The 57,671-nt window shown below is 75.1% G+C and carries 54 protein-coding genes (1 of these 54 running past the window's edge); 3 read left to right on the forward strand and 51 right to left on the reverse strand.

All coding sequences use genetic code 11. The features are described 5' to 3' along the window. Positions 1–70: 70 nt before the first annotated feature. The 13 genes from metK to pyrR form a co-directional block, all read right to left on the reverse strand. Positions 71–1,264: a methionine adenosyltransferase gene (gene metK, locus WAA21_RS14430; protein WP_336923526.1), complete on the reverse strand. Its 1,194-nt coding sequence runs from the start codon at positions 1,262–1,264 to the stop codon at positions 71–73. Between the two features lie 54 nt (positions 1,265–1,318). Beyond that, positions 1,319–2,623, reverse strand: a complete 1,305-nt coding sequence (gene coaBC / locus WAA21_RS14435) for a bifunctional phosphopantothenoylcysteine decarboxylase/phosphopantothenate--cysteine ligase CoaBC (protein WP_336923578.1) — start codon at positions 2,621–2,623, stop codon at positions 1,319–1,321. 5 nt (positions 2,624–2,628) lie between these two features. After that, positions 2,629–2,901, reverse strand: coding sequence for a DNA-directed RNA polymerase subunit omega (gene rpoZ / locus WAA21_RS14440; RefSeq protein ID WP_336923527.1), 273 nt, complete (start codon positions 2,899–2,901; stop codon positions 2,629–2,631). Continuing rightward, on the reverse strand, positions 2,901–3,455 hold the full coding sequence (gene gmk / locus WAA21_RS14445) for a guanylate kinase (protein ID WP_336923528.1): 555 nt from the start codon (positions 3,453–3,455) through the stop codon (positions 2,901–2,903). Before gmk ends, rpoZ begins: the two co-directional genes overlap by 1 nt. 62 nt (positions 3,456–3,517) lie before the next feature. Next, on the reverse strand, positions 3,518–3,835 hold the full coding sequence (mihF, locus tag WAA21_RS14450) for an integration host factor, actinobacterial type (protein ID WP_336923529.1): 318 nt from the start codon (positions 3,833–3,835) through the stop codon (positions 3,518–3,520). Positions 3,836–4,029: 194 nt separating this feature from the next. Beyond that, a complete protein-coding gene (gene pyrF, locus WAA21_RS14455; protein ID WP_336923530.1) occupies positions 4,030–4,932 on the reverse strand; it encodes an orotidine-5'-phosphate decarboxylase in 903 nt (300 codons plus the stop codon). Beyond that, positions 4,929–5,996 carry a quinone-dependent dihydroorotate dehydrogenase gene (locus WAA21_RS14460; RefSeq protein ID WP_336923579.1) on the reverse strand — a complete coding sequence of 356 codons (1,068 nt, stop codon included), beginning with the start codon at positions 5,994–5,996 and terminating at the stop codon, positions 4,929–4,931. Before WAA21_RS14460 ends, pyrF begins: the two co-directional genes overlap by 4 nt. Positions 5,997–6,003: 7 nt before the next feature. Then, complete coding sequence (carB, locus tag WAA21_RS14465; RefSeq protein ID WP_336923531.1) at positions 6,004–9,351, reverse strand: carbamoyl-phosphate synthase large subunit; 3,348 nt, start codon at positions 9,349–9,351, stop codon at positions 6,004–6,006. After that, entirely contained in the window at positions 9,351–10,517 is a 1,167-nt protein-coding gene (gene carA, locus WAA21_RS14470; RefSeq protein ID WP_336923532.1) for a glutamine-hydrolyzing carbamoyl-phosphate synthase small subunit, read from the reverse strand. The genes carB and carA overlap by 1 nt, the downstream gene beginning before the upstream one ends. Next, positions 10,514–11,080 (reverse strand): PH-like domain-containing protein, encoded by a 567-nt coding sequence (locus WAA21_RS14475; protein ID WP_336923533.1) that lies wholly within the window; start codon positions 11,078–11,080, stop codon positions 10,514–10,516. The genes carA and WAA21_RS14475 overlap by 4 nt, the downstream gene beginning before the upstream one ends. Further along, positions 11,077–12,414 (reverse strand): dihydroorotase, encoded by a 1,338-nt coding sequence (locus WAA21_RS14480; RefSeq protein ID WP_336923534.1) that lies wholly within the window; start codon positions 12,412–12,414, stop codon positions 11,077–11,079. The genes WAA21_RS14475 and WAA21_RS14480 overlap by 4 nt, the downstream gene beginning before the upstream one ends. Continuing rightward, entirely contained in the window at positions 12,411–13,379 is a 969-nt protein-coding gene (locus WAA21_RS14485; RefSeq protein WP_336923535.1) for an aspartate carbamoyltransferase catalytic subunit, read from the reverse strand. Before WAA21_RS14485 ends, WAA21_RS14480 begins: the two co-directional genes overlap by 4 nt. Continuing rightward, positions 13,376–14,014 carry a bifunctional pyr operon transcriptional regulator/uracil phosphoribosyltransferase PyrR gene (gene pyrR / locus WAA21_RS14490; protein WP_336923580.1) on the reverse strand — a complete coding sequence of 213 codons (639 nt, stop codon included), beginning with the start codon at positions 14,012–14,014 and terminating at the stop codon, positions 13,376–13,378. The genes WAA21_RS14485 and pyrR overlap by 4 nt, the downstream gene beginning before the upstream one ends. A gap of 261 nt (positions 14,015–14,275) precedes the next feature. On the opposite strand from pyrR, the gene bldD reads away from it, so the two are divergent. Next, a complete protein-coding gene (gene bldD, locus WAA21_RS14495; protein WP_336923536.1) occupies positions 14,276–14,767 on the forward strand; it encodes a transcriptional regulator BldD in 492 nt (163 codons plus the stop codon). Positions 14,768–14,848: 81 nt separating this feature from the next. Here bldD and nusB read toward each other — a convergent pair whose 3' ends face one another. The 27 genes from nusB to WAA21_RS14630 form a co-directional block, all read right to left on the reverse strand. Then, the gene (gene nusB, locus WAA21_RS14500; RefSeq protein WP_336923581.1) at positions 14,849–15,259 is read right to left on the reverse strand and encodes a transcription antitermination factor NusB; all 411 of its coding nucleotides are present in this window, start codon (positions 15,257–15,259) and stop codon (positions 14,849–14,851) included. Next, positions 15,256–15,816, reverse strand: a complete 561-nt coding sequence (efp, locus tag WAA21_RS14505; RefSeq protein ID WP_336923537.1) for an elongation factor P — start codon at positions 15,814–15,816, stop codon at positions 15,256–15,258. Before efp ends, nusB begins: the two co-directional genes overlap by 4 nt. Positions 15,817–15,827: 11 nt before the next feature. After that, a complete protein-coding gene (locus WAA21_RS14510; RefSeq protein WP_336923538.1) occupies positions 15,828–16,712 on the reverse strand; it encodes an EAL domain-containing protein in 885 nt (294 codons plus the stop codon). A gap of 112 nt (positions 16,713–16,824) precedes the next feature. Further along, a complete protein-coding gene (locus tag WAA21_RS14515; RefSeq protein WP_336923539.1) occupies positions 16,825–17,280 on the reverse strand; it encodes a type II 3-dehydroquinate dehydratase in 456 nt (151 codons plus the stop codon). Next, the gene (aroB, locus tag WAA21_RS14520) at positions 17,277–18,368 is read right to left on the reverse strand and encodes a 3-dehydroquinate synthase (protein WP_336923540.1); all 1,092 of its coding nucleotides are present in this window, start codon (positions 18,366–18,368) and stop codon (positions 17,277–17,279) included. Before aroB ends, WAA21_RS14515 begins: the two co-directional genes overlap by 4 nt. Continuing rightward, on the reverse strand, positions 18,365–18,952 hold the full coding sequence (locus WAA21_RS14525; RefSeq protein WP_336923541.1) for a shikimate kinase: 588 nt from the start codon (positions 18,950–18,952) through the stop codon (positions 18,365–18,367). Before WAA21_RS14525 ends, aroB begins: the two co-directional genes overlap by 4 nt. Further along, positions 18,949–20,139 carry a chorismate synthase gene (gene aroC, locus WAA21_RS14530; RefSeq protein ID WP_336923542.1) on the reverse strand — a complete coding sequence of 397 codons (1,191 nt, stop codon included), beginning with the start codon at positions 20,137–20,139 and terminating at the stop codon, positions 18,949–18,951. Before aroC ends, WAA21_RS14525 begins: the two co-directional genes overlap by 4 nt. A 115-nt stretch (positions 20,140–20,254) precedes the next feature. Next, positions 20,255–21,139, reverse strand: a complete 885-nt coding sequence (locus tag WAA21_RS14535; RefSeq protein ID WP_336923543.1) for a hypothetical protein — start codon at positions 21,137–21,139, stop codon at positions 20,255–20,257. A gap of 25 nt (positions 21,140–21,164) precedes the next feature. Continuing rightward, positions 21,165–21,974, reverse strand: coding sequence for a hypothetical protein (locus WAA21_RS14540; RefSeq protein ID WP_336923544.1), 810 nt, complete (start codon positions 21,972–21,974; stop codon positions 21,165–21,167). Position 21,975: 1 nt separating this feature from the next. Then, on the reverse strand, positions 21,976–22,680 hold the full coding sequence (locus WAA21_RS14545; RefSeq protein WP_336923545.1) for a PilN domain-containing protein: 705 nt from the start codon (positions 22,678–22,680) through the stop codon (positions 21,976–21,978). Then, entirely contained in the window at positions 22,677–23,729 is a 1,053-nt protein-coding gene (pilM, locus tag WAA21_RS14550) for a type IV pilus assembly protein PilM (RefSeq protein ID WP_336923546.1), read from the reverse strand. Before pilM ends, WAA21_RS14545 begins: the two co-directional genes overlap by 4 nt. Positions 23,730–23,901: 172 nt before the next feature. After that, the gene (locus WAA21_RS14555) at positions 23,902–24,705 is read right to left on the reverse strand and encodes a prepilin peptidase (RefSeq protein WP_336923547.1); all 804 of its coding nucleotides are present in this window, start codon (positions 24,703–24,705) and stop codon (positions 23,902–23,904) included. Between the two features lie 49 nt (positions 24,706–24,754). Then, positions 24,755–26,194, reverse strand: coding sequence for a hypothetical protein (locus WAA21_RS14560; RefSeq protein ID WP_336923548.1), 1,440 nt, complete (start codon positions 26,192–26,194; stop codon positions 24,755–24,757). Between the two features lie 5 nt (positions 26,195–26,199). Beyond that, a complete protein-coding gene (locus tag WAA21_RS14565; protein WP_336923549.1) occupies positions 26,200–26,814 on the reverse strand; it encodes a PulJ/GspJ family protein in 615 nt (204 codons plus the stop codon). Next, on the reverse strand, positions 26,814–28,361 hold the full coding sequence (locus WAA21_RS14570) for a type IV pilus modification PilV family protein (RefSeq protein ID WP_336923550.1): 1,548 nt from the start codon (positions 28,359–28,361) through the stop codon (positions 26,814–26,816). Before WAA21_RS14570 ends, WAA21_RS14565 begins: the two co-directional genes overlap by 1 nt. Before the next feature lie 114 nt (positions 28,362–28,475). Further along, entirely contained in the window at positions 28,476–28,889 is a 414-nt protein-coding gene (locus WAA21_RS14575) for a type IV pilin protein (protein WP_336923551.1), read from the reverse strand. A gap of 257 nt (positions 28,890–29,146) precedes the next feature. Then, on the reverse strand, positions 29,147–29,542 hold the full coding sequence (locus WAA21_RS14580; protein ID WP_336923552.1) for a type IV pilin protein: 396 nt from the start codon (positions 29,540–29,542) through the stop codon (positions 29,147–29,149). 70 nt (positions 29,543–29,612) lie between these two features. Then, a complete protein-coding gene (locus tag WAA21_RS14585) occupies positions 29,613–30,842 on the reverse strand; it encodes a type II secretion system F family protein (RefSeq protein WP_336923553.1) in 1,230 nt (409 codons plus the stop codon). Between the two features lie 29 nt (positions 30,843–30,871). Beyond that, entirely contained in the window at positions 30,872–32,290 is a 1,419-nt protein-coding gene (locus WAA21_RS14590; RefSeq protein WP_336923554.1) for a type IV pilus twitching motility protein PilT, read from the reverse strand. Between the two features lie 97 nt (positions 32,291–32,387). Further along, entirely contained in the window at positions 32,388–34,055 is a 1,668-nt protein-coding gene (locus WAA21_RS14595; RefSeq protein ID WP_336923555.1) for a GspE/PulE family protein, read from the reverse strand. A 76-nt stretch (positions 34,056–34,131) separates the two neighbouring features. Beyond that, complete coding sequence (locus WAA21_RS14600) at positions 34,132–35,025, reverse strand: shikimate dehydrogenase (RefSeq protein ID WP_336923556.1); 894 nt, start codon at positions 35,023–35,025, stop codon at positions 34,132–34,134. Further along, positions 35,018–36,595: an endolytic transglycosylase MltG gene (gene mltG / locus WAA21_RS14605; protein ID WP_336923557.1), complete on the reverse strand. Its 1,578-nt coding sequence runs from the start codon at positions 36,593–36,595 to the stop codon at positions 35,018–35,020. Before mltG ends, WAA21_RS14600 begins: the two co-directional genes overlap by 8 nt. After that, on the reverse strand, positions 36,592–37,089 hold the full coding sequence (gene ruvX, locus WAA21_RS14610; protein ID WP_336923558.1) for a Holliday junction resolvase RuvX: 498 nt from the start codon (positions 37,087–37,089) through the stop codon (positions 36,592–36,594). The genes mltG and ruvX overlap by 4 nt, the downstream gene beginning before the upstream one ends. 2 nt (positions 37,090–37,091) lie before the next feature. Beyond that, complete coding sequence (alaS, locus tag WAA21_RS14615; protein ID WP_336923559.1) at positions 37,092–39,767, reverse strand: alanine--tRNA ligase; 2,676 nt, start codon at positions 39,765–39,767, stop codon at positions 37,092–37,094. A 96-nt stretch (positions 39,768–39,863) separates the two neighbouring features. Next, positions 39,864–40,214: a hypothetical protein gene (locus tag WAA21_RS14620; protein WP_336923560.1), complete on the reverse strand. Its 351-nt coding sequence runs from the start codon at positions 40,212–40,214 to the stop codon at positions 39,864–39,866. After that, positions 40,211–40,603: a DUF948 domain-containing protein gene (locus tag WAA21_RS14625; protein ID WP_336923562.1), complete on the reverse strand. Its 393-nt coding sequence runs from the start codon at positions 40,601–40,603 to the stop codon at positions 40,211–40,213. The genes WAA21_RS14620 and WAA21_RS14625 overlap by 4 nt, the downstream gene beginning before the upstream one ends. Positions 40,604–40,613: 10 nt before the next feature. After that, on the reverse strand, positions 40,614–41,936 hold the full coding sequence (locus WAA21_RS14630) for a replication-associated recombination protein A (RefSeq protein WP_336923582.1): 1,323 nt from the start codon (positions 41,934–41,936) through the stop codon (positions 40,614–40,616). A 72-nt stretch (positions 41,937–42,008) separates the two neighbouring features. Here WAA21_RS14630 and WAA21_RS14635 point away from each other — a divergent pair, with 72 nt between their 5' ends. Continuing rightward, entirely contained in the window at positions 42,009–44,258 is a 2,250-nt protein-coding gene (locus tag WAA21_RS14635) for an MMPL family transporter (protein ID WP_336923563.1), read from the forward strand. 11 nt (positions 44,259–44,269) lie between these two features. Continuing rightward, positions 44,270–45,034, forward strand: a complete 765-nt coding sequence (locus WAA21_RS14640) for a GNAT family N-acetyltransferase (RefSeq protein ID WP_336923564.1) — start codon at positions 44,270–44,272, stop codon at positions 45,032–45,034. 62 nt (positions 45,035–45,096) lie between these two features. Here the strand turns inward: WAA21_RS14640 and aspS are convergent, their stop codons facing one another. The 11 genes from aspS to WAA21_RS14695 form a co-directional block, all read right to left on the reverse strand. After that, positions 45,097–46,917, reverse strand: a complete 1,821-nt coding sequence (aspS, locus tag WAA21_RS14645) for an aspartate--tRNA ligase (RefSeq protein ID WP_336923565.1) — start codon at positions 46,915–46,917, stop codon at positions 45,097–45,099. A 44-nt stretch (positions 46,918–46,961) separates the two neighbouring features. Next, a complete protein-coding gene (locus WAA21_RS14650; protein ID WP_336923566.1) occupies positions 46,962–47,666 on the reverse strand; it encodes an NUDIX hydrolase in 705 nt (234 codons plus the stop codon). Between the two features lies 1 nt (position 47,667). Beyond that, positions 47,668–49,374 (reverse strand): CTP synthase, encoded by a 1,707-nt coding sequence (locus WAA21_RS14655; protein WP_336923567.1) that lies wholly within the window; start codon positions 49,372–49,374, stop codon positions 47,668–47,670. A gap of 43 nt (positions 49,375–49,417) precedes the next feature. Further along, the gene (locus WAA21_RS14660) at positions 49,418–50,644 is read right to left on the reverse strand and encodes a glycosyltransferase family 4 protein (protein ID WP_336923568.1); all 1,227 of its coding nucleotides are present in this window, start codon (positions 50,642–50,644) and stop codon (positions 49,418–49,420) included. 27 nt (positions 50,645–50,671) lie between these two features. Then, a complete protein-coding gene (locus WAA21_RS14665; RefSeq protein WP_336923569.1) occupies positions 50,672–51,637 on the reverse strand; it encodes a copper transporter in 966 nt (321 codons plus the stop codon). Further along, on the reverse strand, positions 51,634–52,884 hold the full coding sequence (gene steA / locus WAA21_RS14670) for a putative cytokinetic ring protein SteA (protein ID WP_336923584.1): 1,251 nt from the start codon (positions 52,882–52,884) through the stop codon (positions 51,634–51,636). The genes WAA21_RS14665 and steA overlap by 4 nt, the downstream gene beginning before the upstream one ends. Positions 52,885–53,085: 201 nt before the next feature. Beyond that, positions 53,086–54,810: a DNA repair protein RecN gene (gene recN, locus WAA21_RS14675; RefSeq protein WP_336923570.1), complete on the reverse strand. Its 1,725-nt coding sequence runs from the start codon at positions 54,808–54,810 to the stop codon at positions 53,086–53,088. Next, on the reverse strand, positions 54,807–55,787 hold the full coding sequence (locus tag WAA21_RS14680; RefSeq protein ID WP_336923571.1) for an NAD kinase: 981 nt from the start codon (positions 55,785–55,787) through the stop codon (positions 54,807–54,809). Before WAA21_RS14680 ends, recN begins: the two co-directional genes overlap by 4 nt. Next, positions 55,784–56,707, reverse strand: coding sequence for a TlyA family RNA methyltransferase (locus WAA21_RS14685; protein ID WP_336923572.1), 924 nt, complete (start codon positions 56,705–56,707; stop codon positions 55,784–55,786). Before WAA21_RS14685 ends, WAA21_RS14680 begins: the two co-directional genes overlap by 4 nt. Continuing rightward, on the reverse strand, positions 56,704–56,880 hold the full coding sequence (locus WAA21_RS14690) for a hypothetical protein (protein WP_336923573.1): 177 nt from the start codon (positions 56,878–56,880) through the stop codon (positions 56,704–56,706). The genes WAA21_RS14685 and WAA21_RS14690 overlap by 4 nt, the downstream gene beginning before the upstream one ends. Before the next feature lie 62 nt (positions 56,881–56,942). Continuing rightward, positions 56,943–57,671: the 3' portion of an HAD-IIA family hydrolase gene (locus WAA21_RS14695; protein WP_336923574.1), read on the reverse strand. 234 nt of this gene lie beyond the right edge of the window; 729 of the gene's 963 nt are visible here — the last part of the coding sequence; its start codon lies beyond the right edge, outside the window; it ends in the stop codon at positions 56,943–56,945.

Here is a 57,671-nt window from a genome sequence, read left to right on the forward strand (position 1 = left end):
GCCGGGCCGCTCGCGCCGGCCGGGCCGCTCGCGCCGGCGCGGGCCGCGGGCACCGTGCCTCCGCCGCGGCTCAGGCGCCCGCGGCCTCGCGCAGGGCGTCGACGCGGTCGGTCCGCTCCCACGTGACACCGGGCAGCTCGCGGCCGAAGTGCCCGTACGCCGCCACCTGCTGGTACACGGGCCGCAGCAGGTCGAGGTCGCGGATGATCGCCGCCGGCCGCAGGTCGAACACCTCGCGCACGGCGGCGGTCAGCCGGTCCAGCGGGACCGTCTCGGTCCCGAAGCACTCGACGTACAGCCCGACAGGGGCGGCCTTGCCGATGGCGTACGCCACCTGCACCTCGCAGCGGCGGGCGAGGCCGGCCGCGACGACGTTCTTGGCCACCCAGCGCGTCGCGTACGCCGCGGAGCGGTCCACCTTCGAGGGGTCCTTGCCGCTGAAGGCGCCGCCGCCGTGGCGGGCCATGCCGCCGTACGTGTCGACGATGATCTTGCGTCCGGTGAGTCCCGCGTCGCCCATCGGCCCGCCGACCTCGAAGCGCCCGGTCGGGTTGACGAGCAGCCGCATGCCCGACAGCTCCAGGCCCGCCTCGGCAAGCACCGGCTGCACGACGTGCGTGTCGATGTCGGGGGTGAGCATGTTGTCCAGCGAGATGTCCGCCGCGTGCTGGCTCGACACGACGACCGTGTCGACGGCGACCGGCGTCACGCCGTCGTAGGCCACCGTCACCTGCGTCTTGCCGTCGGGTCGCAGGTACGGCAGCTCGTTGGTCCTGCGGGCATCGCTGAGCCGCTGCGAGAGCCGGTGCGCGAGCGCGATGGGCAGCGGCATGAGCTCCGGCGTGTCGTCGCACGCGTAGCCGAACATGAGCCCCTGGTCGCCGGCGCCCTGTGCGTCCAGCGGGTCGCCGCCGGCGCCCGTGCGCGTCTCGAAGGCGGTGTCGACGCCCTGCGCGATGTCCGGGGACTGCGCGCCGATCGACACCGACACCCCGCACGAGGACCCGTCGAAGCCCTTGACCGAGGAGTCGTAGCCGATGCGCAGGATCGTGTCGCGCACGATGCGCGGGATCTCGACGTACGCCGTGGTCGTCACCTCGCCCGCCACGTGCACGAGGCCGGTCGTCACCAGCGTCTCGACCGCGACCCGCGCCGCGGGGTCCTGCTCGAGCATGGCGTCGAGGATGCCGTCGGAGATCTGGTCGCAGATCTTGTCGGGGTGCCCCTCGGTGACGGACTCGCTGGTGAACAGGCGCAGGCTCATGGTCTCCCCGGCTGAGGCTCGTCGGCGCCCGAGGTCCGGGCGCCGGGGCACACCCTAGACGCCGGGGTCGGACACATCCCCGGCGTGCCCGGCCGCCCCCCCACCGCGGCGGTGGCGGGCGACGACGTCCCACACGCCGTGGGCGACGACGGGCTTGCTGCCGCGCAGCCCGTCCCCGGCGTGCACCTGCACGGTGCCGTCCGGGGCCCGCTCGAGCACGAGCACGTCGTTGTCGGGCCGCCCGAAGACGCCGCCCCCGGACACGTCGTTCACCACGAGCAGGTCGCAGCCCTTGCTGCGCAGCTTGCGCTCCGCGTGCTCGCGGACGGTGCCGGTCGCGTCGCCGGTCTCGGCGGCGAAGCCGACGACGAGCAGCCCGGGGTGGGGCCGGTGCGCGCTGACGTCGGCGAGCACGTCGACGGTCCGCACCAGCTCGACGACGGGCACCGCGCCGTCGTCCGCCTTCTTGATCTTGTCGGTCGCGGTCCGGGCGGGCCGGAAGTCCGCGACGGCGGCCGCCATGACGAGGACGTCGGCGTCACGGACGGCGTCGCGGACGACCGCGTGCAGCTCCGCGGCCGTGCCGACGCGGGTCACGCGGAGCCCGCCGGGCTCCGCCTCGGGCAGCGCGACCTCGACGTGGGCGGCGACGAGGTGGACGCTCGCGCCGCGCTCCCTCGCCGCCTCCGCCAGCGCGACGCCCTGCCGTCCGGAGGAGGCGTTGCCGAGGAAGCGGACCGGGTCCAGCGGCTCGCGCGTGCCGCCCGCGGTGACGACGACGTGCCGGCCGAGCAGGTCGCGCTCCCGCGGACCGCTCCCGGCGGCCGCGGCCGCGCCCGAGAGCGCGCCGCGGGCGTGGTCGAGCAGCTCCTCGGGCTCGGGCAGCCGGCCCGCACCGGAGTCCGCGCCCGTGAGGCGGCCCACCGCAGGGTCGACGACCGTCACCCCGCGCTCGCGCAGCAGGGCGACGTTCGCCCGGGTGGCGGCGTTCTCCCACATCTCGGTGTGCATCGCGGGCGCGAGCACGACCGGGCACGTCGCGGTCAGGAGGACGTTGGTGAGCAGGTCGTCGGCGAGGCCGTGGGCGGCCCGCGCGAGCAGGTCGGCGGTGGCGGGGGCGACGACCACGAGGTCCGCGGCCCGACCGAGGGAGACGTGCGGGACCTCGTGGGCGTCGGACCACACGTCGGTGGCCACCGGGTGCCCCGACAGCGCCGACCAGGTCGGCTCGCCGACGAAGCGCAGCGCCGACGCCGTGGGCACGACCGTGACGTCGTGCCCGTCGGCGCGCAGCAGCCGCAGGAGGTGCGCCGCCTTGTACGCCGCGATGCCGCCGGCGACGCCCAGGACGACGCGCAGGGGGATCAGTCCTCGGCGGGGGTGGTGGACTCGATCTGCAGCAGGCCGGCGTCGATCTCGCGCAGCGCGACCGACAGGGGCTTCTCCTGCACGTGGGTCTCCACGAGCGGGCCGACGTACTCCAGGAGGCCCTCACCGAGCTGGGAGTAGTACGCGTTGATCTGGCGCGCACGCTTGGCCGCGTAGATGACGAGGGAATACTTGGAGTCGACGGCCCCGAGGAGGTCGTCGATCGGGGGGTTGGTGATGCCCTCGGGGGCAGCGGGCGTGGACGGCACTAGGGCTCCAGACGTCTGGTGGGCAGTCCCATCAATGATACGAGGTCGTCGGCGGCCCGCCCGACGTCCCGGTTGACGATGGTGACGTCGAACTCGGGCTCGGCCGCGAGCTCCACGCGCGCGGTCTCCAGGCGACGGGTGCGCTCGGCCGCGTCCTCGGTGCCGCGGCCCTCGAGCCGGCGGACCAGCTCGTCCCAGCTGGGCGGGGCGAGGAAGACGAACTGCGCCTGCGGGTACGTGCGCCTGACCTGCCGCGCCCCCTGGATGTCGATCTCCAGCAGGACCGGGCGGCCGGTGGCCAGCGCGGCCTCGACCGCGCTGCGCGGCGTGCCGTAGCGGCGCCGGCCGTGCACGAGCGCCCACTCCAGCAGCTCGCCGTGCGCGACCATCTCGTCGAAGCGCTCGTCGGCGACGAAGTGGTAGTGGACGCCGTCGACCTCGCCGGGTCGCGGCGCCCGGGTCGTCGCCGACACCGAGATGGCGACCTCGGGGTAGCGCCGCCGCACGTCGGCGGACACGGTGCCCTTGCCGACGGCGGTCGGGCCCGCGAGCACGGTGACCCGCGGGCCGGACCCCTCGGGCGGCGCCGGGACCGACGCCGCTGGCGGCTCAGCCGTCACCTGCCGCCGAAGCGGTCGATGAGGGCGGCGGTCTGGTTGGCGCCGAGCCCGCGCACGCGGCGGGTCTCGCTGATGCCGATCTCCTCCATGATCGCCTTGGCCCGCACCTTGCCGGTGCCGGGCAGCGCCTCGAGGAGGGCGGCGACCTTCATCTTGCCGATGACGTCGTTCGTCTCGCCCTCCTTGATGACCTCGGCGAGCGAGGCGGAGGAGTTCTTGAGGCGGTTCTTCACCTCGGCCCGCTCCCGGCGGGCGGCAGCGGCCTTCTCGAGCGCCGCGGCGCGCTGCTCCGGGGTGAGAGTGGGAAGGGGCACGTGACACCTCTGTGCGTGTAGTCGGCGGATGCGGGGGGCGCCGTCACCCGGGATCGGGCGACGACCGGTGTTCGGGGACGGACTCCGGCGGGAGCGCCGACCGGTGGGACCCGGACCCGGCGGCTGCCGCACCGGGAAACGTACCCATGGCGGTGCTGCTGGTCCAACGCCGCCCCCGGCCCCGGTGTGCCCGCTCAGCCGGTGCCGCTGCGTGACAGCGCGTGCGCGCACTGCTCCGCAAGGCGTCCGGCCTGCTCGCGCAACGCGGCGACGTCGGGACCGGCGTGCAGCACCTCGCGGCTCGCGCTCGGCACGAGCCGGTGCGGCGGCACGCCGGCCGCCGCGGCGGTCGCCGCGACGTCCGAGGGCGTCGCGCCCTGGGCGCCGAGACCGGGCAGCAGCAGGTGGCCGCGGACCGCGTCGAGCCGGACGCCCGAGCGGGCCAGCAGCGGCGCGACGGTCGCCCCCACGACCAGCCCGACGGGGCCGACGTCGTGCTCCGGTGCGAGGCCGGCGTCGTCGGCGGCGGCCGCCGCGGCGACGCCCGCGGCCACCGACGGCGAGCCGTCCGGCGTCGGGCCCGCGAGCTGGACGCCGGCCCCCTCGGGGTTGCTGGTGAGGCACAGCACGAACACCCCGCGCCCGCTCGCGACGGCGGCGTCGACCACGGGCGCGAGGCTGCCGTAGCCGAGGTACGGCGACAGGGTGACGGCGTCCGCGGCCAGCGGGGAGGCGTCGTCGCACCACGCGGCGGCGTACCCGGCGGCGGTCGAGCCGATGTCGCCGCGCTTGGCGTCGGCGAGCACGAGCTGGCCCTCGGCCCGGCAGCGGGCGAGCACGTCCTCGAGGACGGCGAGGCCGCGCGAGCCGAAGCGCTCGTAGAACGCGACCTGCGGCTTGAGCAGGGCCGTGCGGCCGGCGAGCGCGTCGAGCACGGTGTCGGAGAAGCGCCGGAGCCCGTCGACGTCGTCGTCGAGCCCCCACCGGGCGAGCGTGGCCGGCGCGGGGTCGAGGCCCACGCACAGCGGGCCGTGCGCACGCAGCGCGGCCTGCAGACGCACCGCGAACGGCACGGGCGGCCCGGCGGGGCTGCTCACGCGCGTCCCCACCGGGCACGCCCGAGCGCCCGGTGCACGCGGGCGGGCCAGCCGGGACCGGCGTACACGAACGCGGTGTACACCTGCACGAAGGCGGCCCCCGCGGCGAGCCGCTCGGCGACGTCGGCGGCGTCCGACACCCCGCCGGCCGACACGAGCGCGAGCCGGTCGCCGCAGCGCGCCCGCAGCAGCCGTAGGACCTCCAGGGACCGCGCGGCGACCGGCGGGCCGGAGACGCCGCCCGTACCCAGCCGCTCGACCTCGGCCGCGGGCGTGCGCAGGCCGGTGCGCGACGTCGTCGTGTTCGTCGCGATGATGCCGTCGAGGCCCGTGTCGAGCGCGAGGTCGGCGACCGCGCGGACGTCGTCGTCGGCGAGGTCCGGTGCGATCTTGACGAGGAGCGGCACGTGCCGGCCGGCGGCGGTGTCGGCGGCCTCGCGGACGGCGAGCAGGAGCGGGCGCAGCGTCTCGACGGCCTGCAGGTCGCGCAGCCCGGGGGTGTTGGGGCTCGACACGTTGACGACGAGGTAGTCCGCGTGCGGGGCGAGCAGCCGCGCGCTCGTCTCGTAGTCGGCGACGGCGTCCTCGGCCGCGACGACCTTCGACTTCCCGATGTTGACGCCGAGCACCGGCAGCCGGGCCCCGCCCGCGCGCAGCCGCCGCAGGCGCTCGGCGACCACCTCCGCCCCGTCGTTGTTGAACCCCATGCGGTTGAGCACCGCGCGGTCGCGGGGCAGCCGGAACAGCCGCGGGCGCGCGTTGCCCGGCTGGGGCAGCGCGGTGACGGTGCCGACCTCGACGACGTCGAAGCCGACAGCGGCGAGACCGACGACGGCCCGCGCGTCCTTGTCGAGCCCGGCCGCCACCCCGAGCGGGCCCGGCAGGTCGAGCCCGAGGACCCGCACCGGTGCCCGTCCGGCGCCCGTGAGGCGCCGGGCGAGGGCCGCCGCCCCGGGCGCGGCCTGCACGAGCCGGCCGAGCAGCGCGAGGAGCCGCACGCCGAGGACGTGCGCCCGCTCGGCGTCCAGCCGTACGAGCACGACCCGGAAGAGCAGCCGGTACAGCACCGGCTCAGGCCCCGGCCGGCGGGGCGGGCGCGGCCGGGGAGCGGTCGCGCCGCTCGGCGGACAGGACGGCCGCGTGCTCCTGCAGGCTCGCGACGTCGAACCCGCCGTCGGTGAGCGCCTCGATGCCCTGCACGGCCGCCGAGAGCTGCTGGACGGTCGTGATGATCGGCGCGTCGACCGTCACCGCCGCCGCGCGGATGTCGTAGCCGTCGGCCCGGGCCGCGCGCCCGGACGGCGTGTTGACGACCATCGCGACGCCGCCGTCGAGGATCAGCTGCGTGATCGTCGGCTCGCCGTCCGGTCCGGGGCCCTGGCTGTGCTTGCGCACGACGGTGGAGGCGATGCCGTTGCGCCGCAGCGTCTCCGCGGTCCCGGCGGTCGCGAGCAGCTCGAAGCCGAGCGCGGCGAGCCGGCTGAGCGGGAACAGCATCGCGCGCTTGTCCCGGTCGGCGACGGACACGAACACCCGCCCGCGCGCGGGCAGGCCGCCGTAGGCGGCGGCCTGGGACTTGGCGAACGCGCGCGGGAAGTCGACGTCGATGCCCATGACCTCCCCCGTCGAGCGCATCTCCGGGCCGAGGACGCTGTCGACGACGGCCCCGGTCGTGGTGCGGAAGCGCTTGAAGGGCAGGACGGCCTCCTTCACCGACACCGAGGTCGGCGGGTGGCTCGCACCGTCCCCGACGGCGGGCAGCAGGCCCTCGGCCCGCAGCTGCGCGATGGTCGAGCCGGTCATGATGCGCGCGGCGGCCTTGGCCAGCGGCACGTCGGTGGCCTTCGACACGAACGGGACGGTCCGGCTCGCGCGGGGGTTGGCCTCGAGCACGAGGACCGTCTCGCCGACGAGGGCGTACTGCACGTTGAGCAGCCCGCGCACGCCGACGCCGCGCGCGATCGCCTCGGTGGCGCGCCGGACCTGGTCGACGACGGCCGTGCCGAGGGTCACGGGCGGCAGCACGCACGCGGAGTCGCCGGAGTGCACGCCGGCCTCCTCGATGTGCTCCATGACGCCGCCGACGTAGACCTCCTCGCCGTCGCACAGCGCGTCGACGTCGATCTCGACGGCGGTCTCGAGGAACCGGTCGACGAGCAGCGGGTGCTGCGGGCCGACCCGCACGCCCGTCTCGTGCGCGCGGGCGACGTAGCCGTCGAGCGCCTCCGCGTCGTCGACGACCTCCATGCCACGCCCGCCGAGCACGAACGAGGGCCGCACGAGCACGGGGTAGCCGATGCGGTCCGCGACCTGCCTCGCCTCGGCGAAGCTCGCGGCGGTGTCCCACACGGGCGCGGGCAGGCCGGCGGCCGCGAGCACGTGGCCGAACGCGTCCCGGTCCTCGGCGAGGCGGATGGCGTCGGGGCTCGTGCCGAGGATCGGCACGCCCGCGGCGGCGAGGTCGTCGGCGAGGCCGAGCGGGGTCTGCCCGCCGAGCTGCACGACGACGCCGAGCAGCTCCCCGGAGCGCTGCTCAGCGTGGACGACCTCGAGGACGTCCTCGACCGTCAGCGGCTCGAAGTACAGCCGGTCGGAGGTGTCGTAGTCGGTGGAGACCGTCTCGGGGTTGCAGTTGACCATGACGGTCTCGATGCCCGCGTCGCGCAGCGCGAAGGCGGCGTGCACGCACGAGTAGTCGAACTCGATGCCCTGCCCGATGCGGTTCGGTCCCGAGCCGAGGATGACGACCTTGCGCCGCTCGGACGGCACCACCTCGTCCTCGGTGTCGTAGGAGGAGTAGTGGTACGGCGTGAGGGCGGCGAACTCCGCCGCGCACGTGTCGACCGTCTTGTAGACCGGCCGCACGCCGAGCGCGTGGCGCAGCCCCCGCACGACGGCCTCGTCGGTGCCGCGCAGCCGCGCGACCTGCTCGTCGGACAGCCCCGCGCGCTTCGCGCGGCGCAGCAGCGGCTCGTCGAGCGTGGCGGCGTCGGCGACCTCGCGGGCGAGCACGTCGACCCGGCGCACCTGCTCGAGGAACCACGGGTCGATGCCCGTCACCTCGTGCAGCCGCTCGAGGCTCGCGCCGCCGCGGATCGCGCGGTGCACGAGCACGAGCCGGTCCTCGGTCGGCTCGGCGGTGCGCGCCACGAGCGCGTCGAGCTCCTCGGCGGGCACGGGCGGGGCGGCGAGGTCGAAGGTGGCCCCGGGCCGCTCGAGGGAGCGCATGGCCTTGAGCAGCGCCTCGCTGAAGCTGCGCCCGATCGCCATCGCCTCGCCGACCGACTTCATGGTGGTCGTGAGGCCGCGGTCGGCGGAGGGGAACTTCTCGAACGCGAAGCGCGGGATCTTGACCACGACGTAGTCCAGCGTCGGCTCGAAGCTCGCGGGCGTGGACCCGGTGATGTCGTTGGGGATCTCGTCGAGGGTGTAGCCGATCGCGAGCCGCGCGGCGATCTTCGCGATGGGGAAGCCGGTCGCCTTGGAGGCGAGCGCGCTGGAGCGCGACACGCGGGGGTTCATCTCGATGACGACGACGCGCCCGTCGACGGGGTTGACCGCGAACTGGATGTTGCAGCCGCCGGTGTCGACGCCGACGCCGCGGATGATGGCGAGCGCGATGTCGCGCAGGCGCTGGTACTCCCTGTCGGTGAGGGTGAGCGCGGGCGCGACGGTGATGGAGTCACCGGTGTGGACGCCCATCGGGTCGAGGTTCTCGATCGAGCAGACGACCACGACGTTGTCGTGGTGGTCGCGCATGAGCTCGAGCTCGTACTCCTTCCACCCCTTGATCGACTCCTCGACGAGCACCTCGTGGGTGGGGCTCGCCGCGAGCCCCGCGGTGATCATCCGGCGCAGCGTCGGCTCGTCGGAGGCGAAGCCGGACCCGAGCCCGCCCATGGTGAAGGACGGCCGGAGCACGACGGGGTAGGAGAACTCCTCGGCGCACGCGAGCGCGTCCTCCAGGGTCCGCACGACACGGCTGCGCGCGCTCTCCGCCCCCGCCTCGGCGACGACCTCCTTGAACGCCTCCCGGTCCTCGGCCTTGCGGATGGCGGGGATGTCGGCGCCGATGAGCTCGACGCCGTGGCGCTCGAGGACGCCGGACTCCGCCAGCGCGATCGCGGCGTTGAGTGCGGTCTGCCCGCCGAGGGTCGGCAGCAGCGCGTCGGGGCGCTCCTTGGCGATGATCTTCTCGAGGACGTCGGGGGTGATCGGCTCGACGTACGTGGCGTCGGCGAAGCCCGGGTCGGTCATGATCGTCGCGGGGTTGCTGTTGACGAGGACGACCCGCAGCCCCTCCTCGCGCAGCACGCGGCACGCCTGGGTGCCGGAGTAGTCGAACTCGGCGGCCTGGCCGATGACGATCGGCCCGGAGCCGACGACGAGGACGCTGTCGATGTCGGTGCGGCGCGGCATCAGGCCCCCGCCTCCTTCTGCTGCTCGGGGTCCGCGGTCATCAGGTCGACGAAGCGGTCGAAGAGGTAGCCGGCGTCGTGCGGGCCGGCTGCGGCCTCCGGGTGGTACTGCACGCTGAACGCCCGCCGGTCGAGCAGGTGGAGGCCCTCCACGACCTGGTCGTTGAGCCCGACGTGGCTCACCTCGACCCGGCCGAGCCCGGCGGGGCTCGCGGTCGGCCCGTCGAGGGGCGCGTCGACGGCGAAGCCGTGGTTGTGCGCGGTGACCTCCACGCGGCCGGTACGCCGGTCCATGACGGGCTGGTTGATGCCGCGGTGGCCGTAGCCGAGCTTGTACGTGCCGAGGCCGAGGGCGCGACCGAGCAGCTGGTTGCCGAAGCAGATGCCGAAGAACGGCAGGTCGCGCTCCAGCACCTGCTGCAGCAGCTCGACCGGACCGGTGGTGGCCGCGGGGTCGCCCGGGCCGTTGGAGAAGAACACGCCGTCGGGGCGGGTGGCGAGCACGTCGTCGAGGCCGGCGGCGGCGGGCAGCACGTGCACCTCGACGCCGCGCTCGGCGAGGCGCCGCGGGGTCATCGACTTGATGCCGAGGTCGAGCGCCGCCACCGTGAGGCGCCGCTCGCCCACCGCGGGCACCACGTACGGCTCGGGCGTGCTCACCTCGCCGGCGAGGTCGGCGCCGGTCATGGCCGGGGCGTCGCGGACCTCCGCGAGGAGCTCCTCCACCGGCCGGGCGGCCGCGGCGCCGGAGAACACGCCCGCGCGCATGACGCCGCGCTCGCGCAGGTGCCGCACCACCGCGCGCGTGTCGACGCCCGCGATCCCGACGACCCCCTGACGCTCCAGCTCGCTGGCCAGGTCGCGGGTGGCGCGCCAGCTGCTCGTCACCGGGGACGGGTCGCGCACGACGTACCCCGCGACCCAGATGCGCCGCGACTCGTCGTCCTCGTCGTTGACGCCGGTGTTGCCGATGTGCGGGGCCGTCATGACGACGACCTGGCGGTGGTACGACGGGTCGGTGAGCGTCTCCTGGTAGCCGGTCATGCCGGTCGCGAAGACGGCCTCGCCGACGGTCTGCCCGTGCGCGCCGTACGGCTCGCCGCGGAACGTGCGGCCGTCCTCGAGCACGAGCACGGCCTGCTGCGGGGTCGAGGTCTGGTGGGTCACTGGTCTCCTCCGGGGACGAGCGGCTGCAGGGCGGCGGCGAGGAGCGGGGCTTCCGCCCACCGTCGCGGGCGGAAGCCGGTGTCGAGCTCGACGGGCGGGGCATCGGCGTCGGCCGCGCCGGCAGGGTCGGCTGGGTCGGCTGGCCCGCCCGCGAGGCGCCAGCGCACGACGAGCAGGCCCTCCCCGACCGTGTACTTGCCGGCGATGCCGCTCTCCACCCGGGCACCGAGCACGTCGGCGGCGGGCACGAAGACGTCCGGGGCGCCCTGCCGCTCGAACCACACGCCCTGCGTCCCGGCGTGGAGGACGGCCCGGGAGCGCACCCCCAGACCGTGCACGACGACCCGGTCCAGCCACTCCCCCGCCCGCACGGTGGACACGTAGAGCCCGTCGACGGGCTCCAGGAGCGGCTCGCCGAGCCCGGCGGCACCGCCGGGTGGGGTGCGGGCCGGCTCGGGCACGTCGCCCTGCCGGCGGGCCCGACCGCGCCAGCCGAGCCACATGAGGCCGAACACGACCGGCACGACGAGCAGGAACACGAGCCCGGCCTGCCACTGGCTCATGCGCGCGCGTCCGGGTCCACGAGGCGCCCGTCGAGGAGGGTCGGCGCGCCGCGCAGGAACGTCGCGACGACCCGGCCCGGCAGGGTGCGACCCCGGAACGGGGTGTTCCAGCCCATCGTCTGCTGGGCGGCCGGCTCGACCGTCCAGCGCGCGGCCGGGTCGTGCAGCGTGACGTGCGCGGGCTCGCCGACCGCGAGGCCGCGGCCGTGCGCGTGCAGCCCGAGGGCCGCGTCGTCGAGGCGCCCGATGCGCGCCGGGGCGGCCGACATGCGGGCGGCGACCTCGCCCCAGCCGAGCAGCCCGGTGTCGACGAGCGCCTCCTGCACGACGGCGAGCGCGGTCTCCAAGCCCGTCATGCCCATGGCCGCCGCGGCCCACTCGCAGTCCTTCGCCTCGGTGGGGTGCGGGGCGTGGTCGGTGGCGATCACGTCGATGGTGCCGTCGGCCACCGCCTCGCGCAGCGCGTGAACGTCGCGGGCGGTGCGCAGCGGCGGGTTCACCTTGTAGACGGGGTCGTAGGAGCGGACCTCCTCGTCGGTGAGGACGAGGTGGTGCGGCGTGACCTCCGCGGTCACGGGCAGACCGCGCTGCTTGGCGAGGCGGACGATCTCGACGCTGCCGGCGGTCGACACGTGGCACACGTGCACGCGGCTGCCGACGTGCGCGGCGAGCAGCACGTCGCGGGCGATGACGGCCTCCTCGGCGACGCTCGGCCAGCCGGCGAGACCGAGGACCGCGGACACCTCTCCCTCGTTCATCTGGGCACCCTCGGTGAGGCGCGGGTCCTGCGCGTGCTGCGCGACGACGCCGTCGAAGGCGCGCACGTACTCCAGGGCCCGGCGCATGAGGACGGGGTCGGCCACGCAGTGCCCGTCGTCGCTGAACACGCGCACGCGCGCGGCGGAGGTCGCCATGGCGCCGAGCTCGGCGAGGCGCCGGCCCTCGAGCCCCACCGTCACCGCGCCGACCGGGCGCACGTCGCACCAGCCCGCCTCGACGCCGAGGCGGTGCACCTGCTCGACGACGCCGGCGGTGTCGGCGACCGGGCTCGTGTTCGCCATGGCGTGCACGGCGGTCCAGCCGCCCGCCGCGGCGGCGCGCGTGCCGGTCTCGACGGTCTCGGCGTCCTCCCGGCCCGGCTCGCGCAGGTGGGTGTGGAGGTCGACGAGACCGGGCAGCGCGACGAGGCCGTCCGCGTCGACGGTCCGGGCGCCGGCGGGCACGTCCGCGGCGCCGGCCGGGGCACGCCCGCTCACCACGCCGTCGGTGAGGACGAGGTCCTCTGCGGCGTCGGACCCGGCGACCCGCGCCCCGCGCAGGACCCACGTGCTCATGCCACCACTCCCTCGTCGTCGCCGGTCAGCAGCAGGTACAGCGCGGCCATCCGGACCGCGACCCCGTTCGTCACCTGCTCGAGGATCACCGCGCGGGGGCTGTCGGCGGCGTCGGCGCTGATCTCCAGGCCCCGGTTCATCGGTCCCGGGTGCATGACGACGGCGTGGTCGGGCAGGGCGCGCAGCCGGCGCGCGTCCAGGCCGTAGCGGCGGGAGTACTCCCGCTCGCTGGGGAAGAACGCGGCGTTCATGCGCTCGGCCTGGACCCGCAGCATCATGACGGCGTCGACCTCCGGCAGGACCGCGTCGAGGTCGAACGATGTCGCGCACGGCCACGCGCCCACGCCGACCGGCAGCAGCGTCGGCGGCGCGACCAGCGTGACGTGGGCCCCGAGGGTGTGCAGCAGGTGGACGTTGGAGCGGGCGACGCGCGAGTGCACGACGTCGCCGACCACCGCGACGCGCGCCCCGGTGAGGTCGCTGCCCTCGCGCGCGCCGCCGCCGGGCAGGTGCCCGTGCAGCGTGCGACGCAGCGTGAACGCGTCGAGCAGCGCCTGGGTCGGGTGCTCGTGCGTGCCGTCGCCGGCGTTGAGCACCGCACCCGCCGTCCAGCCGGCCGTCGCGAGCCGGTGCGGCGCCCCGGAGGCCGGGTGGCGGATGACGACGGCGTCCGCGCCCATCGCCTGCAGCGTGGCGGCGGTGTCCTTGAGGCTCTCGCCCTTGCTCACGCTCGAGCCCTTGGCGGCGAAGTTGATGACGTCGGCGCTCAGCCGCTTCGCGGCCGCCTCGAAGGAGATGCGGGTGCGCGTGGAGTCCTCGTAGAAGAGGTTGACGACGGTGCGGCCGCGCAGCGTCGGCAGCTTCTTGATCTCACGCTGCTGCGTGGCCGCCATCGCCTCGGCGGTGTCGAGCAGCCCGACGGCGTCGGCGCGGCTGAGGTCCGCGGTCGACAGCAGGTGCCTCACGCGCCCCCTCCCGCTCCGGGGTGCAGGGGCCGGAGGATGTCGACGCCGTCGCTGCCGTCGGTCTCGACGAGACGGACCGACACGCGCTCGTCGGCCGCGGTCGGCAGGTTGCGCCCGACGTGGTCGGCGCGGATCGGCAGCTCGCGGTGGCCGCGGTCGACGAGCACGACGAGCCGCACGGCGCGCGGGCGGCCGAGGTCGGCGACCGCGTCGAGCGCGGCGCGGATCGTCCGGCCCGAGAACAGGACGTCGTCGACGAGCACGACCACGCGGTCGGTGACGTCGACGGGGACGTCGGTCGCCGCGAGGCCGCGCGTCGGGTTCCGGCGCAGGTCGTCGCGGTACATCGTGACGTCGAGCGAGCCGGACGCGGGCCGGACGCCCTCGACGCGCTCGACCGCGGCCGCGAGGCGCTCGGCGAGCGGGACGCCGCGGGTCGGGACGCCGAGCAGGACGAGGTCCTCGGCGCGGCGGTTGCGCTCGAGCAGCTCGTGGGCGATGCGCTGCACCACCCGGTCGACGTCGTCGGCGCTGACGACGGTCCGCTCGTGGTCGGCGAGCGCGGGCGCCTCCGGCGGAGGGCCGCCCGCGGTACGCGCGGGCTCGGGAGGCTGGGGGCTGGGGTGCTCGGGCACGGTCACGTGGACCTCCTTCCCCGCCTCACGGGACGGGACTTAAAGGACGTCGGTCGGCGGCGAGCCTACCGCCCGGCGCACCCCGGCCCGGGGGGCGGTCGCGGGGCCGGTCGCGGGGCCGGTCGCGGTGGCGGACGGTGCGCGTACCAGCGCGGCGCGTGGCCCGAGCTGCTCCACCGGGCGGAACCGCGCTACGCCGAACGGTGACGCTCCGTGGCGATCTGCTTGACCGTTCAGGTCACGCTCCGTGATCCTCTCGGTGTGGCATCCGACTACGCACGCGCCCTCGGCTCGAGGCTCCGCGCCATCCGCACCCAGCAGGGGCTCTCGCTCCACGGCGTCGAGGAGAAGTCCCAGGGACGCTGGAAGGCCGTCGTCGTCGGCTCTTACGAGCGCGGCGACCGGGCCGTGACCGTGCAGCGCCTCGCCGAGCTCGCCGACTTCTACGGCGTGCCGGTGCAGGCTCTCCTGCCCGACGGCGCCCCCGTCGGCTCCGCCGAGCCGCCGCCGCGGCTCGTGCTCGACCTCGAGCGGCTCATGAACGTGCCCGCCGAGAAGGCCGGCCCGCTCGCCCGCTACGCCCAGACCATCCAGTCCCAGCGCGGTGACTACAACGGCAAGGTGCTGAGCATCCGCGCCGACGACCTGCGGTCGCTCGCCGTGATCTACGACCTGCCGCCCGCCGCGCTCGTCGACCAGCTCATCGCCTGGCAGGTGCTCGACCCCGACGCCCGCCGCGCCGTCCTGGACTGACTCGCGTTCGTCTGCGTTCCTGTCGACGCACGCCGCGTAGGTCGGCGTTCCTGTCGACCTACGCCGACGAGCGCTGCCGCGTCAGACCTCGAGGGTCGCCTTGAGGTCGCGGAGCCGACCGAGCAGGCCGTTGACGAAGCGGGGCGACTCGTCGGTCGACAGCTCCTCCGCCAGCCCGACCGCCTCGCTGATGACGACGTCGTCGGGCACGTCGTCGTTGTGCACGAGCTCCCACGTCGCGACGCGCAGGATCGTGCGGTCGACCGACGGCATCCGGTCCAGCGTCCAGCCCTGCGCGTACGTCGACAGCGCCTCGTCGATGCCCTCGCGGTGGGCGACGACACCCTCGACCAGGGTGACGGCGTACTCGCCGATGGGCGGCTGCGCGGCGGCGATGCGCCGGGTCAGCACCTCGAGGGGGTCCAGGCGCCGCTGCTCCGCCTCGAACAGGACGTCGACGGCGCGCTTGCGGGCCTTGCGGCGCGCGCTCAGCTGACGCGTCCGAGGTAGTCGCCGGAACGGGTGTCGACCTTGACCCGGGTGCCGGTCTCGAGGAACAGCGGCACCTGGATCTCGCGGCCGGTCTCCAGCGTCGCGGGCTTCGTGCCGCCCGTGGAGCGGTCGCCCTGCAGCCCGGGCTCGGTGTACGTCACCTCGAGCTCGACGCTCGCGGGCAGCTCGACGTACAGCGGGGTGCCCTCGTGGACGGCGACGATGACGTCCTGGTTCTCGAGCATGAAGTCCGCGGCGCCGGCGACGACGTCGGAGCCGACGTGCATCTGGTCGTAGGTGGAGGAGTCCATGAACACGTAGTCGTCACCGTCGGCGTACAGGTACTGCATGTCGCGCTTGTCGACGGTGGCGGTGTCGACCTTCACACCGGCGTTGAACGTCTTGTCGACGACCTTGCCCGAGAGCACGTTCTTCAGCTTGGTGCGCACGAAGGCCGGCCCCTTGCCGGGCTTGACGTGCTGGAACTCGACCACCGACCACAGGTTGCCGTCGAGGTTGAGCACCAGGCCGTTCTTGAGGTCGTTCGTCGTCGCCATGGTGCACGATCCTATCCGGCGGCGGCTGCGTCCCCGTCCGCCGTCGCGGCGCCCGGCGCCCTGCGCAGCAGCGGCCGCCCGAAGAGCCACCCCTGCCCGCGCCGGCACCCCGCGGCCAGGAGTGCACGCGCCTCCTCGGGCCGCTCGACGCCCTCGGCCGTCACGCCGGCCCCCACCGCGGCGGCGAGGTCGACCGCCCGGCGCACGACCGCGAGGCGCCGCGCGTCCTCGTCGACGCGGGTGACGAGCCGGCGGTCCACCTTGACCCACGCCGGGCGGAGCCGGCGCACGTGCTGCAGCGTGGTGGCGCCCGCACCGAGGTCGTCGAGCACGAGACGCACGTCGTGACGGCGCAGCAGCCGCAGCTCGTCGCCGACCGCGTCGAGGTCGTCGAGCGTCAGCTGCTCGGACAGCTCGAGCATGACCCGCTCCCCCGCCACCTCGTGCTCGCGCAGCACGCGGAGGACGGCGCGGGCGAAGCCGGGGCTGAGCAGGGCGGCGCGGGACACGTTGACGCTGACGGACAGGGCGCCCGGGTCGTCCGCCAGGTCCCGGCACACCGCGGTCAGCACGTGCAGGTCCAGGGCCGCCGCGCTCACCGCACCGCCGACGAGCGGAAGGAAGCGGCCGGGCAGCAGGAGCCCGAGCCGCGGGTGCTGCCAGCGGACGAGCGCCTCGCTGCCGCACACGGCGCCGTCGCCGAGAGCGACGACGGGCTGCTGCGCGACGAGGAGGCGACCGTCACGCAGTGCGGTCGCGAGCTCTCCCGGGCGCGGGCCGGGGGCGGTCGGGCGCCCGGTGCCCGCCGACCCGGCCGTCGCCCGGTGCACCCCGGGCCGGACGTCACCGGCCGGAGCAGGCGTGAGCCGCGACTGCTCTGCGAGGGTGACGACCACCCGACCACAGTGGCGCAGTGTCGTCACGGAGGGAACACGGTCGGCTACGTCGGGTACGAAGGTCCGACGCGACGCTCGTCCGTTCGGAGGACGGTCGGGCGACCCGGGCGGGTCAGCCGGCGCGCCGCGCCACGGCCTGCAGCGCGAGGGTGTAGCTGTCGAGGCCGAAACCGGCGACCACGCCGCTGGCCACGGGGCTCACGACGCTGTGCCGGCGGAAGGCCTCGCGCCCGTGCGGGTTGCTGATGTGGACCTCGACGAGGAGCAGGCCCGCTCCGGTGACGAGGGCGGCGGCGTCGCGCAGGGCGTAGGAGTAGTGCGTGAAGGCGGCGGGGTTGACCACCACGTGCCGGCCGGTGTCGACCGCCTCGTGCAGCCAGTGCACGAGGTCGGCCTCGTCGTCGCTCTGCCGCACGTCGACGTCGAGACCGAGCTGCTCGGCGGTGGCGTGGACGAGCCGCACGAGACCGTCGTGGTCGGTGCTGCCGTAGACGTCGGGCTCCCGGCTGCCGAGCCGGCCGAGGTTCGGCCCGCTCAGCACGAGGACGCGGGTCGGTCCGGGGCTCACGAGTCGCTCACCTCGACGTAGGCGGCCTGCAGGAGCGCCGGGTCCGGGCCCTCGAGCCGGGTCGGGCGGCCCGAGGCGTCGAGCACGACGAAGCGCAGCAGGTCGCCCCGGTTCTTCTTGTCCCGGCGCATCGCGTCGTACAGCGCCGACCACCGGTCGCCCCGGTACACGATGGGCAGGCCGAGCCCGGTGAGCACCCGGCGGTGACGGTCGACCACCCGCTCGGGCAGGTGCCCGGCGAGGCGGCCCAGCTCGGCGGCGTAGACCATGCCCACGCTCACGGCCGCGCCGTGGCGCCACGTGTACCGCTCGACCAGCTCGACGGCGTGGCCGAAGGTGTGGCCGTAGTTGAGCACCTCGCGCAGCCCGGACTCGGTGAGGTCCTCCGAGACGACGGCGGCCTTGACGGCGACGGCCCGCTCGACGAGCTCGGCGAGGACGTCGCTGTCCCAGCGGGCGGCCTCCTCCGGCTGCTGCTCGCACAGGGTGAGGATGTCGGCGTCGGCGATGAAGCCGCACTTGACGACCTCGGCGAGGCCCGCCCGCAGGTCGAAGTCGGGCAGCGTCTGCAGCGTGGCGAGGTCGGCGAGGACGCCCGCCGGCGGGTGGAAGGACCCGACGAGGTTCTTGCCCTCGGAGGTGTTGATGCCCGTCTTGCCGCCGACGGCGGCGTCGACCATGCCGAGCAGGGTCGTGGGCACGTGCACGACCCGCACCCCGCGCAGCCACGTGGCGGCGACGAAGCCGGCGAGGTCCGTGACCGCTCCCCCGCCGACCCCGACGACGGCGTCGCTGCGCGTGAAGGCGGCCTGCCCGAGCACCTGCCAGCAGAAGGCGGCGACCTGCGCGGTCTTCGCCTCCTCCCCGTCCGGCACCTCGGCGGTGACGGCCTCGAAGCCCGCGGCGGCGAGGTCCTCGCGCACCGCGTCCCCCGTCGCGCGCAGCGCGCGCGGGTGCACGACGAGGACCTTGCGCACCTTCTCCCCGAGCATCGCGGGCAGCCGGTCGGCGAGGCCGTGGCCGATCACGACGTCGTAGGGCTGCTCGCCCTCGACGCGGATGACGGTCGGCGGACGCTGCTCGCTCACGTGCCCTGCTCCCCCGGCGTGGTCGCGGGCGCGGGCCCCCACCCGGCGCGCTCCCGCAGGTCGTCGTAGTGCGCGACGACGGCGGCGGCGACGGCCTCGGCGTCGAGCTCGGTCGTGGTGACGACGAGGTCGGCGACCTCGGTGTAGACGGGCCGGCGGGCGTCCATGAGCCGGGTCCACGTGGCGCGCGGGGAGTCGAGCAGCAGGGGGCGGGGGGCGTCCATGCCGATCCGGCGTGCGGCGGCGGCGAGGCCCACGTCGAGGAAGACGACCCGCTGCCCGGCCAGCCGCGCGCGGCTGGTCGGGTCGACGGGTGCGCCGCCCCCCAGGGCGAGGACACCGCGGTGCGACGCGACGGCGTCGGCGACGGCCTCGCGCTCGAGGTCGCGGAAGACGGGCTCACCCGAGTCGACGAAGATCTCCGCGACGGTCCGGCCGGCGCGCGCCTCGACGTCGGCGTCGGTGTCGCGCACGTCCGCGCCGAGCAGGCGGCCGAGCGCCGCGGCGACGGTCGTCTTGCCGGCCCCGGGCGGGCCGACGAGCACGACGAGGGGGCCGTCGACCCCCGGCTGCACGCCGCTCACCGCAGCCCCGCCTCCGCGAGGCCGTCGAGGTAGGACCGCACGTTGCGCGCCGTCTCGGGGACGGAGTCGCCGCCGAACTTCTCGAGCAGGGCGTCGGCGAGCACGAGCGCGACGACCGCCTCGGCGACGACGCCGGAGGCGGGGACGGCGCACACGTCGGAGCGCTGGTTGATGGCGACGGCCTTCTCCCCCGTGGCGACGTCGACGGTGTCGAGCGCGCGCGGGACCGTGCTGATGGGCTTCATCGCGGCGCGGACGCGCAGCACGTCGCCCGTGCTCATGCCGCCCTCGGTGCCGCCGGCTCGACCGGTGCGCCGCCGCAGCCGGCCGTCCTCGCCGGCCTCGATCTCGTCGTGCGCGGCCGAGCCGCGACGGCGGGCGGTGGTGAAGCCGTCGCCGACCTCGACGCCCTTCATCGCCTGGACGCTCATGAGGGCGCCCGCGAGCCGGCCGTCGAGGCGACGGTCGTGGGACACGTGGCTGCCGAGCCCGGGCGGCAGCCCGTAGGCGAGCACCTCGACGACGCCGCCGAGGGTGTCGCCGTCGCGCCGGCACGCGTCGATCTCGGCGACCATCGCCTCGCTCGTCGCGGCGTCGTGGCAGCGGACGGGGTCGGCGTCGAGGGCGTCGACGTCGTCGGGCGAGGGCAGCGCCGCACCCTCGGGCACGGCGACGGGGCCGATGGCGACGGTGTGGCTGACGAGCCGGACCCCGGCCGCCTGCTCGAGCAGGGCGGCGGCGACGGCGCCAAGGGCGACACGCGCCGCGGTCTCGCGGGCGCTCGCGCGCTCCAGCACGGGGCGGGCGTCGTCGAAGCCGTACTTCTGCATGCCGACGAGGTCGGCGTGGCCGGGCCGCGGCCGGGTGAGCGGCGCGTTCCGCGCGAGCCCGTCGAGCTCCTCGGCCGGCACGGGGTCGGCGCTCATGACGGTCTGCCACTTGGGCCACTCGGTGTTCGCGACCTCGACGGCGACGGGGCCGCCCATGGTGAGGCCGTGGCGCACCCCGCCGAGCACGCGCACCTCGTCCTGCTCGAACTTCATGCGGGCGCCGCGGCCGTAGCCGAGCCGCCGGCGCGCGAGGACGCGGACGAGGTCGTCGCTGCTGACCCGCACACCGGCGGGGACGCCCTCGACGACCCCCACCAGAGCGGGTCCGTGGCTCTCCCCGGCGGTCGTCCAGCGCATAGGTGGCATCGTGTCAGACCCCCCGGACGCACGAGCGCGGTGGCCGTCCGACGGACGACCACCGCGCTCGCGGGGTGGTGGTGCGGGTGCTGTCGAGCAGGTGCGGGGGGCCTGCTCAGGGGGCGGTCGGCGCGGTCGTCGGCTCGGGGGCGGGCACGTCCCGGATGACTGGCACGCGGACGGTGAAGAGGGCGGAGCCGTAGATGAACGACAGCTCCTCGCTGACGGGACCGTAGGAGACGTACCGGAACTGGCCGTCCTTCCCGAACACGGCTCCCGGCGTCAGGTCGAGGTACTCCTCGTCGTCGAGCCGGAAGTCCGCGAGGTAGGTGAAGCCGACCAGCGTGCCGTTGCCGTCCCTCTGCTCGACCTCCTCGACCGTCACGGAGACCGTCTTGTGCCCTGGCACAGCCACTTCGACGATCTTCTCGACCTCGATCGTCTGTGTCGGGCCCGGGACCAGGACCTCCTCGCCGTCGACCGTGACGGTGACGGTGGGGCCGGGGACCTCGACGTACTCCACGACCGGGAGCCCGCCGCCGGGCAGGGGCGCGGCGGTCGAGCCGCCGGTCGGCAGGGACGACCCGGTGGTCGCGGTCGACGTGGCGGCAGGGGCCACGGCGCCGACGTCGACCACGGCCTCACCCTCGACCGCCGTACCGCCACTCGTGTCCACCTCGATCAGCGGCGCGAACACGTTTCGGCCCTTGATGACGGCGGTCGGCAGAGGGGTGGCGGGTGCGAGCGAAGGTGTTGCCGAGGGCTCGACGCTCGTCACGGCGGCCGGCGGGACGGCGGCGACCACGTCGCCCTCACCACCGCTCAGCACGAGCGCGGCGGCGCCGCCCAGGACGCCGAGCGCGACGACACCGGCGGCGACCGCGATGACGACGGTCTTCCGGCTGGAGGCGGCGGGCTCGTCCACCGCGGGCGCTGGGGCGGGCTCGGGTGCGCCGCCGAAGGTGCTCGGCTGCCCGAACGCGGGGGGCTGTGCAGACATGAGTGGCTCCCTGTCGTTGTCTCGGTCAGCCGTCGCTGGGCGTCGGCAGGTCGGCGATGGCGGCGTCGAGATCGACTGCCCCCGGGTCCTTGAAGACGAAGACCCGGCCCGTGAGGACGGCCTGGACCGTGCCGGGCTCGACGTCCTCGCCCTCGACCACGCTGACCGTCAGGCCGTCGACGAGAAACGCGCGAGGCAGGTCGGCCTGGACGTCCTTCACGAAGAGTGTCGTGGCCGCGAAGTCGCCGGTGCTCGTGATCGTGACGGGGATGGCCGCGAGGACCGGGCCCTCGGGGACCACGGCGACACCCCCGGCTGCGGGCGCCGCCTCGCCCGAGGCGCCGGCCCCGGCGCCGGGAGCCGCGCTCGGCTCGGTGCTCGGCTCGGTGCTCGGCTCGGTGCTCGGCTCGGTGCTCGGCTCGGCGCCGGGCTCCGCGCCGGACTCAGCGGCCGGTGCGGCACCGACGACCGCGGCCGCCGGGTCGACGACGGCCACAGCCGCGCCGCTCACCAGCGAGTCGAGGACGACGCGGGAGTCCGTGGCGCGCTCGTCGACGTCGCGCACGAGCTGCGCGAGGGCTGGCTCCTCCGGCAGGGCCTGCCGGATCGCGGCCAGCTCCGCCTGTCGGGTCGGGAGGTCGGCGAACTCCTGCTCGAGCTGCGCGATGCGCACCTCGAGCTGGGCGTTCTGGTCCTGCGCCGCGACGGTCTGCTCGCGCGACTGCGCCGCGGCGGCGCGCTGGGGGTCGATGAGCAGGAACCAGCTGCTCGCGGTGAGCGCGACGCAGAGGCCACCCGTGGCCAGGGACCAGCCCGCGGTCCTCGAGATGTTCATGTCACTCTGCCTTCGGGACGTAGCGGTCGGAGTAGGCCGTGGGGGCGACCTTCGTGGTCACCGTGAAGTCGACCCAGGGGTCGGTCTCTCCCTCGTCGTTGAGCGCGGCGTTCGTGAAGAGGACGTGGTCGTAGCCGCTGATGCCGTCGAGGTTGTCCATCCACGTGGCGACGTCCTGGTAGACGAGCGCCTTGCCGGTCGTGACCACCTCGCCGACGGCGTCGGCAGGTGCGAGTGGGTCACCGGACAGCGCGGGTGCACCGGCCACCACGGGGGTCGAGGTGGCGGTCACGGAGGTGAACCAGACGCCGTCCGGGGTGACGGCCCCCATCTGGGACAGGTAGCGGTACCACTCGATGTCGCTCGCCATGGCGGTCGTCAGGGCGGTCTGCGCGCGGTCGACGCTGGCGATGAGTGCAGGCACGGCGGCGTACTGCGCCGCCTCCGCCTGCAGCTCGGCGGTGCGCGCCTGCTCGAGCGCGAGCTCCTCGGCCGCCGCGTCCGCGTCGGCCGCTGCCCACACGTAGCCGCCCCCGCAGAGGGCGAGGGTCCCGACCACGCCGAGGGCGAGCAGGCCCTTGGTCCGCTTGAAGCGGCGGTCGGCGAGCACCTCGGGAGGCATGAGGTCGACGCGCGCGAGCGGGTATTCGCTGGTGAGGGGGACGACGGTCGTCGTCTCGGTCACGGCCGCGGGCTGCGTGCTCATCGGGCTGCTCCCATCGCGAGGCCCACCGGGACGGCGGCGAGCGGGCGGACCAGGGCGAGCTGGTCGTCGTCGAGGCCGGTGCGGCCGATGGACATGTCCTTCATGGGGTCGCCCACCACGACGGGCACCCGGACGGCCTGGGCGAGCCGACCCGTCAGGCCGCGCAGCAGCGAGCCGCCGCCGGCCAGCACGACCCGCTCGACCGGCGCACCGGGTGTGGTCGAGGAGTAGTAGTCGAGGGAGCCGCGGATCTCGTCGACGAGGGACTGCGCGGTCGCGTCGACCGCGCGGGTGGCGTTGGTGAACTGCGGGCCGGCCGCACCGTCCATGCCCACCATGTGCTTGAGGCCCTCGGCCTCGGCGAGCGAGGAGCCGACCCGCTCGGCGAGGGCGTCGGTGATGTCCTGCCCTCCCATGAGGAGGATGCGGACGAAGCGGGGGACGCCGGCGGTGTGCACGACGATGTTCGTGACCCGGGAGCCCACGTCGACGAGCGCCTCGGTGGCACCGTCACCGAAGGCGCCGGAGCCGAGCGAGCGCAGCACCGCGAAGCTCGTGAGGTCGACGCTGGTGGGGACGAGCCCGGCGCGCTCCGCGCAGCGGACGTTCGCGAGCACGGTGTCGCGGGCGGCGGCGACGAGCAGGCCCCGAATCGTGCGTCCCTTCTCGCTCGTCACCTCCTCCAGCGGGTGGAAGTCGAGGACGGCCTGCTCGACCGGCATGGGGAGCAGGTCGGCCACCTGGAGGCCGAGGCTCTTGCGGAGCTCGGCGACCGGCAGCCAGGGCAGCTCCACGTTGCGTACGACGACGCGCTGGTTCGCCACGCCGAGAACGACGTTCTTGGAGGAGAAGCGCGTCGCGCCCCACAGCTCCTTGATGGCGGCGGCCACGCTCGTGGGCTCGACGACCTCGCCGTCGCGCACGGCGCCGGAGGGCACCGCCACCTGGCCGAACTTCTCGAGCCTCACGCCGTGCCGGCCGAACGTCAGCTCGGCGGCGCGCACGCCCGAGGTCCCGATGTCGAGACCGATGGCGGTTCGTGCTGCCACGGTGGATCTCCTTCGTGTGGTCCGGGTCTGCGGGCTGGCCGAGGGCCATCCGACACAGGCATCGGGCCGAGGGAGACGCGGCTTGACGCGAAGCGGCGAGCAGCCGCCCTGTCGGGCGGTTCGTCACCCGCGCGGAGCAAGGTGACGGGGGCAGGGTGATGCCCGCTGCGGCCTAGAAGCCGACGGAGGACAGGTAGGCGCCGAACAGCGACTCGCCCGCCACGACGCCGGTCCAGGCGCCGACGAGCATGTAGGGCCCGAAGGGGATCATCGACTTCCGGGTGGCCAGGTGGGCGGAGATGAGGGCGACGCTCACGACGCCGCCGACGAGGAAGCCGGCGAAGACGCCGACGAGCAGCGCGCCCCAGCCGAACCAGCCGAGCACGAGGCCGAGGACCCCGGCCAGCTTGACGTCCCCGAAGCCCATGCCGGCCGGGTAGATGAAGGCGAGCAGGAAGTAGAACCCGAAGCCCGCCGCACCGCCGAGCAGGGCGCGTACGAAGGGCCACCAGTCGCCCTCGACGAGGCTCGCGACGCCGAGCAGCACGACGAGCACGAGGTAGCTCGGCAGCACGATGGCGTCCGGCAGCCTGCGCACGTCGAGGTCGATGAGCCCGAGCGCGACGGAGATGGCGGCGAGGTACAGCAGCGCGGGCAGCACGGCGGCGGTCCGCTCCCCCGCGAGCCCGTCGAGCACGAACCACGTGACGAGGGCGAAGGCGACACCGGTACCCACCTCGACGAGCGGGTAGCGCCCGCTGATCGGCTCGCCGCAGTCGCGGCAGCGCCCGCGCAGCAGCAGCCACCCGAGCACCGGCACGTTGTCGCGGGGCCGGATGCGGTGGCCGCAGCGAGGGCACGCGCTCGGCGGGTGGACGACCGACTGCCCGGCGGGCACCCGGTGCGCGACGACGTTGAGGAAGGAGCCGACAGCCAGGCCGAGGACGCCGAGCAGGGCGACGAGCAGGACGGTCACGCGCCGTGTCTACCGCAGCGGACCGGGCGAGAGGCACCGATCCGCCGGCTCACCCGACGTACTCCAACCACAGGGCCGTGCGGATCAGGCTCGCGAGCGGCAGCTCGACCGTCCCGTCGTAGAAGATCGTCACACCCTGGACCTGGTTGAGGTCCCCGTCGCCGTTGCACTGGTCGGCCGCAGCCATGGCGCCGATGAACTCCGACGACGACGTCTGCAGGTTGAGCTGGTCGCCGGCGAGCAGCATGCCGGCCTCGGCGCGGATGCGCTGGTGACCGTCGATGTCCGCGTCGGCGAGCATGACGATGCCGGGGAGCCGGTTGAGGATGTTGACCCCGTCGAAGTCGATGTTGCCGCCGACCTTGCCGCACGTCCCGACCGTGCGCCCGTTCGGGCCGGAGGACGCGATGACCGTGGCGTTCCACGCGGCCACGTTGAAGGGATTGCCCTGCGGGTGAACGAGCGCGTCGCCCTGGTGCACGTAGTACACGCCGGGGTACTGGTTGCCCGTTTCCTTCGTCTCCCACTGCGGGACGCCGGCGGCGAGGCCCAGGTAGCGCCACCCCTGGTAGGTCGTGCTCCCGCTCACCGTCGCCTGCAGGGTGCCGGTGCAGGGGCCCGTCGCGGCGGGCGAACGGACCTGCCCGCCCGGGCACAGGTCGTACCAGCTGCTCGCGACCGTCGGCTTGAGCGCCTCGGCGCGGTAGACGGCCGCGGCGTCGATGACGGGGAGCGACTGCCGGGGCTGGTTCGAGAGACGCGGGTTGATGTTCGTGTTCGCCACGGTGCCGGAGGCCGACACCGTGCCCTCGACGGTGACGGCGGGGTTGCCGCTGCTCGGGCACTGCACGTTCTGGTTCGAGTGGACGTCGGCGGACGGGTACGTCCCCCGTAGCACCTCGACCGAACCGGAGAAGCAGAGGTTGGCGCCGGTCAGGAGGGCGTGGCTCGGGCTGTACGGCGTGAAGAGGTACTCGGCCTTCACGAGGCGCTGGGTCGCGTCGGCCGAGGCGAAGGAGGGAACCGCGGACAGGGAGTACACGGCTGTGCGGTCGGTGGGCTTGAGGACGACGTACTGCCCCTCGCCGCTCGTCTGCGCGCAGCCGGCGGCCACGAGCGCCTCGAGCCGGGTCCGCGCCCAGGCCCGTTCTGCTTCGGCCGTGGCGAAGGTGGCGCCGGCGCTGACCGTGGCGCCGGGGCACGTCGGGTGGCCGGGCGCCGGGACGGGGGCGTCACCGGTGCCGGGTGCGGCGTCGTTGGCAGCCTGGACGCGGGCGAGCTGGCTGTCGACGCCGGCCTCCGCCGTCGACAGCGCCGCCTCGAACCGCCCGTGATTGGTCGCCGAGCGCACCGAGGTGATGGTCAGCGCCGCGAGGAGCGCGACGATGACGAGGACGACGACGGAGTAGCCGACGACGAGCACCATCGTGATACCGGAGTCGTCGGTGCGGACGGCACGCAGCCGCCGCGACAGGGTCGAGCGTGTCACCGGGGTCACCCCACGTTCCTGAGTCGGGTCGAGAAGAGGACGGAGCGGACCTCGGTGCCACGGTTGGTGAGCCAGTCGTAGCGCATCTCGGTCGTGACGAGGCGGATGGTCGCGGCGTCCGCGGTGGACACCGGCGTCGTCATGGGCGTGGTCGTGCCGTCGGCGCGGGCCGCGGTCGAGTAGGTGAAGGCGATCCGGTCGACGAGCGACGTGGCCTGCCGGAAGGTGGGCGAGCCGTTGACGGTGCGCAGGACGTCGAACTGCCCGGCGTTCACCGTCGACGGGACGAGCGTCCACGTCACGACCTCGGTGTTCTGCTTGCGGAAGTCGGAGTTGCCGTCGATCCAGAGCACGAGCTGGTCGGTGGTCGCCCCGGGGTTGATGCTGCGCGCCTGCCGGACGTCCCGGCCGAGCCTCTCCACCACCTTGCGGACGTCGGCGAGACCGCGGGCCTCGTCCTCGTTGAAGCGGGCGTTCGCCGATGCCGCCACGACCACCCCCGTGATCATCGTCGTCACGACACCGACGATCACCATGGTCACGAGCAGCTCCACGAGGGTGACGCCACCGTCGCCCCGGTGGACGCGCAGCCTGCGCCGGATGGACTGGAGAACACGCATCAGAGCCTCGGCATGGTGAGGGTGGACCGGTAGGTGGACGTGTCGTAGAGCGCTCGGACCACGGGGTCGGTCGCGCCGCTGTAGGCGACCGACGCCCGTACCGCGACCCACCCCCTCCCGGGGACGCTCAGGGTGGAGGACAGCGGCAGCTGCACGCCCACCTTCTGAGCCGGTCCGGCGCACGTGAAGGTCTGCGACCCCGACGCGGCGAGAGTGAAGGCACCGCCGCTCGCCGTGCTGCTGCCGAGCTCGACGGCGAGGGTGACGGACCGGCTCGTCGGGCACGTCACCCACAGTTCGTAGACGGCCGTCCCCCGGTAGCTGCGGGTCTGGTTGTTCGCCACCTGCCACTCGTGGCTCATCACGCGGTGCACGGCGTCGATCGACGTGGTCGAGGCGTTGGCCAGGGCTCGTCCCTGTCCCGTCAACGGGTAGTCGGTCGAGTAGTTGTACAGCGCGGCCTGGGGGTTGAACGATGTCGCGCCCTCACGCATGGGGTTGGGGTTGCGCGCGAGCCGGTTGCCGTTCTGCGCCTGGTCCAGGTCGTAGGCGGTGAGCGTGCACGGCGCAGCGGGCAGGACGGGGCACGACGCGGTCCCGCCGGGCCCGACGACGACGGCCGAGGTGACGGTCAGCGTGGTCGTGACGGTCTTGGCGGTGCTCGCGGGCGGCGGCTGGCTCGCCGAGGTGAAGGAGAAGGTCACCGTCTGGGGGCTGGCTTCCACGGCGGCGAGGGTGCGGTACGCGAGCAGGTGGACGGTCTGCGTCGTCTCGATGAGGCCCGTGTCCCGGACGCCGTTGCCGTCGCTGTCGGGCAGGAGGGTGGTCTCCCCGGCCTGGCGGAGTCCGTCAGCGTTGGTGTCGACGACGTACGTCCACGTGCCCGAGGACGCGGCCACGTTCCATGCATCGCGCGCGCCGAGGTTCCGGACGGCGAAGCCCCACACCACCTCGGTGCCGGCGCCCGCGGTCTTGTCAGTCCCGCTGCCGTTGATGCGGGCCTCGAAGCGAGGCAGAGGAAGGCCGCGGGTCGTCGCGGTGACGAACGTCTCGATGCTGCGGCTGCGGTCACCGCCCGCGCTCGTCCAGCTGACGGTGACGGTGACGCGGCGGTAGCCGGTCTGACCCGCTGGCTGCGTGACGTAGCGACGGACGGTGTACGTCGTGTTGTCACGCGTGATCGGGGCCAGCTGGTGCTGGACCGACCCGACGGTGTCGACCACGAGCGCCTCCCCGTTGGGGACGTATGTCGTGCCACTGATCGCGGGGTCTCCCGCGATGCTCGCGTCCCCGCTGCGCATGGTGACGGCGCTGTAGTCGAGGGAGCGGACCGCCTCCACCTGCTGGTTGAGTAGGTTGCTCGCCTGCTGGTCGGTGCGCGCGACGACGTTGGCGCGGGTCGCGGCCAGCATCACGAAGGCGAACGACGTCATGAGCACTGCCATGATCGACAGCGACACGACGGCCTCGACGAGGCCGAATCCGGCGTCGTCACGCGCGGGCAGGCGCAGCCAGCGCCGCGCAGTCGGGTGGGGGTCCGGGCTCACATCGGCTTCATCGGGCGTCGGGGTCTTTGGCTTGACGGGTTGTGCGCGTGGTCCCCCGGACGGCCGAAGGGCGGCCCCGCCGAAGCGGGACCGCCCTCTGGACAGAGTCGTGGATCAGGCGCAGGCGACGACGCCGTCGACACCGACCTCGCCGACCGTGCCGATCTCGCTGTCGAGCACGAAGGAGCGGCCGGGGAGGTTGGCGTGGGTGGCGGTGAGGCAGTAGCGGTCGACCGTCGTGATGGTCGCCGCGAGGGTGACGTCCTCGGTGTCGTTCGCGTTGGTCAGCACGGTGTTCGTGCCGGACGCGGCGTACGTGCCGAAGTCGTTGAAGTGCTCCTCAGCCGAGACGGCCGCGTTGCGCAGGTCGGACTGCGCGGCACGGGACCAGGCGCGCTCGCGCTGGTTGAGGAAGGTCGGGATGGCGATCGCGGCGAGGATGCCGATGATGATGACGACCACGAGGAGCTCGATGAGCGTGAAGCCCGAGTCCTTCTTGGCCATGGCCTTGTTGATGCGAGCGAGCATTCTGCTCTGTCCCTTCGGTTCCGACCGGCCGCGGTGACCGGTCGAGGAGGATGACCGTGAGTCGGGACCTGGACCGTGTGGCGCCGGTGGCGCCTGGCCGAGGCTGCTGGGCGGACCCTGGGTGGGCCCCCTGGCTCTGCGAACCCGCCTCGCGACGGGCGTGCCCTTTCTGGCCTGACTCGATGACAACGAGGTCATCGGAACGCTGCGCCCGTGCTTGACCGGACCGCGAACCCGTCACCCGTCAGGAGCAGCGCTCAGCACGCGCCCGGCTGGACGGTGCCGTCCCGGCTGTCCAGGTGGAAGATGACTGCACCGCCGGACAGGTTGGGGTGGGCCCCGTCGAGGCAGTACTCCGTACCGTTCGCGCGCACCTGGGCGAGCTCCACGTCCGCGGTGTGCCGCTCGAGCAGCGGGTCGAAGCCGGCGTACGTGCCGTTGTCGGAGTACCAGACCTCGGCGGCGACGGCGATGTTGCGGAGGTCGGACATCACCGCCCTCTCCCAGGCCCGCTGCCGCTGTCCGAGAAAGGTCGGGATGGCGATGGCGGCGAGGATCCCGACGATGATGACGACGACGAGCAGCTCGATGAGCGTGAAGCCGCGGTCACCGGAGCCGGCGGAGCGATGTGCTGCGGGACGAATGGGGGTCATGACGGTCCTCGGCTACGCGGAAAGCGCCGTGCTCGTGAGCACGGCGCGTCCCTGGGGGTCTGGGGTCGGGCTACTCGATCTGCTCGAAGATCGAGAAGATCGGCATGTACAGCGCGATGATCATGGCGCCGACGATCCCGCCGAGAACCGCGATCATCAGGGGCTCGAGGAGGGCAGTGAGGGCCTCGGTGGTCGCCTCGACCTCCTGGTCGTAGAAGTCGGAGATCTTGCCGAGCATGGTGTCGAGCGCGCCGGTGTCCTCACCGACGGCGAGCATCTGCACGACCATCGCCGGGAACACCTTGTGCTGAGCGAGCGGCGCGGCGAGGCTCTCGCCCTGGCGGACGCTCTGCTGGACGTCCCTCACGGCCTTGGTGACGACGATGTTGCCTGTCGTGTCGGCGACGATGTCGAGCGCCTGCAGGATCGGCACACCGGCGCTGATCATCGTGCCGAGGTTCCGTGTGAGGCGGCTGAGCGCGACCTTCTGCGCGAGGCCGCCGAAGACAGGAAGCTTGAGCTTGAGCGGGTCGACGGTCTCGCGTACCCGCAGGTTGTTCTTGATGCGGTTCCAGACCACGACGCTCGCGACGATGGTCACCAGCAGGGTCGGCGCGAACCACGCCATCTGGTTGGACAGGAACACGAGGACCTGCGTCGCCGCGGGCAGCGTGCCACCGAGGGAGTCGAACATCTCCTCGAAGACCGGGACGATGAAGATCAGCATGCCCGCGACCGCGAGCAGCGCGAAGCACAGGATGACCGTCGGGTACGTCATCGCGGACTTGATCTTGCGCTGGAGCTTGACCTCGGACTCGTAGTTCTCCGCGATGCGCAGGAGCACGCCGTCGAGGAACCCGCCGACCTCGCCCGCCCGACACATGTTGACCATGAGCGGCGGGAAGACCTTCGGGTGCTTAGCCAGGGCGTTCGACAGCGAGACGCCCGTCTCGACGTCGGAGCGGACCTCCGCCAGCGTCTCCCGCAGCTTCGGGCTCGACGTCTGGTCGGCGAGGATCGTGAGCGCCCGCAACAGCGACAGCCCACTGTTGATCATCGTCGCGAACTGCCGGGACATGATGGCGAGGTCCGCGAGCTTGACCCCGTTGCCGAACGGCAGCTTGATCTCCATGTTGAGACCACCACCGCCGCCGGTCTCCCGCACGCTGACCGGCGCGTAGCCCATCTGCTTGAGCTTGCTGACGAGCACCGCCTCGTTGGCGGCCTCGAGCTTGCCCGAGGTGAGCTTGCCCGCCCGGTCGCGGACCGAGTACTCGTACGTCTTCGTCGCTGCAGCCATGGCCGCTCTCCTGTGTCCTCGGGCCCTGTTCAGCCGCGCCCGGTCAGGCGCTGGTAGTCCTCGACGTGGTGGCACTTCTCGAGGCCGTGCTCCCACGTGATCTGGCCGGTGCGCACGAGCTCGGCGAGGTGCTGGTCGAGCGTGTGCATGCCGTGCTGCGCGCCGGCCTGCATGGCGGAGTAGATCTGGTGGGTCTTGCCCTCGCGGATGAGGTTGCGGATGGCGGGCGTCGCGACCATGACCTCGGTCGCGACGACGCGCCCGCGACCGTCGGCCTTCTTGCACAGCGTCTGGCAGACGACGCCCTGGATGGCCCCCGCGAGCTGCGTGCGCACCTGCTGCTGCTGGTGCGGCGGGAACACGTCGATGACGCGGTCGATCGTCTGGGCGGCGTCCTGCGTGTGCAGCGTGCCGAACACGAGGTGGCCCGTCTCGGCCGCGGTCAGCGCGACGTGGATGGTCTCGAGGTCGCGCATCTCGCCGACGAGGATGATGTCGGGGTCCTGGCGCAGCACGTGCTTGAGCGCGTTGGCGAAGGACTTCGTGTCCTCCCCCACCTCGCGCTGGTTGACGATGCAGCCCTTGTGGTGGTGGAGGAACTCGATGGGGTCCTCGACCGTCATGATGTGGTCCTTGCGGGTCCGGTTCGCCTGGTCGACGACGGCCGCGAGGGTGGTCGACTTGCCGGAGCCGGTCGGGCCGGTCACGAGGACCATGCCGCGGGGCAGGCCCGCGAAGTTGTTGACGACCGGCGGCACGCCGAGGTCCTCGAGCGGCTTGATCTCGTAGGGGATCACGCGGAAGGCCGCCCCGAGCGACTCGCGCTGGCGGTAGACGTTGACGCGGAAGCGCGCGTGCCCGGGGACGGCGTAGGCGAGGTCGAGCTCGAGGTTCTCCTCGAACTTCTCCCGCTGCTTCTGCGTGAGCACGGCGTACAGCACGCGCTGGGTGTCGAGCGGCGTCAGCTTCGGGTACTCGTCGAGCTGCACGAGCTCGCCCGACACCCGCATCGCGGGCGACGCGCCGGTCGTGAGGTGGAGGTCGGACCCGCCGCGCTCGAGCAGCTCGATGAGGACCTCGTTGAGCTCGAACTCGCGGTGCGTGGTCTCCGGGGACTCCGACACCTCGAGCGCCTCCGGCGCGTCGAAGCGCGCGGCGACGGAGTCGAACCCGCCGTCGATGTCGACGTCGGCCTCGCCGAGGGAGTCGTCGGACCAGCTCGAGTAGTCGAAGTCCTGGAACGCCTCCGCCGGTGCCGGCGCCGGTGCGGCGGGCGCGCCGCTCGGCATGACCGACGGCGTCCACGACGGGGTCGCCGGCGGCGGGACCGCGGGCGCCGACGCACCGACGTCCTGGTAGCCGGCGGCGGGTCCGGGGACCCCGGGCAGTCGCGGCGCGCTCGCGCCGTCGAAGGCGAAGCTGTTCGGCTGGTAGCCCTGGTCGCTCACTGCACACCCCTGCTGCGTCTGACGGGTCGGCGGGTGACGCCGGAGCGGCGCCACCGGTACGTGTCGGCGCCCAGGAGGGGCGCCTTGAGCGCACCGCTCACGCGACCACCCGCAGGATCTCGTCGACCGTCGTGACCCCGGCCCGGACCTTCGCCATGCCGTCCTGGCGCAGCGTCGTCATGCCCTGCTCGCGCGCGATCGCGCCGATCTCGGTGGCCGACGCGCGCGCGACCGTCAGCCGCTCGATCTCCTCGCTCACGAGCATGACCTCGTGCAGCGCGAGCCGGCCCTTGTAGCCGGTCTTCGCGCACGCGGTGCAGCCGACCGGGCGGCGCAGCGTCGGGACGGGCTCGTCGGGGTGCAGCCCGAAGCGGACCGCCTCGAGCTCCGCGCGGTCGGGCACGTAGTCCTCCGAGCACTTGCCGCACAGCCGGCGCGCGAGGCGCTGCGCGAGGACGGCGTCGAGGGCGGAGCCGACGAGGAACGGCTCCACGTCCATCTCCGTCAGGCGCGTGACGGCGCTCGGGGCGTCGTTGGTGTGCAGCGTCGACAGCACGAGGTGACCGGTGAGCGCGGCCTCGATGGAGATCTGCGCGGTCTCGTGGTCGCGGATCTCGCCCAGCAGCACGACGTCGGGGTCCGAGCGCAGGATGGAGCGCAGCGCCGCGGCGAACGTCAGCCCGGCCTTGGGGTTGACCTGCACCTGGTTGATGCCGGGCAGCCGGTACTCGACGGGGTCCTCGACCGTGATGACGTTGATCTCGGGCTTGGAGACGACGTTGAGCGTCGCGTACAGCGTCGTCGACTTGCCGGAGCCGGTCGGGCCGGTGACGAGGATCATGCCGTACGGCTTCACGTAGGAGGTCTTGAAGCGCTCGGCGTTGGAGTCGCTGAAGCCGAGGTCCGTCAGCGCCATCCGCGTGTTGGAGTTGTCGAGGATGCGCATGACGACCTTCTCGCCCCACACCGTCGGCAGCGTCGCCACGCGCAGGTCGATCTTGCGGCCGTTCGCGTTGATCGACAGGCGGCCGTCCTGCGGCTTGCGTCGCTCGGCGATGTCGATGTCGCTCATGATCTTCAGGCGGGACACGACGCCGCTGGCGATGGCCTTCGGCGAGCGCATGACCTCGTGGAGCACGCCGTCGATGCGGCAGCGGATGCGCAGCGCGTCCTCGCCCGGCTCCACGTGGATGTCGCTCGCCCGGTCCTGGATCGCCTGGGTGATGAGCATGTTGACGTACTTGACGATCGGCGCGTCCTCGACGACCTCACGGACGTGGGCGAGCTCGTCGTCGGCCTCCTCGCCGTCGATCGCGCTCGTGATGTCGTCCATGTCGGCGTCGGCGCGGCAGTACCGGTCGATGGCGGCGAGCAGGTCGTCGCGGGTCGCGACGACCGGGCGCGCCTCGCGGCCCGTGATCTGCCGGACGTCGTCGAGGGCGAACACGTTGCCCGGGTCCGCCATCGCCAGGCGCAGCCGGCCGCCGTCGTCGTAGCCGATCGGCAGGACCGTGTGGCGCCGGCAGATGGTCGCGTTGAGGGCGGCGACCGCCGTCGCGTCGACCGGCGCCTCGGTGAGGTCGACGAACTCCAGGCCGATCTGGCTCGCGAGCGCGGCGACCAGCTGCGACTCGGTGATGTGGCCCATCTCCACGAGGATCCGGCCGAGCGGGGTGCCGACGCGCTCGTGCTCCAGCCACGCCTCGTCGAGCTGGGCGGCGTCGACGAGCCGCTCCTCGAGGAGGATGTCGGTCAGCTGCTTCACCGGCCCACCGCCGCTCGCCCGCGCAGGGAGGAGGTCATGGACCAGGAGGTCGGCGCCGGTAGCCGCCCGCTTGACCCTAGAGGGGGATGTCGGGCCGGGCGGCGGCGAGCGCCACCCGCATGGGCGCAACCTCGGGGCGCCGGCCGGTCATGAGGGCCACCTGCTCGACGGCCTGGTGCAGCAGCATGAGGCTGCCCGGCGCGACCGCTCCCCCGGCGCCCGCCCACGCGCGGGCGAGCGCGCTCGGCCACGGCTCGTAGGCGACGTCGAGGAGCACACCCTGGACCCGGCGCGGTACGAGCGCGGCGACCGCGTCGGCGGCGCCGCCCGGGACGGTCGACACGACGACGTCGGCCGCGGCCAGGGCGGGCGCCGTCCCGGCGTCCGGCCACGGCCGGAGCTCGACGGCGCTGCCGCAGCGCTGGGCCGCAGCGGTGACGGCGCCCGCGCGGGCGGGGTCGCGCACGTGGACGACGGCGGTCGGGCAGCCGAGCCGGCGCAGCGCGAGGATGGTGGAGGCGGCGGTCGCGCCGCCGCCGAGCACGTGCGCGACGGCCGGCGCCCAGCCCGGCCCACCGGGCGCGACCTCCTGCAGCGCGGCGACGATGCCGGCGACGTCGGTGTTCGCGCCGTGCCGAGCTCGCCGTGCGCCGTCGGGCGCCGGCCCCCACACGAGCGTGTTGCACGCGCCGGTGACGTCGACGGCCTCGTCGGCGGTGTCGAGCAGCGGCAGGACGGCCTGCTTGAGCGGCATCGTGAGCGACAGCCCGACCCACGCCGGGTCGGCGTCGAGGTCGTCGACGAGGCCGGCGAGCCCCGCCGCGTCGACCTCGCGCCGCTCGTAGGTCCAGCCCTCGAGCCCGAGGGAGGCCCAGGCGGCGGTGTGGAGCACCGGGGAGAGCGAGTGGGCGACGGGCGAGCCGAGGACGGCCGCCCGCCGCGCGGCCGCCGCCGCGACATCGTCAGTCACAGACGAGCTGGCCGTCGACGCTGTTCTCGCGCTGGAACTCGTTGAGCTGCCGCACGTTCGCGTTGTGCTCGTCGAGGGTCTCCGCGAAGGCCGTCTCGCCCGTGCACAGGTCGACGGTGACGAAGTACACCCACGGCCCGGGCGTCGGGGACAGCGCCGCCTCGATCGCCTGCCGGCCCGGGTTCTTGATGGGCGCCGGCGGCAGGCCCTGGACCGCGTACGTGTTGTACGGGCTGTCGCTCGCGCGCTGCTCGTCCGTGGTGCGGATGTCGAAGGTCTGCGTCGCGTAGTTCGTCGTGGAGTCCAGCTGCAGCGGGATGCCCTGGTCGATGCGGTTCTCGATCACCTGCGCCACCCGGCCGAAGTCCTCGTCGAGCCGGGCCTCGCCCTGGATGAGGCTCGCCTCGGTGAGCACCCGGAGCTGCTCCTCCGGCGGCACCCCCACCTCGGCTAGCACCTCCTGGCCGCGGTCGACCATCGTCTGCAGCATCTCCACGGGCGTCGCGTCGTCGCCGAACTGGTAGCCGTCGGGGTAGAGGAACCCCTCCGCCGGGTGGACGAGCACGTCCTCCGGCGCGGGGGCCGCCGCCGGCAGCTCGACCTCGTCGAGAGCGGCCTCCAGCTCGTCGCGGTCGGCGCCCGTCTGCTCGGCGAGGCGGTCGAGCACCTGCTCGACCCGCAGGCCCTCGGCGAAGACGACCGTGTCCTCGCGGGCGCGGTTGGCGGGGTCGAGCAGGCCGGCGACGGCGTCGGTGGCGGGGATGCCCTGCGGCAGCGTGTACGTGCCGGGCTGCACGGCGGTGAAGTCGGGCTCGGCGTTGGCGGCGGCGACGAAGGCCTCGACGCTCGCCACGACCCCGGCGTCGACGAGCGACTGCCCCATCTCGCGGCCCGTCTCGCCCGGCTCGACGACGACCTCGACGGCACCCTCGCCCGGCCCCTCGAAGTCCTCGGCCCCCGCGAACAGCTCGACGTCGCCCACCTGGTCGAGGACGGGGCTCACCTGCTGCCACGCGAACCAGCCGGCGACCCCGACGGCGCCGACGACCACGGTCATGAGCACGAGCCGCAGCGCCGACCGGAGCCCGCGGCGGGTCGGGACCGGCTCGACCTCGGCCGGCACGTAGCCGTCGGCGACGGGGTCGCCGAAGGTGTGGTCGTAGTCCGGCTCGTCCCACGGGTGCACGACCGGCGCGGCCTGCGGCTGGACGTCCCCGTCGTGGTGCTGGTCGTACGGGTGGTCGTGGGGCTGCTCGTACGGCTCCGCGTGCGGCTGCTCGTACGGCCCGCCGTGCGGCTGCTCGTACGGCTGCTCGTACGGCTCGCCGTGGACGGACGGCTCGACCGGCTCGTGGACCGGCTCGTCGACCGGCTCGTGGAGCGGCTCGTGGAAGGCCTCACGGACCGGCTCCTCGCCCTCCGTGGCACGCCGGTGCAGCTCGGCCTCGACGCGGGCCGCGCGTCGCGGACTGGTCCGGCGCAGCTCGGCCAGGTCGACGCCGTCGAGGTCGACGGTGCGCAGGTCGGCGCTGTCGAGGTCGCCGTGCCCCCCGGGGCCCGGGTCGGTCATGCGTCCGCTCCTGTCACGGGCCCGCCCCGCGGGGGGACGGGCTCTCCACGTCGTGCGGCCGCCTGGGGGTCGGCCCCGGCACCCTCGGCGTCGAGGACGTGCTGGAGCAGGATGGCGGCCGCCGTCCTGTCCACCACCGTACGGTGCGTGCGGCCCTTGCGTCCTGCCTGGTGCAGCGCCTGGTGCGCGCTCGTGGTGGTGAACCGCTCGTCGACGAGCCGCACGGGCAGCGGCGCGAGGGCGTCGGCGAGCCGCTGGGCGTAGGCGCGCGCCTCGGCCGCGGCCGGCCCCTCCCGACCCGACAGCCCGACCGGCAGGCCCACGACGACGTCGGTCACCTCGCGCTCGGCGGCGATGGCGGCGAGCTCGCGGACGTCGGTGCCGTCACCGCTGCGACGCAGCGTGTCCAGCGGCACCGCGACCGTGCGCCGGGGGTCGCTGACGGCGACCCCGACCCTGACCGAGCCGGGGTCGACCGCGAGGCAGGCGCCCATCCTCAGGCCCCGACCACCTCGGCGACGAGCCGCCGCACCGCCGCGAGGGCGTCGTCGACCTTCGCCGGGTCCGTGCCGCCGCCCTGGGCGAGGTCCGGCTTGCCGCCACCGCCGCCGCCGAGCACCGTCGCGGCCGCCCGCACGAGGTCGCCCGCGGCCACGCCCTGCTCGCGTGCGGTCGCGTTCGTCGCGACGACGACGAGCGGGCGACCCTTCGCGACGGCGCTGAGCGCGACCACGGCGGGCGCGCTGTCGCCGAGGCGCTGGCGCACGTCGAGCACGAGCGTGCGGACGTCGTCACCCCCGACCTCGCCGAGCGAGCCGGTGACGAGCCGGACCGGCCCGACGAGGTCCGCGCCCTCGGCGAGCCGCGGGGCGGCGGCGAGGACGCGCTCGGCCTGCAGCCGCTGCAGCTCCTTCTCCGCCTCGCGCAGCCGCGTCACGATGCTGCCGACGCGCTCGGGCACCTCGTCCGGACGGACCTTGAGGGCGTCGCTCACGCTCGCGAGGAGCACGTGCTCGCGCGCGAGGTGGGCGTAGGCGTCGACGCCGACCAGCGCCTCCACGCGGCGCACCCCCGCGCCGATCGAGCTCTCGCCGAGCAGCGTGACGACCCCGAGCTGCCCGGAACGGTCGACGTGGGTGCCGCCGCACAGCTCGCGGGCCCAGTCCCCGACGCTCACGACGCGGACCGCGTCGCCGTACTTCTCCCCGAACAGCGCCATCGCCCCGGCCGCACGGGCCTGGTCCTGCGTCATGACCTCGGCCGTGACCTCGAGGTCGTCGGCGAGCAGGGTGTTGACCCGCTGCTCGACGTCGCGGAGCACCGTGCCCGGCACGGGCCCGGAGGAGGAGAAGTCGAAGCGGAACCGGCCGGGGGCGTTCTCCGAGCCCGCCTGCGTCGCGGTCTCCCCGAGGGCCTCGCGGATCGCCTTGTGCACCATGTGCGTCGCGGTGTGCGCCCGGCTGATCGCGCGCCGGCGCTCGACGTCGACCTCGGCGCGGACCGCGTCGCCGAGGAGGACCTCCCCGGCCGTCACGGTGCCGCGGTGCACGACGAGGCCGGTGAGGGGGCTCTGGACGTCGACGACGTCGACGAGCGCGCCGGACGTCGTGCGGACGGTGCCGCCGTCGGGCAGCTGCCCGCCGCCCTCGGCGTAGAAGGGGGTGCGGTCGAGCACGAGCTCGACGTCGGTGCCCTCGCCCGCCGCGGGGACGGCGACGCCGCCGACGAGCAGCCCCACGACGCGGCCCTCGTCCGCCGTGGTCGTGTAGCCCGTGAAGTCGACGGCCGAGCCGAGACCGTCCGACACCTCGCGGTAGACGCCGGTGTCGACGCCGCCGGTCTTCTTGGCGCGGGCGTCGGCGCGGGCACGGTCCCGCTGCTCGGCCATGAGCCGCCGGAAGCCCTCGGCGTCGACCTCGAGCCCCTGCTCGGCGGCCATCTCCAGGGTGAGGTCGATGGGGAAGCCGTACGTGTCGTGCAGCTGGAACGCCTGGTCGCCGCTCAGCGTGCGGCGCCCCTGCGCGCGCGCCGCGTCGGCGGCACCGGAGAAGATCGACGTGCCGGCGGTGAGGGTGCGCCGGAACGCCTCCTCCTCCGCGTAGGCGACGGCGGAGATGCGGCCGAACTCCTCCGCGAGCTCCGGGTAGGACCGGCTCATGCGCTCCATCGAGACCGGCAGCAGCTCGGGCAGGACGGGTGTGCTCACGCCGAGCAGGCGCATGGCGCGCACCGCGCGGCGCACGAGGCGGCGCAGCACGTAGCCCGCGCCCTCGTTGCCGGGGCGCACCCCGTCACCGACCAGCATGAGCGCGCTGCGGACGTGGTCGGCGACCACGCGCAGCCGGACGTCGGACTCCGCGTCCTCGCCGTACGTCACGCCCGCGAGGGACGCGGCCCGGTCCAGCACCGGGCGCACCTCGTCGATCTCGTACATGTTGTCGACGCCCTGCAGCAGCAGCGCGACGCGCTCCAGGCCCATGCCGGTGTCGATGTTCTTCGCCGGGAGCTCCCCGACGATCGTGAACTCCTCCTTGGAGCGCACGTCGGTGAGCTCGTACTGCATGAACACGAGGTTCCACACCTCGAGGTAGCGGTCCTCGTCGGCGACGGGCCCGCCCTCGCGGCCGTACGCCGGGCCGCGGTCGACGTAGATCTCCGAGCACGGCCCGCCGGGTCCGGGCTGGCCGGTGTGCCAGTAGTTGTCCTTGCGGCCGCGGCGCTGGATCCGCTCCGCCGGCAGGCCGGCGACGTCCTGCCACAGCTGGAACGCCTCGTCGTCCTCCTCGTGGACGGTCGCCCACAGCGTGTCCGGGTCGAAGCCGTACCCGCCCGCGTCCTGCGGCGTGGTGAGGAGGTCCCAGGCGAAGCGGATCGCCCCCTCCTTGAAGTAGTCGCCGAAGGAGAAGTTGCCGTTCATCTGGAAGAACGTGCCGTGGCGCGTCGTGCGGCCGACCTCCTCGATGTCGAGGGTGCGCACGCACTTCTGCACGCTCGTCGCCCGCGCGTAGGGCGGGGTCTCCCGGCCGGTCAGGTACGGGATGAAGGGCACCATGCCGGCCACGGTGAACAGCAGCGACGGGTCCGGGGAGATGAGCGAGGCGCTCGGGACGACGGTGTGGTCGCGGTCGGCGAAGAACTGCAGCCAGCGGCGGCGGATCTCGGCGGTCTCCATGACGGTCCTCGTTCGGGGTCTCGTTCGGGCGTCTCGTGGTCTCGTCCGCGTCCGGCGCCGGCCGGCGGGACGGCGCTCGTGCGGGGCGGGGCAGGCTCAGCCCGCGCGGCGGGCGCCGTGCTCCTCGGTGGGGTGCTCGAGCAGGTGCCGGGCCTCGTCGGGGTCCAGGCCCCCGGTCTCGACGTCGACGCCGAGCGCGGCGCGCAGCATCTCCTCGCGCTCGGCGGCGCCCTCGCGGACGGCGGCGGCGAAGTCCTGCACGGCGTCGGCGAGGCGCCGCACCTGCGTGCCCACCCCGGCGGCCGCGTTCTGGCCGAGCGTGGAGGCGAAGCGGCTGCTCGCGTCGGCGACGGACTCCGGGGTCGTGCGCCGCAGCGCCGCCCCCGCCCGCCGGACGACCACGACACCGGCCACGGCGCCCAGGCCGAGCCACACGAGCCGGCTCACCGGGCCCGCCGTCCCGCGCGGCGCCCGGCGCGGGCGCCGGACAGCGCCTGCCGCACCCCGTAGGTGAAGGCGGCGACGCGGATGATCGGGCTGCCGAGCGTCGCGGCGAACAGGGCGGTGAGCGCCGACACGTTCGTCGTCGTCGAGGCGACGTTGGTCGTGATGGTGTCGACCTTCTGCATCTGCTCGTTCGTCGTGGCGACCGTGGTGGTGACCTCGGAGATGAGCGGTGTCGTCTCGTTCGACAGGTTCCGGATCGTGATGCGGGCCTCGTCGATGGCCGAGCCCAGCTTGACCAGCGGGATGGCGAGCCAGATGACGAGGAGCAGGAACGCGACGGCCGCGATGAGCCCCGCGATCGCCCCGAGGAACGCAGGCACGTCGGACATGGCCGCGACCCTACCCGCTGCCGGGTGCGGCACCGCGTCCGAGCAGGGCGCGCAGCCGCTCGAGGCGCTCGGCGAGCCGTCCCTCGACGCCTCGGTCGGTGGGCCGGTAGTACACGCGGTCGGCGAGGTCGTCGGGCAGGTACTGCTGGCGCGCGACGCCGTGCGGCTCGTCGTGGGCGTACCGGTAGCCGACCCCGTGCCCGTGCGCACGCGCCCCCGCGTAGTGGGCGTCGCGCAGGTGCGCGGGGACCGGCCCGCCCCGCCCGGCCCGCACGTCGGCGAGGGCGGCGTCGACGCCGAGGTAGGCGGCGTTCGACTTCGGGGCCGTCGCGAGGTGCACGACGGCCTGCGCGAGCACGATGCGCGCCTCCGGCATGCCGATGAGCGCGACGGACTGCGCGGCCGCGACCGCGGTCTGCAGCGCCGTGGGGTCGGCCATGCCGATGTCCTCGCTCGCGCTGATCATGAGCCGGCGCGCGACGAAGCGCGGGTCCTCCCCCGCCTCGAGCATGCGCGCGAGGTAGTGCAGGGCCGCGTCGACGTCGCTGCCGCGGACGGACTTGATGAGGGCGCTCGCGACGTCGTAGTGCTGGTCGCCGTCGCGGTCGTAGCGGACGGCGGCGACGTCGACGGCCGCCTCGGCGTCGGCGAGCGTCACCTCGACCGGCTCGTCGTCGTCCGCGTCGGCCCGGGCGAGCGCGGCCCCGGCCGCGGCCTCCAGCACGGTCAGCGCGCGCCGGGCGTCGCCACCGGCGAGGCGGACCACGTGGTCCAGCGCCTCCGTCGCGAGCCGCACGTGCCCGCCGAGCCCGCGGGCGTCGTCGACCGCCCGCTCGAGCAGCGCCCGGACGTCGTCGTCGGTGAGCGGGCGCAGCGTGAGGACGAGCGAGCGCGACAGCAGCGGCGCGACGACGGAGAACGACGGGTTCTCGGTCGTCGCGGCCACGAGGACGACCCAGCGGTTCTCCACCGCGGGCAGCAGCGCGTCCTGCTGCGCCTTGCTGAAGCGGTGGATCTCGTCGAGGAACAGGACCGTCTGGGTCTGCTCGAGACCGTTGCGGGCGTGGCGGGCGTCGTCGATGACGGCGCGCACGTCCTTGACGCCCGCCGTCACCGCCGACAGCTCGCGGTAGCGCCGGCCCGGTGCGGCGGCGACGAGGTGCGCGATCGTCGTCTTGCCCACCCCGGGCGGGCCCCACAGCAGCACCGAGGACGGCCCGACCCGCCGGGCGGGCCCGGCGGTGGCGTCGGCCTCCACGAGCCGGCGCAGCGGCGAGCCCGGCGCCAGCAGGTGCTGCTGGCCGAGCAGCTCCTCGGCGCGCGCCGGACGCATGCGGACGGCGAGGGGGACCGCGCCGTCCGGGTCCGCGTCGTGGGGTGTCGTCACTGCTGACAACCTATCGCCGTGCTCGGACGTCTCGGTGGTCTCGTCGGCCACCACCCGGCGGTGACGCTGCTGGTGTGGCTGCTCGTCGCCGTCGGAGGCTTCGGGCTGGCGTCCGGCACGTTCGGCAACCAGTCGCTGTTCGACCGGCTCACCTCGGGCGAGCCCACCGTGCCGGGGGACTCGCGCACCGCGCAGGAGCTGCTCGACGAGCGCTCCGACACCGGTCCGGCCGTCACCGCCCTGCTGGAGGGGCTCGACCCCGCCGACCCGGCCGTCGCGGAGCTGGTCGGCGACGCGCGGGAGGACCTGCTCGCCCTCGACGGCGTGGCCGGCGTCGTCGACCCCTACGCCTTCGGGCCCGAGGACGCTCGCGGGCAGGCGTTCGTCGGGACCGGCGGGGACGCCGTCGCCGTCGTCGTCACCCCCGCGGACGACGCCGACGAGGCGCAGGCCGGGGCGGTCGTCGAGCGCCTGGAGGCGCTCGTCGCCGACACGGCGGCCGAGGTGCCGGGCGCGCGGGGCGAGGTCGGCGGTGTCGAGCAGCTCGTCGAGGCGATCACGGGTCAGGTGGAGGAGGACCTGCGCGCCGGGGAGCTCGTCGCGCTGCCGGTGTCGCTGGCGGTCATGGTCTTCGTCTTCGGCGGCTTCCTCGCCGCCGGCATCCCGGTCGTGGGGGCGGTCGCCTCGATCGCGGGGGCGCTCGCGAGCCTGCTCGCGTTCTCCTACGCCGTCGACGTCGACTCCTCCGTCGTCAGCGTCCTCACGGTGCTCGGTCTCGGCCTGTCGATCGACTACGGCCTGCTCATCGTGTCGCGGTACCGCGAGGAGGCCCGCGTGCCGGTCGCGGACCTGCCCGCCGACCGGCAGGTCCCGGGCCGGCGCCACCGGCACAGCGAGCGCGAGCAGCGGGTCGACGCGCTGCGCCGGACCATGTCGACGGCGGGGCGGACCGTCATGTTCTCCGGCCTCACCGTGGCTCTGTCGCTGTCGGGCCTGCTGCTGTTCGAGGCCGACATCCTCCGCGCGGTCGGGGCGGCGGGCCTCAGCGTCGTGGCGGTCGCGCTGCTGGTCGCCCTCACCCTCGTGCCCGCGCTGCTCGCGGTGGGCGGCGCCCGGCTGCTGCGGCCCGGGCTGCTGCGCCGGGTCCCCGGCCTGCGCCGGCTCACCCGCGCCTTCGGTGACGTGCCCCCGCCCGTCGGGGTCTTCTCGCGCCTGGCGGCGTGGACGCAGGCCCGGCCGTGGCTCGTCGTCGTGGCGGTGACGGCGGTGCTCGCGGCGCTGGCGGTGCCCGCCCTCGACATCCGGCTGCGCTCCAGCGGCATCGAGCTGCTGCCCGAGGGCGCCGAGCAGCGGGTGCTCTTCGAGACCCTCGCCGAGGACTTCCCGGCGCTCGGCGGCCCCGACCTCACCGTGGTCTCGACCCGGACGGACGAGGCGGCCCTCGCCGACCTCAGCGCGTCCCTCGCCGACCTGCCCGAGGTCGCCGAGGTGCGCCCGGCTCAGGTCCTCGACACCGACGGCGCCGAGGCGGTCGCGGTCGTCGACCTCGTCCTCGACGTCGACGACGTCGCCTCCGGCGAGGCTCGCGGCGCGGTCGAGGCGGTGCGCGCGGTCGGCGTCGACGGCGGCGAGACGTACGTGACGGGGCTGCCCGCCAACCTCGTCGACTTCACCGACGCCCTCGTCGAGCAGGCCCCGCTGGCGGTGGCGGTCGTCGTCACCGCGACGTTCGTCCTGCTGTTCCTCATGACGGGCTCGCTGCTCGTGCCGGCCAAGGCCCTCGTGCTCAACGTGCTGTCGCTCGGCGCGAGCTTCGGCGTCCTCGTGCTCGTCTTCCAGGACGGCTACGGCGAGGAGCTGCTCGGCTTCACCGCGACCGGCGGCATCGAGGTGTTCATCCCGCCGCTCGTGCTCGCGCTCGGCTTCGGGCTCGCGATGGACTACGAGGTGTTCCTGCTCGCCCGCATCAAGGAGCTGCGCGACGCGGGCCTGCCCAACGACGCCGCCGTCGCTGCGGGGCTGCAGCGCTCGGGGCGCATCATCACCTCCGCGGCGCTCATCATCTGCATCGTGTTCGCCGGCTTCGTCACGGGCGAGCTGCTCATCATCAAGCAGACGGGGGTGGCGCTCGCGGTGGCCGTCGCGATCGACGCCACCCTCGTCCGCGTCCTGCTGGTGCCGGCGACCATGACGCTGCTCGGGGAGTGGAACTGGTGGGCGCCGGGGCCGCTGCGCCGGCTGCACGAGCGGTTCGGGGTGTCGGAGTGACCCGGTCCCCCGTGCCCGGCCGTGTCGTCGGCCGGTCGTGGGTCGACGCCGTGCGCGCGTCGGGCGGGGACGCGTTCGTCCGCTGGCACGTGCCGGCCTCGGCGGTCCGCGAGGTGCGCACGGGCGGCACGGACCACGGCGCCTGGTGGGCGGTCGTCGTGGGGCCGATGTCGTACTGGGACACCGGCGCGCTGCTCGTCGACGGGGACCCCGCCGCGGTCGCCGCGGTCGCGGGCTCCCTGCGCGCCGCCACCGGAGCGCCAGACCTCACGGTCCCGGCCGCCGCGGCCGCCCTGGCTGGCGGCGCGGTCGGCCTCGGCCTGGAGCCCGGGCGCACCTTCGGCTGGGCGTGGCGGCACACCACCCGCCCGCTGCCGGCGGCGCCCTGGGAGGAGCGGGTGGCGTGGGACCCGCCGGTCGACGACGTCGCAAGGCTGCTCGACGAGGCGAGCCCGCACGCGTTCGTCCGTCCCGGCAGCCCGTGGGTGCGCCGCTGGGCGGGGCTCCGCGGCGACGACGGCACACTGCTGGCGTGCGGCGCCGTGACCGAGCACGCGCCCGGCGTGCCGCACCTCGCGGCGATCGCGACGCACCCGGCCGCGCGCGGCCGCGGCCTCGGCGGCGCGCTGACCGCGGGCATGACGCGGTCGCTGCTCGGCCGCCACGCAGCGGTGTCGCTCGCGCTGTGGGCGTCGAACGACGCCGCCCGCCGCACGTACGCCCGCATCGGCTTCGCCGACGGCCACGACTACGTCGGAGGCCCGCCCGCCGGGTGAGGGGTGCGCCGGCCGCCACGGGCGCACCGAGCCGGGCGTCGGTCCCGGCTCGGCGCGCGCCCTCAGGACGTGTGTGCGGCGGGCGCGGGCTTCGCGTCGAGGCCCGCCTCCTTGCGCTGCTGCGCCGTGATGGGCGCGGGCGCACCGGTGAGCGGGTCGTGGCCGCCGCCGGACTTGGGGAACGCGATGACGTCGCGCAGGGAGTCCGCGCCCGCGAGCAGCATGACGATCCGGTCCCAGCCGAAGGCGATGCCGCCGTGCGGCGGCGCGCCGAAGCGGAACGCCTCGAGCAGGAAGCCGAACTTCTCCTGCGCCGCCTCGCGGTCGATGCCCATGAGGGCGAACACGCGCTCCTGCACGTCGCGGCGGTGGATACGGATCGACCCGCCGCCGATCTCGTTGCCGTTGCACACGATGTCGTAGGCGTACGCGAGCGCGTTGCCGGGGTCGGTGTCGAAGGAGTCGAGCCACTCCGGCTTCGGCGAGGTGAAGGCGTGGTGCACCGCCGTCCACTCCCCGCCCCCGACCGCGACGTCGCCGGCCGCGGTGGCGGCGGCGGCGGGCTCGAACAGGGGCGCGTCGACCACCCACACGAACGACCACGCCTTGCCGCCCGCGGCCTCGTCCGCGGCGGCCACGAGACCGGTCCGGTGGGCGATCTCCACCCGCGCCGCCCCCAGCAGCGCGCGCGCCTCGGCGGGCACGCCGGCGGCGAAGAACACGCAGTCGCCGACGGCGGCGCCGGTGTGGGCGAGCAGGCCGTCGCGCTCGCCGTCGGAGAGGTTCTTCGCGACCGGCCCGCCGAGGGTGCCGTCCTCGGCCACGAGCACGTACGCGAGCCCCTTGGCGCCGCGCTGCTTGGCCCACTCCTGCCACGCGTCGAGCGTGCGCCGCGGCTGCGAGGCACCACCCGGCATGACGACGGCGCCCACGTACCCGCCGGACGCCTTCTGCTGGAAGACGCGGAACGGGGTGTCGGCGAAGTAGTCGGTGCAGTCGACGAGCTCGAGGCCGAAGCGCAGGTCGGGCTTGTCGGTGCCGTAGCGCGCCATGGCCTCGGCGTAGGTGATGCGCGGCAGCGGCGCGGTCACCTCGTGCCCGACCAGCGCCCACAGCGCCCGCAGCACGTCCTCGGCGACAGCGATGACGTCGTCCTGCTCGACGAAGCTCATCTCCACGTCGAGCTGGGTGAACTCCGGCTGCCGGTCGGCGCGGAAGTCCTCGTCGCGGTAGCAGCGGGCGATCTGGTAGTAGCGCTCGAGCCCGCCGACCATGAGCAGCTGCTTGAACAGCTGCGGGCTCTGCGGCAGCGCGTAGAACGACCCGGGCGCGAGCCGCGCGGGCACGACGAAGTCGCGCGCGCCCTCCGGGGTGGAGCGGGTGAGGGTCGGGGTCTCGACCTCGAGGAAGCCCTGGGCGTCCAGCACCGCCCGCGCGGCCTTGTTGACGGCGCTGCGCAGCCGCATCGCCGCGGCCGGAGCCGGGCGGCGCAGGTCGAGGTAGCGGTGGCGCAGGCGCGCCTCCTCCCCCACCTCGACGTGCTCGTCGACCTGGAAGGGCAGCGGGTCCGCCGGGCTCAGCACCGTCAGCGAGCGGACGTCGACCTCGACCTCGCCCGTCGGCAGCGCCGGGTTCTCGTTGCCCTCGGGACGCCGCCGCACGACGCCGTCGACCTGCACGCAGTACTCGTTGCGCAGGTCGTGCGCGCCGGAGGAGTCGAGGACCTCGTCGCGCACGACCACCTGCACGACGCCCGAGGCGTCCCGCAGGTCGAGGAAGGCGACGCCGCCGTGGTCGCGCCGGCGGGCCACCCAGCCGGCGAGCGTGACGGGGGTGTCGGTCATCCCGGCGTCGAGGACACCGGCCGGGTGGGTGCGAAGCACGCGAGGACTCTCCTGCTGCGGTGGGCGGGACGGACCCGGGGAGTCTAGGTGCTGGCCCGCGCCTGCTCGCCCGTGTGCCCGGCCGCCCGCGGCGCCGGACCGTCGGCGGGGCCGTCGGTGCGCGGCTCGGGCCGCCAGCGCGGGTGCATCGGCCACGGCGCGTCGACGGGACGCAGGCTCGCCCAGCCGGTGCGACGGGCGGCGTCGGCGGCGAGCACGGCGACGGCGAGGCCGGGGTTCTGCAGCCGCCCCGCCAGCACGTCGGCGATCACGTCGTCGAGCGGGAACCAGGCCGTGACGATGCCGGCCTCCTCCGCGGTGCGCGAGTAGCGCTCGTCCTCGGGCACCTCGTGGACCCCGCGGGCGAGGAACACCCGCTGCGCCTCGTCGGACCCGCCGGGGCTGTTGAGGAAGTCCACGAGGGTGTCGAGCCGGTCGGCGCGCAGGTCGACCTCCTCCCACAGCTCGCGGCGGGCGGCCTCCACCGGCGGCTCGTCGACCTCGTCGAGGAGGCCGGCCGGCAGCTCCCACAGCTCGTGGCGGACGGGGTGGCGGTACTGCCGGAGCAGGAGCACCCGCTCCTGCTCGTCCATCGCGAGGACCGACACCGCCCCGGGGTGCAGGAGGTACTCCCGCCGCACGTCGTCGCCGTCGAAGCGGAACGTGTCCCGCACGACGTCCCACTTCATCCCGTCGTGCAGCCGCTCGCGGCGCACGACCTCGCGCGCGGCGTACCGGTCCTCGGGCACCTCAGGCCCCCGTCCGCGCGCCGCCGCCGGCGGCGACCGGCACGGCCCGGCCGTCCTCGCCCGGCGGGGCGTCGAGGTCGAGGCGCTCCTCGGCCTGCCGTCGCAGCGCCGCCGCCACGAGACCGGCGAACAGCGGGTGCGCCCGGGTGGGCCGGGACTTGAACTCCGGGTGCGCCTGGGTGCCGACGTAGAACGGGTGGACGTCGGCGGGGAGCTCGACGAACTCCACGAGGCGCCCGTCCGGGCTGGTGCCGGAGAACCGCAGGCCGGCGGCGCCCAGCCGCTCGCGGTAGGCGTTGTTCACCTCGTAGCGGTGCCGGTGCCGCTCGGTGCACGTGGCTCCGCCGTAGACGCCCGCCACCACCGAGCCCTCCTGCAGGTGCGCCTCGTAGGAGCCGAGCCGCATGGTGCCGCCGAGGTCGCCGGTGCCCGCGACGATGTCGGCCTGCTCGGCCATCGTCGCGATGACGGGGTGGGTGGTCGTCGGGTCGAACTCCGAGCTGCTGGCGTCGGCGAGCCCGAGGGCGGAGCGGGCGAACTCGATGACCATGCTCTGCATGCCGAGGCACAGCCCCAGCGTGGGCACGCCGTGCTCGCGCGACCAGCGCAGGGCACCGAGCTTGCCCTCGATGCCGCGGACCCCGAAGCCCCCGGGCACGCACACCGCGTCGACGCCGTCGAGCGCCCGGCGCGCGCCCTCGGCGGTCCGGCACTCGTCGCTCGGCACCCAGCGCAGGTCGACGCGCGCGTCGTTGGCGAACCCGCCGGCCCGCAGCGCCTCCGTCACCGACAGGTAGGCGTCGGGCAGGTCGGTGTACTTGCCGACGAGCGCGACCTCGACCCGGTCGGCGGGGTGGTGCACGCGCCGCAGCAGGTCGTCCCACTGCGTCCAGTCGACGTCGCGGAAGGACAGCCCGAGCCGGCGCACGACGTAGGCGTCGAGGCCCTCGGCGTGCAGCACCTTCGGGATGTCGTAGATGCTCGGCGCGTCGACGGCCGCGACCACCGCCTCCACGTCGACGTCGCACGAGTTGGCGATCTTGCGCTTGACCCCGTCCGGCACCTCGCGGTCCGCGCGGCACACGATGGCGTCCGGCTGGATGCCGATGCTGCGCAGCGCGGCGACGGAGTGCTGGGTCGGCTTCGTCTTCTGCTCACCGGACGGGCCGATGAACGGCACGAGCGACACGTGGACGAAGAAGACGTTGTCGCGCCCGACGTCCTGGCGCACCTGGCGCGCCGCCTCCAGGAACGGCAGCGACTCGATGTCGCCGACGGTTCCGCCCACCTCGGTGATGATGACGTCGGTGCCGGGGCCGGCCTGCGCGCGCATGCGCGCCTTGATCTCGTCGGTGATGTGCGGGATTACCTGCACGGTGTCGCCGAGGTACTCTCCGCGCCGCTCCTTCGCGATGACCGTCGAGTACACCTGCCCGGTCGTCACGTTGGACGAGGCGTCGAGGTCGGCGTCGAGGAAGCGCTCGTAGTGACCGATGTCGAGGTCGGTCTCGGCGCCGTCCTCGGTGACGAACACCTCCCCGTGCTGGAACGGGTTCATGGTGCCGGGGTCGACGTTGAGGTAGGGGTCGAGCTTCTGCATGACGACCCGCAGGCCGCGGGCCCGGAGCAGCCGACCGAGGCTGGAGGCGGTGAGGCCCTTGCCGAGGGAGGAGGCGACGCCTCCCGTGACGAACACCTGCTGGGTCACCGCGCGATCCACCACGGACCTCCACGCTAACAGCCGGGTGGCCTCAGCGCGCGTGCCACGCCCGTCGTGGACGTCTCCGCAGGGCGTCGGCGTAGGCGGCGAGCACCGCCGCGGCGACCTCGTCCTCGTCGGGCAGCGACCGGGCCCGCGCCAGGGCCGCCGCCGCGAGCCCCTCGGCCCGCTCGGGGTCGGCGAGCAGCCGCGCGACCTCGACCGCGACGGCCTCACGGTCCCCGGCGGCGACGAGGACGCCCGCGTCGCCCAGCACGTCGGGCACGCCGCCCACGGCCGTCGCGACCACCGGCAGGCCCGCCTGCATCGACTCCTGCACCGCCAGGGCGGGCGCCTCCCACCGCGACGTGAGGACGAACACGTCGGCGGCGTGCATGAGGTCCGCGACGTCGTCGCGGGCGCCCAGCAGCCGCACCGGCAGGCGCTCCTCGGCGATCTGGCGCCGGAGCCGCGCGACGACCGGCGCCGCGCCGACCCCGACCAGCAGCACCTCGGGCGCGGGGTGCAGCCCGCGCCAGCGGGCGGCCGCGGCGAGCAGGGTCCCGTGGTCCTTCTCCGGCACGATGCGCCCCACCGCGAGGACCCACGGCACCTCGGGGCGCAGGCCGAGGTCGCCGGCCAGGCGGGCCCGCAGGAGCGCGCGCGGCTCCCGCGGCGCGGGCACGCGCGGCGCCGCCACCGGTGACGTCCGTACGTCCTCCGCGCCGAGCCGCACGGCCAGCTCCCGCAGGTCCTCGCTCGCCGCGAGCGTGACGTCGCTGGAGCGGGCCACCAGGCGGGCCCCCGAGCGGACCGTCAGCGGGCGGCCGGTGAGCGGGAAGGGCAGCCCGTGCCACGTCGTGACGAGCGCGGGCCGGTGCCGCAGGAGGCGCAGCACGAGGGCCGAGACGGCGGCGGCGCGGAAGCCGTGCGCGTGCACGACCTCCACGTCGTGCTGCCGCACCGCGGCGCGGAGCACGCCGGCGGCGGCGAGGTCGTGCAGCGGACGGGTGTCGTCCCCGAGCGGCAGCACCGTCGCCCGCGTCCGGACGTCGAGCACGTCGGAGAAGGTGGCGAGCACCGAGCGCGGCCCCACGAGACGCACGTCGACCCCGGCGGCCACGAGCCGCACCACGAGACCGCGCACGTGCGAGCGGACCGTCTTCGTGGGCGTCGACAGCACGAGCGCGACCCGCGTCCCGCGACCGGCGAGCGCCGACCCGTCGGCGCTGGGCGCCGTGGGAGCGGTGTCCGAAGTGGCCGCGAGGTCGCGTCCCACGGTCCTCCTCGCGGGGTCGGGGCGGACCTACCCGGTGGCGGGCACGGGTCCGTCGGCGGAGTCGAGCAGACCGTAACCACCATGCCTGCCCTCGCCCGCACCGGCCACCGCCAGCACGGCCGACCAGCGCCCCACCTCCGCGCCGAGCGTGTCGACGCTGCTCACGTGCCCGAGCGGGCCCGCGGGGTCCTCCGCGGCACGGCGCCGAAGCTGCACGACGACGCTCGCCGCCTCCGGCGGCGGCTGCACGCCCGTGGCGGCCACCGGGACGACGTCCTCGGCCACGACGACCGGCCCACGCGCCGCGAGACCTGTCACGACGTCGACCCACGTGCCGGCCGCGGCGAGGTCGTCGACGGGGCCCGCGAGGAGCAGCACCGCGTCCGCCGGCTCCGGCGCGGCCTCGCCGTCGTGGACCTCCAGCGCCCCCAGCTCACCGCCCGTCAGCAGGCCGAGGACGGTGCCGACGGTGCCGGAGCTCGGGGCCTCCTCGCCGGCGGGCGGCGCGAGGAGCGCCGTGGCGAGGCCGGCCCCGAGCAGGACGGGGTCGGCCGGCGCGACGCCGTCGGCGACGAGCGGCTCGACCTGGGCGGCGACCGAGGACAGCAGCGGGGCCCTGGCCGGGTCCACCCAGGCCTGCCCGAGCCGGAGGGTCGCCGTGACCTCCCCGCCCGCGGCGCCGACGGTCTCCGACAGGCGCGCCACCTGCGAGGCGGGTGCGCCGGGCAGGGCGACGACGAGCACGCGCGAGTCCTCCAGCGAGCCGGCCGCCGCCCGGGCGGCGAGGGTGGCGGCGGCCCGGTCGAGCGCCGCGACGGCCGTGCGGGCGCGGTCGCGCTCCGCGGTCGCCGTCTCGGCGCGCTCCTGCAGGTCGGCGCTGGACGCGACCGCCTCGACCGGCTCCCGCAGGGGGCCCGCGCCCAGAGTGACGCCGACCGCGAGGGCGACGAGCACCGCCACGAGCGAGACGACGTGGTGCCGCAGGTCGATCACGGGCCGGCCCCGCTCCGGTCGGCGCCGAGCGGGGCCCCGGCGAGGCCGGACAGCGCGGCGAGCTGGTCCTGCCCCCACGGGGTGGCCGCCAGGGCGCAGCCGAGGACGAGCACCGCCGCGAGCAGCAGCGTCACCGCCATCGCCCACGACACCCTCGGCTGGTGCAGGGCCGCGGCGGCCGGGGCGTCGACGACGACGGGCGCGGTGCGCAGCCTGGTGAGGAACGAGCTCGCCATGCCCGCCCGGTCGCGGTCGAGGAACTCCCCGAGCGTGGTGTGGGAGCCGACGGTGACCACGGGCAGCGCGCCGTGGGCGTGCGCGAGCACGAGCGCTGTGTCCTCGCCGCTGAGGCCGCTGGCGAAGGCGCTCGCCCGGACCCCCGCGGCGCGGCTCCGCGACCACACCTCGGCGGCGCGTGACCGCCCGTCGTCGGGCGCGCCGGTCGCGTCGGGCTCGCCGTCGCCCTCGAGGTCGTCCGCGGCCGGGGTGTGCACGACCACGTGCGCCCCGCACAGCAGCGCCGTCTCCGAGGCGCCCCAGCCGGCCGTCACGACGAGGTGCGGGCGCATGCCCCGGGCGAGCAGGGCGTCGGCACCGTCCTCGACGCCGACGAGCACGGGTCGGCGCTCGTGCAGGAAGCGCCGCAGCAGCCGGAGGTCCTCCGCCCACCCGTAGCCGCGTGTGACCACGACGACCGGGCGCCCCGCGAGGTCGACGGGCAGGTGGGGCACCCCGGCGCCGTCGAGCAGGAGGTCGCCCTGGGCGGTGAGGAGGTGGGCGGTGCTGGCGGCGAAGGCTTCGAGGCTCGCGAGCGTGCCGGCGCGGCCGTGCTCTGCCGCCGCCTCGAGGCTCGCCTCGTCGTGCGCCGTGCCGGACAGCGCCGTGCCGCCCCGGCGGCGGCCGGCCAGCTCGACGCGGCCGTCGTGCACCCGCACGCGGACGCCGTCGACGACGACCGCGAGCAGGTCGGGACCGAGGTCGTCGACGAGCGGCACGCCCGCCTCGAGCAGGACCCGGGGGCCGGGGTTGGGCCACGTCCGCGAGCAGCTGGGCGAGGCGTTGAGGACGGCGGCGGGGCGGCGGGCGGCCAGCGCGGCGGCGGTCCGCCCGTCCAGGCCGCGGACGTCGACGACGGCGACGTCGCCCGGGCGCAGCCGGGCCGTGGGCACGCCACCGTGCAGCACCCGGGCGGTCCCCACCACCCCGGCGTCGGCGCCCCCGGTGCGTCTGCGAGGTGCTCGCAGCATGCTCACGACCCCGAGGGTGGCACGCGGGCGCCCCCGATCCGGGCTGCCGCGCCCGGGGCGGGTGAGGTCCTCGGCCGCGAGGTCGGACCTCGAGCCGGACACCGAGCCGCGCCCGCACCGGACCCGCACCGGACCCCTGCCAGGCGCCCGGACCCGCACCGGACCCGCGGCTCCCACCGGGACGGCGCGCCCGTGGCGGTCTCAGGCGGTCCAGGCGCGCGGTGAGGCCCGCAGCTCCGCCGCCGTGCCGAGCAGCTCCGCGGCGTGCGCGAGCGCCGTGCTGGAGGACGACATCCCCGCGAGCATCCGCGCCACCTCGCGCACGCGCTCGTCGTCGGCGACGACCTGCACGCGCGACACCGTCGCGGCCCGGCCGTCGTCGTCCTTTCGCACGACGAGGTGCGTGTCGGCGAAGGCGGCCACCTGCGGCAGGTGGGTGACGACGACGACCTGCCGGCCCCCGGCCGCGAGGGCCGCGAGCCGCCGGCCGATCTCGACCGCCGCCTCGCCGCCCACACCCGCGTCGACCTCGTCGAAGACGAAGGTCCCCGGGCCGTCACCGGCCGCGGTGACGACCTCGAGCGCGAGCATGACGCGGGACAGCTCGCCGCCGGAGGCGGCCCGTGCCAGCGGGCGCGGCTCGGCGCCGGAGTGGCCGGCGAGCAGGAACGCGACCTCGTCGGCGCCGTCGGGACCCGGCTCGGCAGGGGCGACCTCCACCACGAGCCTCGCCCGCGCCAGTGCGAGCAGCGCGAGCTCCTCGGTGACGGCGGCCGCGAGCCGCTCCGCGGCCGCCCGGCGCGACGCGTGCAGCTCGGCGGCGCGGGCGTCGCGCGCGTCGCGCAGCGCGTCGACCTGCTCGCGCAGCCGCTGCGGCAGCCCCTCGTCGTCGAGGTCGTCGAGCCGCCGGCGTGCCTCACGGGCCCACGCGACGGCGGTGGCGAGGTCGCCGTGCGCCCGCAGCAGCGGCGCGAGGTCGTTGCGGCGGACCTCCACCTCGGCGAGACGGCCCGGTTCGGCGTCGACGCCGCTGGCGTAGTCGGCGAGGTCGGTGCCGAGGTCGCTCGCGAGGTACGTGAGCTCCGCGACCCGCTCGGCGAGCCCCGCGGCCCCCGGGTCGTGGTGGCGGACCGCGTCGAGGGCGGCGCGCGCCTCCGCGAGCAGCCCCTGCGCGCCGGGGGTGCTGCCGTCGTCGTCCCCGGCGACGGCCTGCACGGCGGTGGTCGCGGCGGCGCGGAGCTCCTCGGCGTGGGCGAGCCGCGCCCACTCCTCGCGCAGCGCGTCCTCCTCGCCGGCCTCGGGTGCGACGCGGTCGTGCTCGGCGAGGCGGAGCCGGAGCGTCTCGGCCTCCTGCGCGCGCTCGCGCGCGTCGGCGACGACCTGCGCGAGCTGCTGCTCGGCGGCGCGCAGGGCCGCGTGCGACTCGCGGTAGGCCCCGAGCAGCCGGCCGTGGTTGGGCCCGGCGTAGCCGTCCAGGAGCGAGCGCTGGTGCGCGGCGGACCGCAGCCGCAGCTGGTCGGACTGGCCGTGCACCGTGACCTGCTCCCCGGTGACGGCGCCGAGGACCGAGACCGGCACGCCGCGCCCGCCCACCCAGGCCCGCGCCCTGCCGTCGGCCGGTACGGAGCGGACGAGCAGGAGCGCGCCGTCCTCCGGCTCCGCCCCGGCCTCGAGCGCGACGGCGGCCGCACGCCCGCTCGCGCCTCCCGCCCCCTCCACCCGCAGGAGGCCCTCGACCTCCGCCGCTCGGGCCCCGGAGCGGACGAGGGCGGGCTCCGAGCGCGCGCCGAGGAGCAGCCCCAGCGCGGTGACGACCATCGTCTTGCCGGCGCCGGTCTCGCCCGTCAGGACCGTGAGCCCCGGCGCGAGCGGGAGCGTCGCGTCGGCGATGACGCCGAGGTCGCGGATGCGCAGCTCCTCGATCACAGCCCGCCCCTCGGTCCGCGCCACCCCGTCACGGGCAGCCGGAAGCGCTGCACGAGCCGCTCGGTGAAGCCGGTCGCCGACAGCCGGGCCAGGCGCACCGGCGCCTCGCCGCGCCGCACCTCCACGCGCGCCAGCTCCGGCAGGTCGACCGAGCGTCGCCCGTCGGCCCACAGCACCCCGGGCCCGCCGAGCGCGGGCACGGTCTCCACGGCGACGACGCTGCTCGTGCCCACCACGAGCGGGCGGGCGAAGAGCGCGTGCGCGCTGAGCGGTACGACGAGCATCGCCTCCACCTCCGGCCACACGACCGGGCCGCCGGCGGAGAACGCGTAGGCCGTCGACCCGGTGGGGGTCGCGGTCACGATCCCGTCGCAGCCGAACCGCGTGAGCGGCCGGCCGTCCACCTCCAGGACGATCTCGAGCATCCGCTGGCGGCTCGCCTTCTCCACCGCGACCTCGTTGAGCGCCCACGTGGCGGCCACCAGGCGGCCGGTCCCGTTCTCGTCGCAGTCGCCGTTGTCGAGGACGCGGACGTCGATCGTCATCCGCTCCTCGACGTCGTAGTCGCCGGCGAGCAGGCGCGCGACGGTGTCGGTGAGCCCCTCCAGCTCGCTCTCGGCGAGGAAGCCGACGTGACCGAGGTTGACCCCGAGCAGCGCCGCGCGGCTGCCGCGCACGATCTCCGCGGCGCGGAGGATGGTGCCGTCCCCGCCCAGCACGAGGACCAGGTCGACGCTGTCGAGGACGTGCGCCTCGGGCGCCCCGTCGGCGTCGGTCGGCACGGCCCGGAAGCCGCCGGCGACGTCGGCGGAGCGCATCGCCGCGTCGAGCATCGGCGCCTGCTCCTCCCCGACGACGACGTCGACGCCGGCCCTGGCGAGCGCGGAGACCACCGCGACGACGGCCTGGAGCGTCCGCTCGCGCCCGGTGTGGGCGATGACGAGGACGCGCTCGGGTGCGGCGCCCGGGCGGCTCACCGCTCGGCCCCGGGCGCGGACGCGCCGGCGGGTCCCGCGGCGACCGCGGCGCGCGCCATCGCCCGCAGCCGCTGCCCCGCGGTCAGGTCCGAGGTGCCCTCCGCCGTGTCCTCGTCCTCCGTGTCCTCCGGGTGCTCCTTGTGCTCCCCGTGCCCCCCGACCGAGCCTGGACCGCGGCGGAGCAGGACGAAGTACTCCACGTTGCCCGACGGGCCCGGCAGCGGGCTCGCCGTGACCGTGAGGGCCTCGACGCCCAGCCCGGCGGCGTGCTCGAGCACCTGGACGACGGCGTCCTCGCGCAAGGACGGGTCGCGCACGACCCCGCCGGAGCCCACCCGGTCGCGACCGACCTCGAACTGCGGCTTGACCATGAGCAGCAGGTCGGTGGCCGGGGCCGAGGCCGCCAGCAGGGCCGGCAGCACGAGGCGGAGCGAGATGAACGACAGGTCCGCCACCACCAGGTCCGGCACCGGGTCGAGGGAGCCGGTCGTGAGGTCGCGCACGTTCGTCCGCTCGTGCACCCGCACCCGCTCGTCGGTCCGCAGCGGCCAGGCAAGCTGCCCGTAGCCGACGTCGACGGCGTGGACGCAGGCGGCGCCCCGGCTGAGCAGGACCTGGGTGAAGCCACCGGTGCTCGCGCCGGCGTCCAGGCACACCCGCCCACGCACCTCGGGCGCGAGGCCCTGCGCGGCGAGCGCGTCGAGGGCACCGTCGAGCTTGCCCGCGCCGCGGCCCACCCAGGAGTCGGCGGGCTCGGCGTCGACGACCACGACGGGGGCGGCGGCGTCGACCTGCGTCGCCGGCTTCGCGGCCGTCTGCCCGCCGACGGTCACGCGCCCGGCCCCCACCAGCTGCGCCGCGTGCTCCCGGCTGCGGGCCAGACCGCGCCGGACGAGCTCGGCGTCGAGACGACGTCTCACGCCCGCGCGGCCCCCGCGCCCGGGATGAAGGCGCGGGCGCCCGGGCGCCCGTCGAGGCGGGCGTCGAGGGCGTCGGCCGTGCCCTCCAGGCGCGCGACGGCGGCCGTCAGCTCGTCGAGGTCCGCCTGGGCGGTCGAGCCGGCGGGCGCGGGCTCGCCGTGGGAGGGCTGCACCCTCCGACGGTACCCGGCAGCGGCGCCGGGGCCAGCCGTCGACCCGCTGGCCTGTGGACGGCTCAGCGCACGAGCTCCTCGAGCCGCTGCAGCGCGTCCCGGACCCGTGCCTCGGCGGCGTCCGTGCCCGGGTCGGCGTCGTCCGCCGTAGCGGCGTCGCCGGCCTCCACCAGCACGGCGCTGCGGGCGTCGACCCGCTCGGTGGCGGCGGGGTCGACGAGCTCGCCGAGGTCGACGAGGACGAGGCCGGGACGCTGCGCGTCGGCCGCCCGGACGGCGTCCTCCAGACCGTGCACGCCGGTGAGGACCAGCGCGCCCGCCTGTCCGGCCGCGACGGCGCCGGCGACGTCGGTGTCGAGCCGGTCCCCCACGACGAGCGGTCGCGAGGACGCGGCGTCCTCGGCCGCGCTGCGGAACAGGTGCGGCTGCGGCTTCCCGGCCACGGCGTCCGGCCGCCGTCCGGCCGCGACGGCGACCGCGTGCACCATGAGCCCGTTGCCCGGCGCGATGCCCGTCGCGGACGGGTACGTCGTGTCGAGGTTGGAGGCGACCCACGGCACGCCCTCGCGCACCCAGCGGGTGCCGGCGGCGAGGTCCGCCCACGTGAGCGTGGGCGAGAAGCCCTGGACGACGGCGTCGGGCGCCCGCTCGAGCGCGGTCACCGGCACCGGGTCGAACCCGGCACCGCGCAGCGCGACGAGCAGGCCGTCACCACCGACCACGCCGACCGTCCCACCGGCGGGGACGTCGGGGCGGCCGGCGAGCAGGCGGGCGGCCGCCTGCGCCGAGCC

This window comes from Aquipuribacter sp. SD81, from assembly GCF_037153975.1.
In the GTDB taxonomy this organism is placed as follows: domain Bacteria; phylum Actinomycetota; class Actinomycetes; order Actinomycetales; family JBBAYJ01; genus Aquipuribacter.

Excerpts from the sequence above, each read along its gene's own strand:
- WAA21_RS14475 (WP_336923533.1), bottom strand. The coding sequence starts at position 11,080 with ATGAGCCAGTGGCAGGCCGGGCTCGTGTTCCTGCTCGTCGTGCCGGTC.
- WAA21_RS14580 (WP_336923552.1), bottom strand. The coding sequence starts at position 29,542 with ATGACCCCCATTCGTCCCGCAGCACATCGCTCCGCCGGCTCCGGTGAC.
- WAA21_RS14575 (WP_336923551.1), bottom strand. The coding sequence starts at position 28,889 with ATGCTCGCTCGCATCAACAAGGCCATGGCCAAGAAGGACTCGGGCTTC.
- mltG (WP_336923557.1), bottom strand. The coding sequence starts at position 36,595 with ATGACCGACCCGGGCCCCGGGGGGCACGGCGACCTCGACAGCGCCGAC.
- WAA21_RS14625 (WP_336923562.1), bottom strand. The coding sequence starts at position 40,603 with ATGTCCGACGTGCCTGCGTTCCTCGGGGCGATCGCGGGGCTCATCGCG.
- WAA21_RS14585 (WP_336923553.1), bottom strand. The coding sequence starts at position 30,842 with ATGGCTGCAGCGACGAAGACGTACGAGTACTCGGTCCGCGACCGGGCG.
- alaS (WP_336923559.1), bottom strand. The coding sequence starts at position 39,767 with ATGGAGACCGCCGAGATCCGCCGCCGCTGGCTGCAGTTCTTCGCCGAC.
- WAA21_RS14545 (WP_336923545.1), bottom strand. The coding sequence starts at position 22,680 with ATGAGCACGCAGCCCGCGGCCGTGACCGAGACGACGACCGTCGTCCCC.
- ruvX (WP_336923558.1), bottom strand. The coding sequence starts at position 37,089 with ATGGGCGCCTGCCTCGCGGTCGACCCCGGCTCGGTCAGGGTCGGGGTC.
- carB (WP_336923531.1), bottom strand. The coding sequence starts at position 9,351 with ATGCCGCGCCGCACCGACATCGACAGCGTCCTCGTCGTCGGCTCCGGG.
- WAA21_RS14540 (WP_336923544.1), bottom strand. The coding sequence starts at position 21,974 with ATGAACATCTCGAGGACCGCGGGCTGGTCCCTGGCCACGGGTGGCCTC.
- WAA21_RS14535 (WP_336923543.1), bottom strand. The coding sequence starts at position 21,139 with ATGTCTGCACAGCCCCCCGCGTTCGGGCAGCCGAGCACCTTCGGCGGC.
- WAA21_RS14565 (WP_336923549.1), bottom strand. The coding sequence starts at position 26,814 with ATGCGTGTTCTCCAGTCCATCCGGCGCAGGCTGCGCGTCCACCGGGGC.
- steA (WP_336923584.1), bottom strand. The coding sequence starts at position 52,884 with ATGCTGCGAGCACCTCGCAGACGCACCGGGGGCGCCGACGCCGGGGTG.
- aroC (WP_336923542.1), bottom strand. The coding sequence starts at position 20,139 with ATGCGCTGGACGACCGCCGGGGAGAGCCACGGACCCGCTCTGGTGGGG.
- efp (WP_336923537.1), bottom strand. The coding sequence starts at position 15,816 with ATGGCGACGACGAACGACCTCAAGAACGGCCTGGTGCTCAACCTCGAC.
- WAA21_RS14480 (WP_336923534.1), bottom strand. The coding sequence starts at position 12,414 with ATGAGCACGTGGGTCCTGCGCGGGGCGCGGGTCGCCGGGTCCGACGCC.
- WAA21_RS14630 (WP_336923582.1), bottom strand. The coding sequence starts at position 41,936 with ATGCGTCCGGCGCGCGCCGAGGAGCTGCTCGGCCAGCAGCACCTGCTG.
- metK (WP_336923526.1), bottom strand. The coding sequence starts at position 1,264 with ATGAGCCTGCGCCTGTTCACCAGCGAGTCCGTCACCGAGGGGCACCCC.